General features: G+C 71.4%; 53 protein-coding genes and 2 pseudogenes (1 of these 55 running past the window's edge). 23 read left to right on the top strand and 32 right to left on the bottom strand.

Features of this window, described 5'->3' with window-relative positions; genetic code table 11:
• Nucleotides 1-40: 40 nt before the first annotated feature.
• Together IOD14_RS13145 and IOD14_RS13140 are read right to left on the bottom strand one after the other, a co-directional pair.
• Nucleotides 41-688: a hypothetical protein gene (locus IOD14_RS13145; protein ID WP_212670309.1), complete on the bottom strand. Its 648-nt coding sequence runs from the start codon at nt 686-688 to the stop codon at nt 41-43.
• A gap of 367 nt (nt 689-1055) precedes the next feature.
• A complete protein-coding gene (locus tag IOD14_RS13140) occupies nt 1056-1853 on the bottom strand; it encodes an RNA polymerase sigma factor SigF (RefSeq protein WP_123994389.1) in 798 nt (265 codons plus the stop codon).
• A 242-nt stretch (nt 1854-2095) separates the two neighbouring features.
• On the opposite strand from IOD14_RS13140, the pseudogene IOD14_RS13135 reads away from it, so the two are divergent.
• Nucleotides 2096-3900, top strand: a pseudogene (locus tag IOD14_RS13135) (thiamine pyrophosphate-requiring protein).
• Here the strand turns inward: IOD14_RS13135 and IOD14_RS13130 are convergent.
• Nucleotides 3854-4027, bottom strand: a complete 174-nt coding sequence (locus IOD14_RS13130) for a hypothetical protein (RefSeq protein WP_174269400.1) — start codon at nt 4025-4027, stop codon at nt 3854-3856. The pseudogene IOD14_RS13135 and the gene IOD14_RS13130 overlap by 47 nt on opposite strands.
• A 129-nt stretch (nt 4028-4156) precedes the next feature.
• Here IOD14_RS13130 and IOD14_RS13125 point away from each other — a divergent pair, with 129 nt between their 5' ends.
• From IOD14_RS13125 to IOD14_RS13110, 4 genes are read left to right on the top strand one after another with little or no spacing between them, the layout of a single operon-like run.
• Nucleotides 4157-4543: a DUF2795 domain-containing protein gene (locus IOD14_RS13125; protein WP_212670308.1), complete on the top strand. Its 387-nt coding sequence runs from the start codon at nt 4157-4159 to the stop codon at nt 4541-4543.
• The gene (locus IOD14_RS13120) at nt 4540-4974 is read left to right on the top strand and encodes a CBS domain-containing protein (protein ID WP_212670307.1); all 435 of its coding nucleotides are present in this window, start codon (nt 4540-4542) and stop codon (nt 4972-4974) included. The genes IOD14_RS13125 and IOD14_RS13120 overlap by 4 nt, the downstream gene beginning before the upstream one ends.
• Nucleotides 4975-5009: 35 nt before the next feature.
• Complete coding sequence (locus IOD14_RS13115) at nt 5010-5552, top strand: type 1 glutamine amidotransferase domain-containing protein (protein ID WP_123994391.1); 543 nt, start codon at nt 5010-5012, stop codon at nt 5550-5552.
• On the top strand, nt 5552-7654 hold the full coding sequence (locus IOD14_RS13110) for a catalase (RefSeq protein ID WP_212670306.1): 2103 nt from the start codon (nt 5552-5554) through the stop codon (nt 7652-7654). Before IOD14_RS13115 ends, IOD14_RS13110 begins: the two co-directional genes overlap by 1 nt.
• Nucleotides 7655-7743: 89 nt before the next feature.
• Here IOD14_RS13110 and IOD14_RS13105 read toward each other — a convergent pair.
• A pseudogene (locus IOD14_RS13105) lies at nt 7744-8024 on the bottom strand (DUF6158 family protein).
• A 65-nt stretch (nt 8025-8089) separates the two neighbouring features.
• Between IOD14_RS13105 and IOD14_RS13100 the strand changes: the two are divergent.
• Complete coding sequence (locus tag IOD14_RS13100) at nt 8090-9193, top strand: Vms1/Ankzf1 family peptidyl-tRNA hydrolase (protein ID WP_212670305.1); 1104 nt, start codon at nt 8090-8092, stop codon at nt 9191-9193.
• Between the two features lie 30 nt (nt 9194-9223).
• Here IOD14_RS13100 and IOD14_RS13095 read toward each other — a convergent pair whose 3' ends face one another.
• The gene (locus tag IOD14_RS13095; RefSeq protein ID WP_123994394.1) at nt 9224-10846 is read right to left on the bottom strand and encodes an ATP-binding cassette domain-containing protein; all 1623 of its coding nucleotides are present in this window, start codon (nt 10844-10846) and stop codon (nt 9224-9226) included.
• Between the two features lie 164 nt (nt 10847-11010).
• Here IOD14_RS13095 and IOD14_RS13090 point away from each other — a divergent pair, with 164 nt between their 5' ends.
• The 3 genes from IOD14_RS13090 (at nt 11011) to IOD14_RS13080 (ending at nt 13627) form a co-directional block, all read left to right on the top strand.
• Complete coding sequence (locus IOD14_RS13090) at nt 11011-12492, top strand: bifunctional phosphatase PAP2/diacylglycerol kinase family protein (protein WP_123994395.1); 1482 nt, start codon at nt 11011-11013, stop codon at nt 12490-12492.
• Nucleotides 12493-12594: 102 nt separating this feature from the next.
• Nucleotides 12595-13416, top strand: coding sequence for a methyltransferase domain-containing protein (locus tag IOD14_RS13085; RefSeq protein WP_212670304.1), 822 nt, complete (start codon nt 12595-12597; stop codon nt 13414-13416).
• Nucleotides 13417-13456: 40 nt separating this feature from the next.
• A complete protein-coding gene (locus IOD14_RS13080) occupies nt 13457-13627 on the top strand; it encodes a hydrophobic protein (RefSeq protein WP_123994397.1) in 171 nt (56 codons plus the stop codon).
• Nucleotides 13628-13639: 12 nt separating this feature from the next.
• Here the strand turns inward: IOD14_RS13080 and IOD14_RS13075 are convergent, their stop codons facing one another.
• The 13 genes from IOD14_RS13075 to IOD14_RS13015 are packed head-to-tail and all read right to left on the bottom strand — an operon-like array spanning nt 13640 to nt 23496.
• Nucleotides 13640-13924 (bottom strand): gas vesicle protein K, encoded by a 285-nt coding sequence (locus IOD14_RS13075; protein WP_057608230.1) that lies wholly within the window; start codon nt 13922-13924, stop codon nt 13640-13642.
• Nucleotides 13921-14109, bottom strand: coding sequence for a gas vesicle protein (locus IOD14_RS13070; RefSeq protein WP_123994398.1), 189 nt, complete (start codon nt 14107-14109; stop codon nt 13921-13923). The genes IOD14_RS13075 and IOD14_RS13070 overlap by 4 nt, the downstream gene beginning before the upstream one ends.
• A complete protein-coding gene (locus IOD14_RS13065) occupies nt 14106-14876 on the bottom strand; it encodes a GvpL/GvpF family gas vesicle protein (protein ID WP_212670303.1) in 771 nt (256 codons plus the stop codon). Before IOD14_RS13065 ends, IOD14_RS13070 begins: the two co-directional genes overlap by 4 nt.
• A complete protein-coding gene (locus IOD14_RS13060) occupies nt 14873-15211 on the bottom strand; it encodes a gas vesicle protein (RefSeq protein WP_123994400.1) in 339 nt (112 codons plus the stop codon). Before IOD14_RS13060 ends, IOD14_RS13065 begins: the two co-directional genes overlap by 4 nt.
• Nucleotides 15208-16356 (bottom strand): SRPBCC family protein, encoded by a 1149-nt coding sequence (locus tag IOD14_RS13055; protein ID WP_212670302.1) that lies wholly within the window; start codon nt 16354-16356, stop codon nt 15208-15210. Before IOD14_RS13055 ends, IOD14_RS13060 begins: the two co-directional genes overlap by 4 nt.
• Nucleotides 16356-17126: a DNA primase gene (locus IOD14_RS13050; RefSeq protein WP_212673262.1), complete on the bottom strand. Its 771-nt coding sequence runs from the start codon at nt 17124-17126 to the stop codon at nt 16356-16358. The genes IOD14_RS13055 and IOD14_RS13050 overlap by 1 nt, the downstream gene beginning before the upstream one ends.
• Complete coding sequence (locus IOD14_RS13045; protein WP_123994402.1) at nt 17126-17386, bottom strand: gas vesicle protein GvpG; 261 nt, start codon at nt 17384-17386, stop codon at nt 17126-17128. Before IOD14_RS13045 ends, IOD14_RS13050 begins: the two co-directional genes overlap by 1 nt.
• Nucleotides 17387-17391: 5 nt before the next feature.
• Nucleotides 17392-18162 carry a GvpL/GvpF family gas vesicle protein gene (locus tag IOD14_RS13040; protein ID WP_123994403.1) on the bottom strand — a complete coding sequence of 257 codons (771 nt, stop codon included), beginning with the start codon at nt 18160-18162 and terminating at the stop codon, nt 17392-17394.
• Complete coding sequence (locus IOD14_RS13035; RefSeq protein WP_123994404.1) at nt 18159-18584, bottom strand: gas vesicle structural protein GvpA; 426 nt, start codon at nt 18582-18584, stop codon at nt 18159-18161. Before IOD14_RS13035 ends, IOD14_RS13040 begins: the two co-directional genes overlap by 4 nt.
• 55 nt (nt 18585-18639) lie before the next feature.
• Nucleotides 18640-19008 carry a gas vesicle protein gene (locus IOD14_RS13030; protein ID WP_123994405.1) on the bottom strand — a complete coding sequence of 123 codons (369 nt, stop codon included), beginning with the start codon at nt 19006-19008 and terminating at the stop codon, nt 18640-18642.
• 44 nt (nt 19009-19052) lie between these two features.
• Nucleotides 19053-19985, bottom strand: coding sequence for a non-homologous end-joining DNA ligase (ligD, locus tag IOD14_RS13025; RefSeq protein ID WP_123994406.1), 933 nt, complete (start codon nt 19983-19985; stop codon nt 19053-19055).
• Nucleotides 19982-21829, bottom strand: coding sequence for a transketolase (locus IOD14_RS13020; RefSeq protein WP_212670301.1), 1848 nt, complete (start codon nt 21827-21829; stop codon nt 19982-19984). The genes ligD and IOD14_RS13020 overlap by 4 nt, the downstream gene beginning before the upstream one ends.
• Nucleotides 21826-23496, bottom strand: coding sequence for an NAD(P)/FAD-dependent oxidoreductase (locus IOD14_RS13015; RefSeq protein ID WP_249125907.1), 1671 nt, complete (start codon nt 23494-23496; stop codon nt 21826-21828). Before IOD14_RS13015 ends, IOD14_RS13020 begins: the two co-directional genes overlap by 4 nt.
• A 137-nt stretch (nt 23497-23633) precedes the next feature.
• Here IOD14_RS13015 and IOD14_RS13010 point away from each other — a divergent pair, with 137 nt between their 5' ends.
• Nucleotides 23634-24593: an LLM class F420-dependent oxidoreductase gene (locus tag IOD14_RS13010; protein ID WP_123994408.1), complete on the top strand. Its 960-nt coding sequence runs from the start codon at nt 23634-23636 to the stop codon at nt 24591-24593.
• Between the two features lie 146 nt (nt 24594-24739).
• On the opposite strand, the gene IOD14_RS13005 is transcribed toward IOD14_RS13010, so the two are convergent.
• Nucleotides 24740-25234 carry a phage holin family protein gene (locus IOD14_RS13005; RefSeq protein WP_212670300.1) on the bottom strand — a complete coding sequence of 165 codons (495 nt, stop codon included), beginning with the start codon at nt 25232-25234 and terminating at the stop codon, nt 24740-24742.
• Nucleotides 25235-25357: 123 nt separating this feature from the next.
• On the opposite strand from IOD14_RS13005, the gene IOD14_RS13000 reads away from it, so the two are divergent.
• Nucleotides 25358-25708 (top strand): VOC family protein, encoded by a 351-nt coding sequence (locus tag IOD14_RS13000; protein WP_123994410.1) that lies wholly within the window; start codon nt 25358-25360, stop codon nt 25706-25708.
• A gap of 30 nt (nt 25709-25738) precedes the next feature.
• Here IOD14_RS13000 and IOD14_RS12995 read toward each other — a convergent pair whose 3' ends face one another.
• Both IOD14_RS12995 and IOD14_RS12990 read right to left on the bottom strand, forming a co-directional pair.
• The gene (locus IOD14_RS12995; protein ID WP_212670299.1) at nt 25739-27652 is read right to left on the bottom strand and encodes a DUF5107 domain-containing protein; all 1914 of its coding nucleotides are present in this window, start codon (nt 27650-27652) and stop codon (nt 25739-25741) included.
• A gap of 40 nt (nt 27653-27692) precedes the next feature.
• The gene (locus IOD14_RS12990; protein ID WP_212670298.1) at nt 27693-28592 is read right to left on the bottom strand and encodes an arginase family protein; all 900 of its coding nucleotides are present in this window, start codon (nt 28590-28592) and stop codon (nt 27693-27695) included.
• Nucleotides 28593-28651: 59 nt separating this feature from the next.
• Here IOD14_RS12990 and IOD14_RS12985 point away from each other — a divergent pair, with 59 nt between their 5' ends.
• The gene (locus tag IOD14_RS12985) at nt 28652-28999 is read left to right on the top strand and encodes a DUF6204 family protein (protein ID WP_212670297.1); all 348 of its coding nucleotides are present in this window, start codon (nt 28652-28654) and stop codon (nt 28997-28999) included.
• Here IOD14_RS12985 and IOD14_RS12980 read toward each other — a convergent pair.
• The 6 genes from IOD14_RS12980 to IOD14_RS12955 form a co-directional block, all read right to left on the bottom strand.
• A complete protein-coding gene (locus IOD14_RS12980; protein ID WP_123994414.1) occupies nt 28971-29534 on the bottom strand; it encodes a GNAT family protein in 564 nt (187 codons plus the stop codon). The genes IOD14_RS12985 and IOD14_RS12980 overlap by 29 nt on opposite strands.
• 20 nt (nt 29535-29554) lie before the next feature.
• Nucleotides 29555-29794 carry a LapA family protein gene (locus tag IOD14_RS12975; protein ID WP_123994415.1) on the bottom strand — a complete coding sequence of 80 codons (240 nt, stop codon included), beginning with the start codon at nt 29792-29794 and terminating at the stop codon, nt 29555-29557.
• A gap of 106 nt (nt 29795-29900) precedes the next feature.
• Nucleotides 29901-30824, bottom strand: coding sequence for an LD-carboxypeptidase (locus tag IOD14_RS12970; RefSeq protein WP_212670296.1), 924 nt, complete (start codon nt 30822-30824; stop codon nt 29901-29903).
• Nucleotides 30821-32770: an LpqB family beta-propeller domain-containing protein gene (locus tag IOD14_RS12965; RefSeq protein WP_174269403.1), complete on the bottom strand. Its 1950-nt coding sequence runs from the start codon at nt 32768-32770 to the stop codon at nt 30821-30823. Before IOD14_RS12965 ends, IOD14_RS12970 begins: the two co-directional genes overlap by 4 nt.
• Before the next feature lie 16 nt (nt 32771-32786).
• Nucleotides 32787-34091 carry a M20/M25/M40 family metallo-hydrolase gene (locus IOD14_RS12960; protein ID WP_212670295.1) on the bottom strand — a complete coding sequence of 435 codons (1305 nt, stop codon included), beginning with the start codon at nt 34089-34091 and terminating at the stop codon, nt 32787-32789.
• The gene (locus tag IOD14_RS12955; protein ID WP_123994419.1) at nt 34084-34917 is read right to left on the bottom strand and encodes a M55 family metallopeptidase; all 834 of its coding nucleotides are present in this window, start codon (nt 34915-34917) and stop codon (nt 34084-34086) included. Before IOD14_RS12955 ends, IOD14_RS12960 begins: the two co-directional genes overlap by 8 nt.
• 146 nt (nt 34918-35063) lie before the next feature.
• Between IOD14_RS12955 and IOD14_RS12950 the strand changes: the two genes are divergently transcribed.
• Complete coding sequence (locus IOD14_RS12950) at nt 35064-36203, top strand: acyltransferase family protein (protein WP_123994420.1); 1140 nt, start codon at nt 35064-35066, stop codon at nt 36201-36203.
• 5 nt (nt 36204-36208) lie between these two features.
• Here the strand turns inward: IOD14_RS12950 and IOD14_RS12945 are convergent, their stop codons facing one another.
• The 4 genes from IOD14_RS12945 to IOD14_RS12930 all read right to left on the bottom strand — a co-directional run bounded on the left by IOD14_RS12945 (nt 36209) and on the right by IOD14_RS12930 (nt 42635).
• Nucleotides 36209-36934: a class I SAM-dependent methyltransferase gene (locus IOD14_RS12945; RefSeq protein ID WP_123994421.1), complete on the bottom strand. Its 726-nt coding sequence runs from the start codon at nt 36932-36934 to the stop codon at nt 36209-36211.
• Nucleotides 36935-37085: 151 nt separating this feature from the next.
• Nucleotides 37086-39551 (bottom strand): SpoIIE family protein phosphatase, encoded by a 2466-nt coding sequence (locus IOD14_RS12940; protein ID WP_123994422.1) that lies wholly within the window; start codon nt 39549-39551, stop codon nt 37086-37088.
• Between the two features lie 131 nt (nt 39552-39682).
• Nucleotides 39683-42043, bottom strand: a complete 2361-nt coding sequence (locus IOD14_RS12935) for an MFS transporter (protein WP_174269404.1) — start codon at nt 42041-42043, stop codon at nt 39683-39685.
• A 148-nt stretch (nt 42044-42191) separates the two neighbouring features.
• Complete coding sequence (locus tag IOD14_RS12930; RefSeq protein WP_212670294.1) at nt 42192-42635, bottom strand: SRPBCC family protein; 444 nt, start codon at nt 42633-42635, stop codon at nt 42192-42194.
• 135 nt (nt 42636-42770) lie between these two features.
• On the opposite strand from IOD14_RS12930, the gene IOD14_RS12925 reads away from it, so the two are divergent.
• The 4 genes from IOD14_RS12925 (at nt 42771) to IOD14_RS12910 (ending at nt 46574) form a co-directional block, all read left to right on the top strand.
• The gene (locus IOD14_RS12925) at nt 42771-43808 is read left to right on the top strand and encodes an Rv2578c family radical SAM protein (RefSeq protein WP_123994424.1); all 1038 of its coding nucleotides are present in this window, start codon (nt 42771-42773) and stop codon (nt 43806-43808) included.
• A 135-nt stretch (nt 43809-43943) separates the two neighbouring features.
• Nucleotides 43944-45530, top strand: coding sequence for an alpha/beta hydrolase (locus IOD14_RS12920; protein ID WP_123994425.1), 1587 nt, complete (start codon nt 43944-43946; stop codon nt 45528-45530).
• A 57-nt stretch (nt 45531-45587) separates the two neighbouring features.
• Nucleotides 45588-46004: a RidA family protein gene (locus IOD14_RS12915; RefSeq protein WP_123994426.1), complete on the top strand. Its 417-nt coding sequence runs from the start codon at nt 45588-45590 to the stop codon at nt 46002-46004.
• A gap of 39 nt (nt 46005-46043) precedes the next feature.
• Nucleotides 46044-46574, top strand: a complete 531-nt coding sequence (locus tag IOD14_RS12910; RefSeq protein WP_212670293.1) for a GNAT family N-acetyltransferase — start codon at nt 46044-46046, stop codon at nt 46572-46574.
• Between the two features lie 4 nt (nt 46575-46578).
• Here the strand turns inward: IOD14_RS12910 and IOD14_RS12905 are convergent, their stop codons facing one another.
• Entirely contained in the window at nt 46579-47154 is a 576-nt protein-coding gene (locus tag IOD14_RS12905) for an adenylosuccinate lyase (RefSeq protein WP_123994428.1), read from the bottom strand.
• A gap of 376 nt (nt 47155-47530) precedes the next feature.
• On the opposite strand from IOD14_RS12905, the gene IOD14_RS12900 reads away from it, so the two are divergent.
• The 6 genes from IOD14_RS12900 to IOD14_RS12875 form a co-directional block, all read left to right on the top strand.
• The gene (locus tag IOD14_RS12900; protein WP_123994429.1) at nt 47531-49336 is read left to right on the top strand and encodes a 3-hydroxyacyl-CoA dehydrogenase family protein; all 1806 of its coding nucleotides are present in this window, start codon (nt 47531-47533) and stop codon (nt 49334-49336) included.
• Between the two features lie 142 nt (nt 49337-49478).
• Nucleotides 49479-50312, top strand: coding sequence for a TetR family transcriptional regulator (locus IOD14_RS12895; RefSeq protein ID WP_212670292.1), 834 nt, complete (start codon nt 49479-49481; stop codon nt 50310-50312).
• 395 nt (nt 50313-50707) lie between these two features.
• Nucleotides 50708-52045, top strand: a complete 1338-nt coding sequence (gene ccrA, locus IOD14_RS12890; protein ID WP_123994920.1) for a crotonyl-CoA carboxylase/reductase — start codon at nt 50708-50710, stop codon at nt 52043-52045.
• 17 nt (nt 52046-52062) lie between these two features.
• A complete protein-coding gene (locus IOD14_RS12885; RefSeq protein WP_212670291.1) occupies nt 52063-54111 on the top strand; it encodes a protein meaA in 2049 nt (682 codons plus the stop codon).
• Nucleotides 54108-55067 carry a CoA ester lyase gene (locus IOD14_RS12880; RefSeq protein ID WP_031475710.1) on the top strand — a complete coding sequence of 320 codons (960 nt, stop codon included), beginning with the start codon at nt 54108-54110 and terminating at the stop codon, nt 55065-55067. The genes IOD14_RS12885 and IOD14_RS12880 overlap by 4 nt, the downstream gene beginning before the upstream one ends.
• Before the next feature lie 2 nt (nt 55068-55069).
• Nucleotides 55070-55400, top strand: the 5' portion of a protein-coding gene (locus IOD14_RS12875) for a MaoC family dehydratase (RefSeq protein ID WP_007385824.1). 176 nt of this gene lie beyond the right edge of the window; only the first 331 of its 507 coding nucleotides appear in the window; the start codon lies at nt 55070-55072; the stop codon falls past the right edge of the window.

Genomic DNA, 55400 nt, shown 5'->3' with positions numbered 1-55400 from the left:
CTTGCGGGTTGCGCCCGTCACACGGATCTGACGTTTCGTCTCAGGCGTCCGCCGCCGGGGACCTGCGGCGCAGCCGGTACACGGCGCCCGCGGCGGCGCCTGCGATCAGCAGGCCGCCGGTGACCAGGGCGGGCGCGGAGTCGCTGAAGGTGCCGCCCTGACCGGCGCGGACGGGACTCTGAATGACCGCGGCGGCACAGGTCTCGGTGCGCGGTTCGGCGACCGGCTCGGTGCACGGGCGGTGGCTCGCGGTCGTGCCGCGGGTGACGGTGAAGGTGGCGCTCCAGGCCTTGCCGGGTGCGCGGTCGGCGGTCGGGCAGGTGCCGTCGACGGTCCACGCGGAGTCCGGGCCGACGCCACCGGCGCCGCTCTGGAGTTCCTGGTCGGCGGCGATGCGGGCGGTGCCGCTGTAGGCGGGGCCGGAGACCTCGTCGTCGTTGCCGGGCACCAGCTGGAGCCGTACGGTCTGCGACTCGAAGGCCTCCGAGGTGGCGTCGACGGTGGCGGGCGGGGTGCCGGTGGACGGGTCGCAGGAGACGGACACGGTGACGCTGCCGCCCGGCTGGACGCTGCCGGGGCTGACCTCGGCGGCGGGATCCGCGTAGGCGCTCGGCGCGGCGAGGCCGAGGGTGATCCCGAGCGCGGGGAGGACGACGGACAGGGCCCGGAGACGGGCGGTGCGGCGCATGGGGCGGACTCCTTCGGCCGACGGCTGCGGGGCCCGTCGTCGGGGTCGGGGTCACGACGACTGGACCGTGGGCACGACGGTCGCACCCACAGCCATCACAGCCCGGCCCTCCCCGTCCCGCGCGCGGCCGAAGGCCATTGGCGGGACGGGGAGGGCCGAGTGGGTGACGGGGCGGCTCCGGAGCGCCGAGGGGGTGACGAAGCCGCACCGGAGCGCCGAGGGGGTGACGGAGCCGCTCCGGAGCGCCGAGGGGGTGACGGAGCCGCACCGGAGCGCCGAGGGGGTGACGGAGCCGCACCGGAGCGCCGAGGGGGTGACGGAGCCGCACCGGAGCGCCGAGGGGCGTCGCCGCTGCGGAGCCGCCCTCTCACACGGCGGCGTCGCGCAGGATCTGCTCGCGCAGCCGGCCGCAGCAGCGGCTGATCAGCCGGGACACGTGCATCTGGGAGATGCCCAGCTGCTCGGCGATCCGGCTCTGGGTCATGTCGCCGAAGAAGCGCATGTAGAGGATGGCGCGCTCCCGCTCGGGAAGGGCCGCCAGCCGGGGCTTGACGGACTCGCGGTCGACGACGGTGTCCAGGGCGGGGTCGGACGAGCCGAGGGCGTCGGCGAGCGAGTAGCCGTCCCCGCTGCCGGGAAGCTCGGCGTCGAGGGAGAGGGCGGTGAAGCTCTCCAGGGCCTCGATGCCCACCAGCACGTCCTGCTCGCTCATGTCGGCGTGCTCGGCGATCTCGGCGACGGTTGGTCTGCGCCCCGGGATGGTCTGGGCGAGGTCCTGGGAGGCGAAGCGGACCCGGTTGCGCAGGTCCTGGACCCGGCGCGGCACGTGCAGGGTCCACATGTGGTCGCGGAAGTGCCGCTTGATCTCGCCGGTGATGGTGGGGACGGCGTAGCTCTCGAAGGCGTTGCCGAGTGCGGGGTCGTAGCGGTCGACGGCCTTGACCAGGCCGAGTGCGGCGACCTGGCGCAGGTCGTCGAGGTTCTCACCGCGGTTGCGGAAGCGTCCGGCGAGCCGGTCGGCCATGGGCAGCCAGGCCTCGACGACCTGTTCGCGCAGGGTGTCGCGCTCGGGGCCGGGGGGCAGTACGGCGAGCCTGCGGAAGGCCTCGGCCGTGTCGGGGGCGTCGTCGTGCGGGTGGTGCTTCGCGCTCACTGGTGTGGGCATGTGCGTCGCAACTCCCTAGATGGTGCTCTGGGTCGGACGATCGGCGTGGGGAGCGCGTCCATGTGCGGACAGGCGCGGCCGTGGCGGCCGATCGCCGCTCCCACGGACGTGCCTCCGGTCCGAAGCACTGTGAGTGCGCCTGCCCCGGGCTCCGGGCGCCAAACACCGGGGCAGGTTTTCCGGTGGCCCGCGGAATGACTCGTAAGGCTGTTGCCTCTGCCGTCCATGCGGGAGGCCGATCCATGAGCACCAAGGTGTCCGATCACATCCTCAAGCGGCTGCGCGAGTGGGGTGTGGACCATGTCTTCGGCTATCCGGGCGACGGCATCAACGGCCTGCTGGCGGCCTGGGGCCGGGCCGGCGACCGGCCGCGGTTGGTGCAGTCCCGGCACGAGGAGATGTCCGCGTTCCAGGCGGTCGGTTACGCCAAGTTCAGCGGCCGGATCGGAGTGTGCGCGGCGACCTCGGGGCCCGGCGCGATCCACCTGCTCAACGGGCTGTACGACGCCAAGCTGGACCATGTGCCGGTGCTGGCGATCGTCGGCCAGACGCACCGCTCCGCGATGGGCGGGTCGTATCAGCAGGAGGTGGACCTGCACACCCTGTTCAAGGACGTCGCCTCGGAGTTCGTGGAGACGGTGACGGTCCCCGAGCAGTTGCCGAACGTCCTGGACCGGGCGATCCGCACCGCGTACGCCCGCCGCTGCCCGACGGCGATCATCATTCCGGGTGACGTCCAGGAGCTCGACTACTCGCCGCCGACGCACGAGTTCAAGATGGTGCCCTCCAGCCTGGACCGCAGCGACTGGACGGTGGTGCCGTCCCAGGAGTCGCTGGAGCGGGCCGCGGAGATCCTCAACTCCGGTGACAAGCCCGCGATCCTGATCGGCCAGGGCGCGGCCGGGGCGCGGGCCGAGGTGGAGCGGATCGCTGAACTGCTCGGCGCGGGCGTCGCCAAGGCGCTGCTCGGCAAGGACGCGCTGAGCGACGAACTCCCGTACGTCACCGGCTCGATCGGCCTGCTGGGCACACGTCCCTCGTACGAGCTCATGCGGGACTGCGACACCCTGCTGACCATCGGGTCGTCGTTCCCGTACTCGCAGTTCCTGCCGAAGTTCGGCAAGGCGCGGGGGGTGCAGATCGACATCGACCCGCAGATGGTCGGGATGCGCTACCCGTACGAGGTGAACCTCGTCGGCGACGCCAGGGCGACGCTGCAGCGGCTGATCCCGATGCTGGACGTGGAGCGCGGCGGGCGCGAGTGGTACGACACGGTGTGCGACAACGTCACGCACTGGCGCGAGATGCTGGAGCGGCGGGCGCTGCAGTCGGCCGACCCGATCAACCCGGAGTACGTGGCCCGCGCCCTGGACCCTCCCCCAGAGGGGGTGCCCCCAGCTGCCGGACAACGCGATCGTCACCTCGGACTCCGGTTCCACCGCCAACTGGTACGCCCGGCACCTGACCATGCGGCCCGGCATGCGTTCGTCGCTGTCCGGCGATGGGACCGGGGGTGCCGTACGCGATCGGCGCGAAGTTCGCGCATCCGGACCGGCCGACGATCGCGCTGGTCGGGGACGGGGCGATGCAGATGAACGGCATGGCCGAGCTGATCACCGCGGCCAAGTACCGCGACCTGTGGGAGGATCCGCGGCTGATCGTCGCCGTCTGGAACAACCACGACCTCAACCAGGTCACCTGGGAGATGCGGGCCATGGAGGGCGCCCCGTCGTTCCTGCCCTCGCAACAGCTTCCGGACGTGCAGTACGCCGCGTTCGCCCGCTCCCTCGGTCTGACCGGGATCCGGGTGGAGAAGCCGGAGGACGTGGAGGCGGCCTGGCGGGCCGGGTTGCAGGCGGACGGGCCCGCCGTCCTGGAGTTCCTCACCGACCCCGCCGTACCGCCGATCCCGCCGCACGTCACCTGGGACCAGATGGAGGCCACGGCCGCCTCGATCCTCAAGGGCGACGCCGACGCGGGGTCCATGGTGAAGCAGGGCTTCAAGGCGAAGGTGCAGGAGTTCCTGCCGGGGCGGGAGAAGAAGTAACCGTCGGCAGGGCGGCCGGTTCGATCCGGTCGCCCTTCGGCTCCGGCAGCATCAGTTCCTCGTAGCGGCCGAGCGCGAGCACCACGGCGAGCATGAGGATCGGTATGAGCGCGGCGAGGACGACCATCGCCATGTCCTTCCCAGGGGAGGTGCGCGGGGGGTTCGATCCGGGTCTCCCCGGATCGGTCCGGCAAACCCTGTGTCGGCCCGCGGTGCACGGGTACGCGGGGCGGACCCCGAAGATCTGGAGGGAGACATGCAGCGAGGCAGCGACCGGCTGAGCCGCCACCGCGACGACGAGATGAAGCACGAACTCCAGGGTCTGCTCCGCTCCGGGCACCCCACCCGGAGCGAGGAGTGGAACGACCCGGAGCCGACCGCGGACGACGATCCGCAGGTCTGGGGCGGGCCCGTGGCACCGGGCAGCGAGGGGGCATCGCTGGAGACCGTCCGACTGGAGCTGGCCCGGCTCCTGGGCCGCAGCTCCTTCCCCGCCACTCCTGTGGAGCTGGCGCGGGTACTGCGCCGCAAGAACGCCCCCGACGCCCTCGTCGAGGCGGTGGAGGAACGGCCGCGCAAGGAGACCTACACCAACGTTCAGGAGCTCGCACGGGCGCTGACCCGGACGGGGGACACGCCGTGAGGGCGGAGCTCGTCAGGGACGTGATGACGCCCGGAGTGGTGGCGGTCCGCCCGGACGCCTCGCTGGTCGAGGCGGCGCAGCTGATGCGCGCGCAGGACATCGGCGATGTCGTGGTGGCCGACGGTCAGCGCGTGGTGGGGCTGCTCACCGACCGGGACATCACGATCCGGGCCGTCGCCGACGGGGTCGATCCGCTGACGGTGAGTGCCCGCTCGGTGTGCACACCGGATCCGCTGACGGTCGCCCCCGGCGACCCGGTGACCCAGGCGGTCGCGCTGATGCGGGCCCATGCCGTACGGCGGCTGCCGGTCGTCGAGGACGGCCTTCCCGTCGGCATGGTGAGCCTCGGCGACATCGCCGAGGGCCGGGTTCCGGGTTCGGCGCTCGCCGACATCACCCGCGCGGACCCGGACCACACGGACCCCGTGTGAGGAAAACACTTTCCAGGAAAGGACGTCGAATCATCATGCGCATCGCGTTTCTGACCGCACCAGAGGGCGTCGAGCAGATCGAGCTCACCGATCCGTGGCAGGCGGCGGTGAACGCGGGACACGAGCCCGTGCTCGTGTCGACGAAGCCCGGCACGATCCAGGCGTTCGACCACCTCGACAAGGCGGACACCTTCCCCGTGCAGGAGGTCGTGGGCGAGACGTCCGCGGACTCCTTCGGCGCGCTGGTGCTGCCCGGCGGGGTGGCCAACCCGGACTTCCTGCGGATGGACGAGAAGGCCGTGGCGTTCGTGCGGGACTTCTTCACCCAGGGGCGCCCGGTGGCCGCGATCTGCCACGCGCCGTGGACCCTCATCGAGGCGGACGTCGTACGGGGCCGGGTGCTCACCTCCTGGCCGAGTCTCCAGACCGACATCCGCAACGCGGGCGGCACCTGGGTCGACGAGCAGGTGAAGGTCTGCGACCACGGCAGCAACAAGCTGGTCACCAGCCGCAAACCGGACGACCTCAAGGCGTTCTGCGAGACGTTCCTGGACGTGTTCGCGAAGGAGGCCGTCTGATGGACCAGGCCGACCGCAAGCAGCGTCAGCGCGAGTCGTTCCACGCCGACGACCCGACCGCCGGTCCGCTCACCACCGACCAGGGCGTCGCGGTGGACCACACCGACGACTCGCTCGCCGCCGGTGAGCGCGGCCCCACGCTCATGGAGGACTTCCACTTCCGGGAGAAGCTCACCCGCTTCGACCACGAACGCATCCCGGAGCGGGTGGTGCACGCGCGGGGCGCGGGTGCCTACGGATACTTCGAACCGTACGAGTCCTGCGCCGAGTTCACCCGTGCCGCCTTCCTCCAGGACCCGGCGGTCCGCACCCCGGTGTTCGTGCGGTTCTCGACCGTGCAGGGCCCCAAGGGCTCCGCGGACACCGTGCGGGACGTACGCGGCTTCGCCACCAAGTTCTACACGTCGGAAGGGAACTACGACCTGGTCGGGAACAACTTCCCGGTCTTCTTCATCCAGGACGGCATCAAGTTCCCGGACTTCGTGCACGCGGTGAAGCCGGAGCCGCACAACGACATCCCGACGGGCGCCTCCGCGCACGACACCCTGTGGGACTTCGTGTCGCTCCAGCCGGAGACGCTGCACGCGATCATGTGGCTGATGTCGGACCGGGCGATCCCGCGCAGCTACCGCATGATGCAGGGCTTCGGCGTGCACACCTTCCGGTTCGTGAACGCGGACGGCAAGGGCACCTTCGTGAAGTTCCACTGGACGCCGAAGCTGGGCGCGCACTCGCTGGTGTGGGACGAGGCGCAGGAGTGCCAGGGCCGCAACCCGGACTTCAACCGGGCTGACCTGTGGGACGCCATCGAGGCCGGCGAGTACCCGGAGTGGGAGCTGGGTGTGCAACTCGTCCCGGAGGAGGACGAGTTCGCGTTCGACTTCGATCTGCTCGACGCCACGAAGCTGATCCCGGAGGAGCAGGTGCCGGTGCGGCCGATCGGCCGGATGGTGCTCGACCGCAACCCGGAGAACTTCTTCGCCGAGACCGAGCAGGTCGCCTTCCACACCGCCAATGTGGTGCCCGGGATCGACTTCACCAACGACCCGCTGCTGCAGGCGCGCAACTTCTCCTATCTGGACACCCAGTTGATCCGGCTGGGCGGGCCGAACTTCTCGCAGCTGCCGGTCAACCGGCCGGTGGCGCCGGTGCGCAACAACCAGCGCGACGGCTACCACCAGAGCGCGATCCACCGGGGCACGAACTACTCCCCGAACTCACTCGGCGGCGGCTGCCCGGCCCACGCCGGAGTCGACGGACAGGCGTTCACGCACTACGCGGAACGCGTGGACGGTCACAAGATCCGGCGGCGCAGCCCGAGCTTCCAGGACCACTGGAGCCAGCCCGCGCTGTTCTGGAACAGCATGACCGACTGGGAGAAGCAGCACATCGTCGAGGCGTTCCGGTTCGAGCTGGGCAAGGTGGACGCCCGGGCGGTGCGGGCCCGTACTGTCGAGCAACTCGCCAAGGTGGACGGCGAGTTGGCGACCGAGGTGGCCCGTGGCATCGGGCTGCCGCAGCCGTCCGGGCTCGCCTCGCAGGCGTCCAAGGCCGCCTCCCCCGCGCTCAGCCTGGAGTCGCTGCGCGGCGACGGCTCCATCCGCACCCGGCGGATCGCGGTCCTCGTCACCGACGGGATCGACGCCGAGCAGGTGACCTCGGTGCGGGAGCGGCTGGCCGCCGAGGGCGCGATCGTGGAGGCGCTGGCACCCATGGACGGGGAGGTGCGCGGCGCCGACGGGGAGCTGTACACGGTCGACCGCGCGCTGCCGACCGTCGCCTCCGTCCTGTACGACGCGGTCCTGCTGCCCGGCGGCCCCGTGGGCACCCCGCCCGCGGCCGCCGACCCGGACGCCACGCGTTTCGTGCGGGACGCCTACCGGCACGGCAAGCCGATCGGCGCGCTCGGTTCGGGCGTCGGGATCCTGTCGTCGCTGGAGCCGGAGGAGCTGCGCCTGTCCACGGAGTTCCATCGCGTCGAGAGCGACCGGGGCGTGGTGACGGAGACGTCCCCGGGCCCGGCGGGCGAGGAGTTCCTCGACGCGTTCGTGGCCGCGATCGCCGCGCACCGGCACTGGGGCCGGCTGCCGACGCGCCACTGAGCCCTGCGAGCACCGCACCGGTGGCCTGCTGATCGTGTGATCGGCAGGTCACCGTCCGCTGTCGGCCGGGGTCCGCGGAGCCGGGCCGGTCAGTCCAGCGCCGGGGAGGCCTCCTCCCCCGGCTTCCGCTCCCGCGCCCCCTCCCGGGTGCGGCCCGCGGCCACGGTCCGGCCCGGGTTGCGGCGCAGGTACTCGCCCTCCAGGCGGGCCATGCGTTCGTTGTGCGCCCTGAGCGCGCCGTTCGAGCCGTAGAGGAGCGTGTCGTGCCGCGTGCGGTGGATCGTCTCCAGCTCCTTCATCAGCTGCTGGTCGTCCAACCGGCTGGGGTCGACTCCGGTCATGGTGTACCCCGCTCGTCGTGTTCGTCCATGCGCTTCGGGTACCCGCCCCGCAAGCATTACCGCACTGCCCCCGAGCGGCATCCGGGAGGGAACCATGGATCTCGCTTTCCTGCATCCACTCTACGAACATCCGGGCCCCTGGGCCTCCGTGTACGTCGACGCCCCACGCCCCACCGAGGACACGTCCCACGAACGGCATCTGGCCGCGGTCGCGGTCGCCCGCGAGCTGTCCACGCAGGGGGCCGACGAGGAGACCTGCGTGGTGGTGCGGGAGGCGCTGGAGGAACTGCGCCCCTCGTCCGAGCCGCACGGCCGGGCCGTCTTCGCGCGCGCCGGGGAGGTCGTCCTGGACCCGCCGCTGACCAGGTCCCCCGACGGCAGCCTGGTCCGCTGGGCCCCGCTGCCGCACACCGCGCCCCTGGTCGAGCTGGCCGGGGACGACCCGCTGTGCGTGGTGGCGTACGTCGACCGCAAGGGCGCCGATTTCGAGCTGCGCGGGGCGCTCGGCCGGCGGGGCGCCGGCTCGGTCACCGGCAGGCAATGGCCGGTGCACCGGACGACCAGCTCCGACTGGTCGGAGCGGCACTTCCAGCTGCGGGTGGAGAACACCTGGGAGCACAACGCGGCCGAGATCGCGGACGCGCTGGCGGTCTGCCAGGAGGAGACCGGTGCCGACCTGCTGATCCTGGTCGGTGACGAGCGGGAGAAGCGGTCGGTGCGCGAGCGGCTGCCCAAGCGGCTGCACGACCGGGTCGTCGAGGCCGGGCACGGCGCCGGGAGCCGGCTGCTCGACGAGGAGGTGGAGGAGGCCCGCACCGCGCACGTACGGCAGCGCGCGGAGCGTGAGCTGGAACGGTTCCTCGCCGCCCGCGCGCCGGGCGAGGACGGGCGGCCGGGGGCCGTGGAGGGGGTTCCCGCGCTGGTCGAGGCGGCGCGTGAGCACCGTATCGAGGCACTCCTGATCCGCCCGGACGGGCCCGACGCGCACCAGGAGGTGTGGGTCGGCGAGGATCCGGACCAGCTGGCGGTCCGCCGTACGGAGCTGAAGATCCTCGGCGAACAGAACTCCTGGTCGGCCCGGGCGGACGACGCGCTGATCAGGTCGGCGGTGGCGACGGGCGCTCCGGCGCTGTCCGTGACGCCGGCGGCCGAGGAGGCCCCGGTGGGCGGCCTGGGCGCCCTGCTGCGCTGGGCCTGAGACGTCGCGGACGGGCTCGGTGACCGCGGGTCACCGGGCCCGTTCCACGCGTCGCTCGTCCCACACCGGCTCCGGCGTCTCGCGCACCCGTCCGTCCGAGCCGAAGACCAGGAAGCGGTCGAAGGAGCGCGCGAACCAGCGGTCGTGGGTGACCGCGAGGACCGTCCCGTCGAAGGCCTCAAGGCCCTCCTGGAGGGCCTCCGCGGACTCCAGGTCGAGGTTGTCCGTGGGCTCGTCCAGGAGGAGCGCGGTGACGCCCTGGAGCTCCAGCAGGAGGATCTGGAAGCGGGCCTGCTGACCGCCGGAGAGCCGGTCGAAGCTCTGCTCGGCCTGGCCGGTCAGTTCGTAGCGGCGCAGCCGGGACATCGCGGCGCCCCGGTCCTGGGCGTGCTCCTTCCAGAGGATGTCGAGAAGGGTGCGGCCGAAGAGCTCGGGGTGGGCGTGGGTCTGCGCGAAGTGCCCGGGCACGACCCGCGCCCCGAGCTTCCACTCGCCCGTGTGCGCCACCGTGGAGTCCCCCGCCAGCAGCCGCAGGAAGTGCGACTTGCCGGAGCCGTTGGAGCCGAGGACGGCGACGCGTTCGCCGTAGAAGACCTCCAGGTCGAAGGGGTTCATCAGGCCGGTGAGCTCAAGTCCCTTGCAGGTGACGGCCCGTACGCCCGTGCGGCCGCCCTTGATGCGCATCCTGATGTCCTGCTCGCGCGGCGGCTCGGGCGGCGGACCGGCCTCCTCGAACTTGCGCAGGCGGGTCTGGGCCGCCTGGTAGCGGGAGGCCAGCTCATGGCTGATGCTGGCCGCCTGGCGGAGGTTCAGGACCAACTTCTTGAGCTGCGCATGCTTCTCGTCCCAGCGCCTGCGCAACTCCTCGAAGCGGGCGAAGCGTTCGCGCCGTGCCTCGTGGTAGGTGGCGAAACCGCCGCCGTGCACCCAGGCGTCCGCCCCGGCCGGCGAGGGCTCCACCGACACGATCTTCTCGGCGGCCCGCGACAGCAGTTCCCGGTCGTGGGAGACGAACAGGACGGTCTTGCGGGTCTCCTTGAGGCGCTCCTCCAGCCAGCGCTTGCCGGGCACGTCGAGGTAGTTGTCCGGTTCGTCGAGCAGCAGCACCTCGTCCGTGCCGCGCAGCAGCGCCTCCAGCACCAGCCGCTTCTGCTCGCCGCCGGACAGCGTCCGCACCTGGCGGAACTGCGCCTTGTCGTACGGCACCCCGAGCGCGGCCGTGGTGCACATGTCCCACAGGGTCTCGGACTCGTATCCGCGCACCTCGGCCCAGTCGGACAGGGCCTGCGCGTACTTCAGCTGGGCGGCCTCGTCGTCCACGGTCATGATCAGGTGCTCGGCCCTGTCGACGGCCTGCGCGGCCTCCCGGATCCGGGGCGGCGCGACCGACACGAGCAGGTCCCGTACGGTCGTCTCGTCCCGTACGGACCCCACGAACTGACGCATCACGCCCAGGCCGCCACCGACGGTGACCGTCCCGCCGTGCGGTTTCAGCTCGCCGGAGATCAGCCGCAGCAGGGTGGTCTTGCCTGCGCCGTTGGGCCCGACGAGGGCCACCACGGCACCTTCCCCCACCCGGAACGACACATCGCCGAGCAGCGCCCTCCCGTCGGGGAGGTAGTACTCGAGGTGTGCGGCTTCCAGATGTCCCATGGGGTCGCATTCTGCGTGCGACCCCATGGCCAGGGCAAACGCTTATGGCCTGGCACCGGGCGAGGAGAGGCGCCCCTCAGGCCTGCGGGGAACCGCGCGACCCGCCACGGCGAACCCCCGTCAGGGCCCGACCGAGCAGCCCTGCGGCGGGTACCCGCACTGTCATGAGCCCCGATGTCGATCTCACCCTTCCCGAGCGCGGCCGCCGCCGCCTCATGAACCTCGACTCCCGCCTCTTCGAGTTCGCGGCCGGCCGGAACTGGCCCGCGGCCGAGCCGGTCCTGCCCCGACTGAGCCGCGGCGCCAACCACGGCGTCCTCTGGTTCGCCACCGCCGCCGCGATGGCCGCGAGCCGCACCCCCCGCTCCCGCCGCGCCGCCGCTCGCGGTCTCGCCTCCCTGGCCCTCGCCTCCCTGACCGTCAACACCCTCGGCAAGCGCTCGGTCCGCCGCACCCGCCCCGCCCTGGACCCGGTCCCCCTGGCCCGGCGACTGAAGCACCGGCCGGTCACGACCTCGTTCCCCTCCGGCCATGCCGCGTCGGCCGTCGCCTTCGCCGCCGGCGTGGCACTGGAGTCCCCGGCGTGGGGCGCCGCCGTGGCCCCCGTCGCCTGGTCGGTTGCGCTCTCCCGGGTCTACACGGGGGTGCACTTCCCGAGCGACGTCCTGGCCGGCGCGGCCCTCGGCGCCGGTGCCGCCTTCGCCGTACGGGGCCTGGTGCCGACGCGCGCCCAGGTCGTGCCGCCGGCCCGGCCCCGCGCTGACGTTCCCGCGCTGCCGGACGGCGAGGGCCTGGTGATGGTGGCGAACACCGCCTCGGGCACCGCCGAGCGGGTGCGCGCCCTGCACGACGGGCTGCCGCTGGCCGAGATCGTCGAGTGCGAACCGGACTATGTGCGGGCCGAACTGGAGAAGGCGGCGGCCCGTGCCACGGTGCTCGGCGTGTGCGGCGGCGACGGCACGGTCAACGCGGCCGCCGAGATCGCCCTGCGCCATGGCGTGCCCCTCGCGGTGCTGCCCGGCGGAACCCTGAACCACTTCGCCTACGACCTCGGCGTGGAGGGGGCGCGCGATCTGACCCGGGCCGTCCGGCAGGGCGAGGCCGTGCGCGTGGACGCGGGCCGCTTCACCAGTGACGGCCGGGAGGGTGTCTTCGTCAACGCGTGCAGCCTGGGCGTGTATCCGGAGCTGGTGCGCGAGCGGGAACGCTGGTCGAGGCGGATCGGCGGCTGGCCGGCCGGGGTCCTCGGGGCGCTGCGCGTGCTGCGGGCCGACCGGCATCCGCTGGAGGCCGAGTTCGGGGGCCGGGCCCGGCCGCTGTGGCTGCTGTTCGTCGGCAACGGCACCTACCACCGGATGGGGCTCGCTCCCGGTCGTCGCACCGACCTCGCCGACGGCCGTTTCGACGTGCGGCTCGTGCACGGGGGGCGCCGGCCCGCGCTGCGCCTGCTCGCCGCCGCGGTCGCGGGCCCGCTGACCCGCTCCCCGGCCCACGCTGCGGTCCAGGTGGGGCGTCTGCACCTGTCGGGTGTCGCGCCGGGCACGCTCCTCGCCTACGACGGAGAGGTGACCGAGGTGGAGGGCGAGGTGACGGTGGAGAAGCTGCCCGAGGCACTGACGGTGTACCGGCCGCTGCCCGGGAACTGATCACCCATCAGTCCACATGGCAATACACGGGTCTCATCATTCGACATGCGGGCGTACGGTTCCGAAGTACCGACGCCGTTGTCGAGAAGGGGAGTCCCAGCCATGTCGAAACCGCGGGAGACCGCCGTCTACACGCACGGCCACCACGAGTCCGTGCTGCGCTCGCACACCTGGCGCACCGCGGCGAACTCGGCGGCCTACCTGCTCGGTTCGCTGAAGCCCCACATGAGGATCCTGGACATCGGCTGCGGGCCGGGCACCATCACCGCCGACCTCGCGGCCCTGGTCCCGGACGGGCACGTCACGGGCGTCGACCACGCGCCGGGCATCCTGGAGCATGCACGTGCCACGGCGGCCGGACGGAATCTGACCAACGTCGACTTCGCGGTCGCCGACGTGCACGCGCTGGACTTCCCGGACGACACCTTCTGCGTGGTCCACGCCCACCAGGTGCTGCAGCACGTAGGAGACCCGGTGCAGGCCCTGCGCGAGATGAGGCGGGTCACCCGGCCGGGCGGGTACATCGCGGTCCGCGACTCGGACTACGCGGCCATGACCTGGTACCCGGTGTCGGCGGGGCTGGACGACTGGCTGGACCTGTACCGCCGGGTGGCCCGGGCCAACGGCGGCGAGCCGGACGCCGGCCGGCGGCTGAAGTCCTGGGCGCTGCGGGCGGGCCTGACGGACATCACCGCGAGCTCCGGCACCTGGACCTACTCCACCGCCGAGGAGCGGGAGTGGTGGAGCGGGCTGTGGGCCGACCGCACACTGGCCTCGGCGTACGCACAGCGGGCCACCGAGGGCGGCCACGCCGACGGGGAAGAACTACGGGCCGTCTCCGAGGCGTGGCGGGAGTGGGGCAGGCAGGACGACGGCTGGTTCTGTGTCCTGCACGGAGAAATTCTGTGCAGAAAGGAAGCCTGAAACACGCATTCCGGGAAACTCGCAAAGCAGGAGGTTCATCATGATTGCCATCCTGCTCGTACTGCTCCTGGTGCTGATTCTCTTCGGCGCCGGTTTCGCAGTGAAAATTCTCTGGTGGATCGCAGTGGCCGTGCTGGTGCTTTGGCTGCTGGGGTTCCTGCTGCGTGGGACGAAGTCGGGCGGCGGCAGGGGTCGCTGGTACAGGTGGTGACGCTCCCGGACGTCATTCCCGGGGAAGCAGCGGTCCGAGCGGCCCGAGGTCCAGATTCAGGTCCTCGGGCCGCAGCCCGTAGCGCTCGCGCAGTTCGGTCATGCGGTCGTCGAGGAGCATCAGGGTGAGCCCGATCCGCTCCTCCTGCTCCTCGTTCAGGTCGCCCTCGTCGAAGCGGCGCAGCGCCTGGCGCTCCATGAGCTGCCGCAGCAGCTCCACGACGGTCAGGACGAGCTTGACCAAGTCCCGCTCGACCGTGTCGGGCTCCAGGTCCAGTCGGTTGCGTCGGGCCGTCACGGCGAGTCCTCCCACGGTGAGGGAACCTGCGCGTTGACCGAGCTGATCAGCGCGTTCAGATCGATGCGCACGAGGTCGACATCGGCGATGCGCAGGGTGATGTCCCCCGTGATGACGACCCCGCCGGCCAGCAGCCGGTCGAGGAGGTCGACGAGGGCCACCTCGCGGCGTTCGATGACGGTCATGGCTGCTGTTCCTCCCCCGCGAAGGAATAGGCCGCCCAGGGACCGGTGAGTTCCACCCGCATTCCCGGGACCTCCCCCTTGGTCCGGTCCACCATTTCCACGAATTCCTCGGATTCACTGCGCGGCACGAGATAGGCCGCATTCAGAATGTTCTGCCCTGAGGCCCCGGAAAGGGTGGGATTCTGCGGGGCGTGCAGTCGCGCGTCCTCGGCACGCTCGGAAAGCGTTGCGTGCAGCTGAGTCGCGAACGCCTCCGCCTGCTGCCACATCTCCTCGTGCGAACGCACCCGCCGACGCCGCTGCCGCAGATAGTCCCGGCCCGAGACCGGCTTCTCCGGCGTCCCGGCGGGCTCCGGATCGGCCGGGGTCGGCGTCTCGGCGTACACCTTGACACCCCACTCCACCCGGTCCTGCAGCCGGTCGAGGGTGCGCCGGAAGCCTTCCTCGCGTGCCTCGATCATCACCCGGACACCGCTGTCGTCACGGAAGACGGTGCCGAGCCGGAGCGGCAGCGGGGTGGTGACCACGGTGAGCGCGTCGATCACGCTCTGGTGTGCGCGCACGGTCCCGGTCAGCCACTCCAGGTCCTCCAGATTCCGGCGGAGCGGCTCTTCGGCGAAGTCCCGCTCCGGCACATGGCTGACGACGGCCACGAGGCCGTGGTGGTGCAGCAGCCTGGGCGGGTCACCGGCCACCCCGGCCAGTTGGGCCTGGAGCGGGGTGCCGAAGGGGCGGCAGACGGCGTACACGTACCGCAGTCCGGTCATGAACTCTCCTCCTCGGCACGGCGACTGGGCTCCAGCTGCTCCAGACGCGCGAGCCGTTCGCGCAACTCGCTGTTCTCCCGGGCGAGTTCGTCACGGCGGGCGCGGGAGGACAACGCCGGGTCGTCCTCCCACCAGTCGATCCCCATCTCCTTGGCCTTGTCGACCGAGGCGACGATGAGCCGCAGCTTGATGGTCAGCAGCTCGATGTCGAGCAGGTTGATGCGGATGTCGCCCGCGATGACGATGCCTTTGTCCAGCACACGCTCCAGGATGTCGGCCAGGTTGGCTCCGCTCCCCTGGCCGTAGGGGTCCGGGAGCCGGCTGGGCATGCTCATCGTCGGCTCCCGCCCTTGGCGTACTCCTCTTCCTCTTCTTCCTCTTCCTCAGGCAGCTCCTCGTCGGACAGCTCTTCCTCGTCCTCGGGTGCCTCGCCCTCGGGCTCCTCCTCGGGCTCCTCCTCGTCGTACTCCTCGTACTCGTCCTCGGGCTCGCCCTCTTCCTCGGGCTCGTCCTCGGTCTCGTCCTCGGCGTACGGGCCCTCCTGGTCTTCGTCTTCCCCCTCGGTGTCCTCGGCGCCTTCGGCGTCCTCGGACTCCTCTTCCTCCTCCGCCACCGCGTCCTCGTGGCTCTTGACGACCTCGCCGTCCTCGATCTCGCCGCGCCAGCCGTCCTCCGCCTCGCCCTTGAGGGTGATGAAGCGGGCGAAGTTCTTGAGGTCCAGCCGGGCCCGGCGGCCCTGGGCGCGCCAGATGTTGCCGGTCTTCTCGAACAGGCCCTGGGGGTAGTACTCGATCACCAGCAGGACGCGGGTGAGCTTGTCGGCAAGCCTGTGGAAGGAGACGACGCCCTTGGTCGTGCCCTTGGCTCCCTCCGACGTCCACTGGATCCGGTCGTCGGGGATCTGCTCGGTGGTGGTGGCCTTCCAGTTGCGGTTGGACCAGAAGATCTTCATCTGCCAGTCGCTGTGGGTGTCGTCGGCGCGGTTCGCGCTCTTGACGCCCTTCGCGAAGGTGGAGAAGTCCTGGTACTGCGTCCACTGGTCGTAGGCGGTGCGCAGGTCGACGCCGACGTCGATGAACTCGATGATCACCATGGGCTTCTGACCGGACCCGCGCTTGCGCTTGCCCTTGCCGCCGCCGCCGAGGTTCTTGAAGGCGCCGACCACCTTGTCCTTGGCATTCGAGAAGCCGAGCTCCATCGCGCTGCGCATGGGCCCCTTGCCCTCGGCGAGCTTGCGGCCGCCGTCGAGGGCGAGCTTGGCGAAGCCGGGACTGTTGCCCTCGGCGATGTCGTTGAGCTTGCCGGTGGTCTGGCCCAGCTTCTGGCCGACGCCGACCAGCATGCGCTGGACCTGCGCGGAGAGGTATTCCTGCACCTCGGCCTTGAGCCGGTCCGCGGCCTCGCTGTGGGCCAGGTCGGTGAGCGGGTTGTTCTTGGCCTTGTCGGTGGCGTCGCGGGCGGACCCGAGTGTCTCGGTCATCACTCACCGCCTCCCTTCGGCAGCCGGGCCCTGGTGCCCCGGCCGGCCCCCCTGGCCGCGGTCGCCTTCTTGGCGCCGGTCTTCTTCGCCGTGGTCTTCTTGGCCGCGGTCTTGTTGCCGGCCGTGCGGCCCTGGCTCTGTGCCGCCTTCTTCGCGGGCGGCTTGCGGCCCGGCGCCTTCTTCGCGGCCGTCTTCCTGGCGGGGGCCCTCTTCGCGGTCTTCTTCGCCGCGGCCGGAGCCTCGTCCCGCTCGTCCTCGTCCTCGTCGGCGTCGGCGTCCTCGGCCTCGTCCTCGGCCTCGTCGTCCTCTTCGGACTCCTGGTCCTCTTCGTCCTCGTTCGAGGGCTCCTCGTCGGCCTCGGCCTCCGCGGTCCCAGTCTCCTCCTCCTCGGGCTCCTCGTCCTCTTCGGACTCCTGGTCCTCGTCCTGGGAGAGGCCGGGCACCTCCGATGCCACGCCCGAGAGCTGGTCACGGACCTGGGCGGTACGGCCGTGCAGCCGGTCGGCGATCGCGTCGATCTGCCGCTCCACCATGGCACCGGAGGCCGCCTTGCCGACGCCTCGCAGGTCCTCGCGGAGCGTGTCGCCTATCTCCTTGAACTGCGGGTTCTTCAGCAGCTGCTGGGAGACCATGTCGGCCACCGCCCGCGGGCTCAGGTGCATCCGCTTGCCGGCCACGAGCGTGCCGATGGCGAACGCCATCTTCAGTTTCTTCGTACGTCCGAGGACGTATCCGGCCCCTACCGCGAGGCCCAGTCCCACTCGGTTCATCATGTCGTCCCGTCACCAGTCCCCGCGCCACCGCGCAGGCCGATCTCCAGTCGGTCGAGGAGCTCGTCCTCCAGTCGGTCGAATTCCTCCTCGTCGATCTCGCCCGCCTCGAGCTGCTGCTCGAGCTGGGAGAGTTCGGCCCGGACCGTCGCCGGGTCGTAGTAGAGGCGCTCCGCCTCGTGCATCACCTGTTTGATCACCCAGGCGCTGCCGCGTACCGGGGCGAACGGCAGCAGCAGCACCTCTCCGATGAGGCCCACTGCCCTCACTCCTCCGCGTGGTCGATGCCGACCGTGGTGCCCGCGGGCTCGCCCGGGCCCGGTTCGACGAAGCTGTAAGGCGGCAGCGGGCCGTTCAGCCGGACCTCGAGGTGCGGGTGATCCTTGCGGAGCTGGTCCACCGCCTCCAGGAAGGACGCGGCCGCGTCCCGCTCCACGAGGAAGGACACGTTGGCGAGCCATCCCGACGACTCGGGGCCCACGCTGATCGCGTCGGCGACCGGTTCCAGGACGCGCTGCACCTCTGCGGCGTCCTCGCCCTCGCGGACCTTGACCGCGGCCACGACCATCTCACCGAGCCTGAGACGGTCGTCGTAACTGCCGCCGCCCGCCTGCCGGTTGGCCTCGGCCATGGCCCGGACCTGGGGGTTGTCGGACATCACGCGGTGCAGTACGGCCTCTTCGTCGTGGGTGGCCTTGACGTTGTACTCGACCTTGCCGTCGAGGGTCCGCAGGCGCTCCTTGTAGTGCTCCTGGCGTTCCGCGAGCACCCCGGTGACGGTGGCGTCGTCGGGGGCCACGCTGCCGAACCGCATGGGCAGGATGCAGCCGTCCGCGCCCACCTCGCTCAGCACGTTCTGGTGGGCGAGGAGGTCACGGCGCTTGGGCCGCAGCCCTTCGGGGGCGTCACTGACGACGGCCGCCAGATCGCCCTCCTTGAGCACCCGCACCGGAAGGGCGGGGTTGCCCACCCCTGCCAGGTCCTCGGGCAGCGTGGCGTGGGAAGCGGCGGTGATGCCGTACACGTACGTGCTCACTCCTCTTCCTCCTTCCGGCGCGAGGACGTCGTCTTGCGGGCTCGCGGCCTGGACTCCGTCTGGCCTTCCTCACGGGCCTGCTTGAAGGCACCGGAGATGGTCTCGGCGGCACCGGAGAGCGCTCCCTTGGATTTCCCGCGGGCGCCGGACTCGGTGATCTCGCCGACCAGGTCGGGAAGGCCGGGGTCCTTGCGCGGCCCGGCCTCCAGGTCAAGCCGGTTGCACGCCTCGGCGAACCGCAGATAGGTGTCGACGCTGGCCACGACGACCCGGACGTCGATCTTCAGGATTTCGATGCCGACCAGGGAGACCCGTATGAACGCGTCGATGACGAGACCCCTGTCGAGGACCAGTTCCAGAACGTCGTAGAGGCCGCTGGAGCCGCCTCCGCCGCCGCCCTGTTGTGCCGGGACAACTGTCATGTCGACCGCGCCTCCTCTTTTGTGTGGGAACGAGTTCTGAGGGGGGGTGGGCCGCCTAGCGACCGCCCTGCCGGTGTGCGTCAGCCCGCCCGCGCTCGTAACGGCGAACGCGGCGATAGCCGGTGAGCTGTCCTTCCGGGTCGAGTTCGACCTGGTAGCTCGCCATCAGGCTCATCGTGTCGGGCACGCGGGTCAGCTCGAGGACCTCGATCTCGAGCGCCCAGCCGTCCTCCGTCTGTTCGAAGGACGACACGTTCTCGGCGGTCATGCCGGTCAGCTCGGCCAGCTGGGCGCGCGCGTTGCGCAGCACCTCCATGGGCTTCGGCCGCCGGTTCTCCGCCACGTTCTCTTCCGTGTCCTCTTCTGTCCCTCTGCGGGAGTTTCGTGAATTCTGTGCTTCCGATGAGTTTTTTGTGTTCGACATGGCACCTCTCACCTCGGGTGGCCGCTCGTTCCTCCGCCAAACCTTCAAGAGCGCATCAAGGCGTTCAACCTGCGACGGGCGGGACCGAGAGCACGCCCCTTGGTCATGACCCCGGCCCAGGGATCGGTACGGGCCTGTTCGACCGCGTCGGCGATGGTCCAGCGGCGGGCGTCCAGGCCTGGGTCGTCCAGCTGGGCCCACGCCATCGGGGTGGCCACGGGGGCTCCCGGTTTCGCACGTACGGTGAAGGGCGCGACGGCCGTCTGCGCATAGGCGTTGCGCTGTACGTCCAGGTAGAGGCGGTCGCCGCGGTCCTTCTTGCGGGCGGCGGTGGTGAGCCGGTCGGGGTGGCCCTCGACCAGGGTGTCGGCGACGTCCTTGGCGAACTCCCGGACCTCGTCGAAGTCCTGCCGGCCGTTGAGCGGCACGACCACGTGCAGTCCGCGTGAGCCGGTGGTCATCAGCGCCGAGGGGAGTTTCAGCGCGTCGAGCAGTTCCCCGAGCAGCTGGGCCGCCTCGTGCACCGCGCCGAAGTCGTCCTCCCCGGCGGGATCGAGGTCGAAGACCATCCGGTCGGGCCGCTCGATGCTCCCGGCCCGGGACAGCCAGCGGTGCAGGGTGAGGGAGGCCTGGTCGGCGAGGTACAGGAGGGTGGCGGTGTCGTCACAGACGGTGTGGAGGACGGTGCCGCCCTCCTTGGGCACCTCGACGCGGCCGATCCACTCCGGGTAGGAGTCGGGGGTGTTCTTCTGCATGAACCGCGGGCCTGCGACACCGTCCGGATGCCGTTCCAGCATCAGTGGACGGCCCCGCAGATGCGGCAGCATGAAGGGCGCGACGGACCGGTAGTAGTCGACGAGGTCGCCCTTGGTGTACTCCTTGGCGCCGTCGCCGCCGGGGAAGAGCACCTTGTCCGGCCGGTGCACCTCGACGGTGCGCCGGCCCGCCCGTACGGTCCGTACGTCGTCCCCGGTCACGGCACGATCGCCTGCTCCACGAGCAGCCGGCCGGCGGCCGCGATCGACTCGGCGTCGATGCCGGCGGCGTGCAGCTGCTCCTCGGGCGAGGCCGAGCCGGGCATCGTGCGGACGGCGAGGCGCACCAGGCGCGGGACGGGCCGACCGTCGGTGAAGGCGTCCAGGACTGCGTCACCGAGGCCGCCCTCCTCGCGGTGGTCCTCCACGGTCAGGAGGCAGCCGGTGTCCTCGGCGGCCTGGCGCAGGGTGTCCCGGTCGACGGGCTTGACCGAGTACAGGTCGACGACCCTGACGTGGATGCCCTCCTGGTCCAGCGCCTCGGCGGCCTTGAGCGCCTCGTGCACGGTGACGCCCGCGGCGACGAGGGTCAGCCGGTCGCTCTGGGAGAAGCGCAGCACCTTGCTGCCGCCGATCGGGAACTCCTCGTCGGGGCCGTAGATCACCGGGCTCTCGCCGCGGCCCGTGCGCAGGTAGCGGACGCCGTCCAGGTCCGCCATCCGGGCGACCAGGTGGGCGGTCTGGTTGGCGTCGCACGGGTACAGCACGGTCGAGTCGTGCACCGCCCGCATCATCGCCAGGTCCTCCAGGCCCATCTGGCTCGGCCCGTCCTGCCCGATGGCGACGCCCGCGTGCGAGCCGACGAGGTTGATGCCGGCCCCGCTGATGGCGGCCATGCGCACGAAGTCGTAGGCGCGGGTGAGGAAGGCCGCGAAGGTTCCGGCATACGGCACCCAGCCGCGCGCGGCGAGTCCCACGGCGGCCGCGACCATCTGCTGCTCGGCGATGTAGCACTCGAAGTAGCGGTCGGCGTGCTCCTTGGCGAAGAACTCGGTACGGGTCGAGTCGCCGACCTCGCCGTCGAGGGCGACGACGTCACCGCGTCCGGTGCCGAGGGCGGCGAGGGCCTGCCCGTAGGCGTCGCGGGTGGCCACTTCCTCACCGGTGTCCCAGCGGGGCAGTTCGAGGTGCCCCGCGCGGACGGCGTGCAGGATGCGGGTGGCCGGCGGCTCGTGCACCTGGACGCGCAGGTCGCGTACGCCACCGAGCTCCTCGATGGCGTCGTCGGCGTTCTTCAGCGGCTTTCCGTGCAGTCCCTCGCGGTCCTCGATGTCGGCGACGCCCTTGCCCTTGAGGGTGCGGGCGAGGATCGCGGTGGGCTGGCCCTTGGTGGACTCGGCCTCGCCGTACGCGCGGTCGACGGCGTCCACGTCGTGCCCGTCGATCTCGACGGTGTGCCAGCCGAAGGCCTGGAAGCGGCGGGCGTAGGCGTCGAGGTCGTGGCCGTGCCGGGTGGGGCCGCGCTGGCCGAGCCGGTTGACGTCCACGATCACGGTCAGGTTGTCGAGGTGTTCGTGGCCCGCGTGCTCGGCGGCCTCCCAGATCGAGCCCTCGGCGAGCTCGCTGTCTCCGCACAGCACCCACACGCGGTAGTCGGTGCGGTCCAGCCGCTTGCCGGCGAGCGCGATGCCGACGCCCACCGGGAGTCCCTGGCCGAGGGAGCCGGTGGCGGTCTCGACCCAGGGGAGCTTGCGCGGGGTCGGGTGTCCTTCGAGACGGCTGCCGGCCTTGCGGAAGGTCAGCAGCTCCTCGTCGTCGACGACACCGGCCGCCTTGTAGGCGGAGTAGAGCAGCGGTGAGGCATGGCCCTTGGACAGCACGAAACGGTCGTTGCCGGGGTGTGCGGGGCGCTCGAAGTCGTAGCGGAAGTGGTTCGCGAGGAGTACGGCCATCAGGTCGGCGGCGGACATCGAGGAGGTCGGGTGTCCGGACCCCGCGGCCGCCGCGGCGCGCACACTGTCCACGCGCAACTGCTGTCCCAGTTCGACGAGTTCACCGGTGTTCATGAGTCTCCTTCTGCGGATTCCGCGTCCTCGGCGGCCGCACCGCCGGGCTGCTTCGTGACGGGCTCGGGGCCCGATTGGCTTGTGGCGGGGTCGCTCGACTGCTGCGGCGACTCCCACTCGGGTGACTCCCACTGCGCCGGCCCCCGCTCGGGCGACTCCCGTTCGGCCGCCTCGCGCGCCTTCGCCTCCTCGATCACCGCCTCGCCCGCGCTCGCCACGACGGACGGCTCCGCCGCATCGGCCTCGGGCCCACCGGACTCACCCGGCTCGCCCCGCCCGGTCGCCCCGCGTCCCGGCCGGGTCTCCGGTTCGGTCGCGGCTCCGGGGCCGGAGCGGGCGTCGGCCTCCCGGCGCGGCTGCGGTCGGCCCGGGACCCGGGCCAGCTCGGGTGAGGCCGTGTCCAGCGGCACCGACCAGGACCGTACGAGGCCCAACTGGACGGCCTGGCGCGGGAGTACGGCGTCCAGCAGCCAGTCGGCGGCCACCCGGACGCGATTGCCCGGCATCGCGGCGAGGTGGTAGCCGCGGGTGACGGCACCGGCCGCGAGACCGGAGAGGGGGATGCCCAGCGGATTGGCGGCGGCCTTCGCTCCGCCCAGGTCCACGACGAAGCCCAGGTCCCGGTGCTCGTAGGGGCGGCGCACACCGGCTCCCAGCGAGGCCGCGACATTGAGGGCGGCCGTGCGCCCCTGCCGCCAGGCGTGCTGTGCCGTCATCGGTGTGTACTGCCCCGGGTTGTCCAGATCGGGCACCGCGGCCGCGTCGCCGCACGCGAACACCTCGGGGCGTCCCGGCACCTGCAGGTTCGGGTCGACGAGCAGCCGGCCGCGCTCCATGGGCAGTCCGAGCGACTCGGCGAGCGGGTCGGGCCGTACGCCCACGCACCACACCAGGGACCGCGTCCGGACGAACTCGCCGTCGGTGAGCAGCACTCCCTCCGGCGTGGCCTCCTTCACGGAGGTCCCCATCCGCACCTCCACGCCCCGTTCCCTGAGCGTGCGGTCGGCGGTGCGGGACAGATGCGGGTCGAGCTCGGGCAGGACCCGTTCCGCCACGTCGAGGAGGATCCAGCGCGGCCGCATGCCCTCGCGCAACGGATGCCTGCGCACCTGCGCGCCGGTGAACAGCTGCCCGTGGGCGGCGACCTCGGTGCCCGTGTAGCCCGCGCCGACCACGACGAAGGTGCACCGGGCGGCGCAGGTCTCCGGATCGTCGGAGGCCGCGGCGAGTTCGATCTGCCGGGTGACGTGGTCGCGGAGGTAAAGCGCCTCGGGAAGTCCCCGGAAGCCGTGCGCGTGCTCGGCGACTCCGGGGATGGGCAGCAGCTTGTTGACGCTGCCGGCGGCCAGCACCAGCCGGTCGTAGCCGAGCGTGCCGCCGGTGCCCTCGGGGTCGGTGTAGTGGACGGTACGTGCGTCCAGGTCGATGCCGTCGGCCTCGCCGAGCACCAGCCGCACCCGCGGCAGTGTGTCGGAAAGGGAGACGGTCACTCGCCGGGGTTCCAGGATCCCTGCGGCGACCTGGGGCAGCAGGGGCAGGTAGAGGAAGTAGTCGGTCGGGTTGAGCAGGGTGATGTCGGCCTTGCCGCGGGCTTTTCGGGACAGTTCCTTGGCCGTCCGGTACCCGGCGAAGCCGGCACCGACGATCACGATGCGGGGTCGACTCACTTTCGCCTCCGGGGCTGTTGCGTCCTCGGGAGCCTTCCGCGTCCCCCTGGCCGGGGCGCCCAAACGCCGGTTTCCGCACGGACCGCCGGGTACTCGGGCAAAGCCCACTGCTCATGGAGCCGCCGGAGGTACCCCCCATGCCCGAATACGGCTATTTCCTGTCCTGCGAGGAGTTCGGTCCCGCGGAGCTGGTCGAACAGGCGCGGATGGCCGAACAGGCGGGCTTCAGCTCGCTGTGGATCTCCGATCACTACCACCCGTGGAACGACGCGCAGGGCCAGAGCCCCTTCGTGTGGTCGGTGATCGGCGCGCTCTCTGAGGCGGTGTCCCTGCCGATCGAGACGGCCGTGACCTGCCCGACCGTGCGGATCCATCCCGCGGTGGTGGCGCAGGCGGCAGCGACCTCGGCCGTGATGACGGGCGGCCGCTTCCGCCTCGGCGTCGGCTCCGGCGAGGCCCTGAACGAGCACGTTCTCGGCCATGTGTGGCCGCCCGCGCACATCCGGCTCGAGATGCTGGAGGAGTCGATCCAGGTGATGCGCCGCCTCTTCACGGGCGAGGAGGTCAACCACCACGGCACGCACTACACGGTCGAGAACGCCCGCCTCTACACGGTTCCCGACGAGCCCGTCCCCATCGACATCTCCGGTTTCGGCCCGGCGGCCACGGCGCTCGCGTCGCGGGTCGGGGACGGCTTCATCACGATGACGCCGGACGAGTCGATGGTGGAGCAGTTCCGCAAGGGCGGCGGGGCCGGAAAGCCGGTCATCGGCGGCACGAAGGTCTGCTGGGGCATCGACCGCGACGAGTGCGTCCGTACGGTCCGCAAGCTGTGGTTCAACCAGTTCCTGCCCGGCGAGATGGCCCAGATCCTGCCCTCGCCGCGCCACTTCGAGCAGCTGGGGCCGCTGGTCACCGAGGAGATGGTGAGCGAGAAGGCGGTGTGCGGGGACGATGTCGACGAGCACGTCTCGGCACTGAGCGCGTTCGCCGACGCGGGCTTCGACCGCGTCTACGTCAACCAGATCGGCCCCGACCAGCGCGGCTTCTTCGACTTCTACCGTACGAAGGTGCTGCCCCAGCTCCAGCAGGGGTGAGCGGTGAAAGACGGAAACGGAAGAGGTGGAGGAGTACCCGTGGCGTGAACGACCGTGAGCGGCGGGGCCGATGGCTCCCGCCGCTCATCTGCTCGCCGGTGTTCGGCCGGTCAGCCCCCACGCCGCAGCCCGGGAACCGCCACGTGTCATGCCCGGTGGTGCGGCTGCTCGGGGTCGGTGTCGTTCCGGCGCGGCGCCGCGCCGGGTTCCGGGGTGCTCGCTGCTCCGGGGGCGACCGGCGGCATGGGCGGGTACGGCGTCCCGAGCCCGCTCGGCTGCTGGGCGGTCGTCGGTGCCGGGCTCCCGGGGGCCGCGTCCGCCCCGTGCCCCGCCGTCGTCGGCCGGGACGCGGAGGGCCTCGCGGCACTGCGCAGCGCGTAGGCCACGGCTCCCAGGATCGCGGCGGTGATCAGGGCGGCGGCCCAGTCGGGCAGCCCGAGGGCCAGGGCGAGACCCACGGCCAGGGCCAGGGCCGCTCCCGCGTACAGCGCGACGGCGCCGGACGCGGCGTAGAGCGTGGCCATACGGCGCTGCTTGCGTGCCTGCTCGCGCAGCTCCTCCCGCACGGTCTCGCGCGCCACCTGCGCCAGCTCGTCGACCAGATGCCTGTCCAGATGCTCCAGGTGATCCAAGCGCTCCATGGCCGCCGGGTACCCGCACGGGAGTGCCCGTAACGCCGGGCCGTGTGCGGTGCGGACGGCCGGCCCGGGAGGATCGCGTGAAACGATCTCCGTGGCCCGTCCGCCGCAATTAGGCTCGTGCGCATGGACATTCTGGGAACCACGCTGCGTGTCTGTGTCGACGATCTGGAGGCCGCGGTCGTCTTCTACGAACGGCTGGCGGGCGCCACGGCTCTCCGTTTCGAGCGCGGCGGCGTCCAGGTGGCCGCGGTGGGCTGCTTCCTGCTGATGAGCGGCCCCGAGGCCGAGCTGGAGGTGCTGCGCAAGGTCGCGGCGACCATCGCGGTGAAGGACGTCGACGAGGCGAACCAGCTCCTCACCGAGCTGGGCGCCCGTGTCATCGCGGGCCCGGTGCCCACGCCGGTGGGCCGCAATCTGATCGCGATGCACCCGGACGGCGTGGTGTACGAGTACGTGGACCGCAACGTCACCTAGGGACCGGCGCAGGGACCGACCGCCCCCGTTTCACGGCCGCATCCGGAAGTCGTAGTGCGGCGGCAGCGGTTCGTCGCAGACACGGCTCCACAGTTCACCGATCGCCTCGGCGCCCTCGCGCAGGTCGGCGACCTCGAAGCCCTCGTCGAAGACGGCCCGCGCCGCCTCCGGCCGTCCCTCGGCGAGCAGCAGCTGCGCCTCGATCAGCCGGAACCGGCCGCGGGCCCGGATCGCCGGATACAGCCGCCGCCACACGGAGCGCGCCACGGCCGTACGCCCGGCCGCGAGCAGTGCCTCCAAGGTCTCGCGGGCGAGCGCGGCGGTGGCCGCGGTCCACGACTCACCGTCGTCGCGCCGCTCGTGGCACAGGTCGTCGAAGGCCTCGGCGTACCGGTCGGCGGCCCGCTCGCGGTTGCCGGCCTCCTGGTCGGCGACGGCGAGAGCGCGCAGCAACGGCCAGCGGGAGGGCGCCAGTTCGAGGCCCCGCTCCCAACTGCGCACCGCCTGGGCCCGGTCACCGAAATGCCACTGGGCGACTCCCAGGTGGTACTCGGTGAGCGGGGTGGCGGGTGCGGTCTCCAGCATGTCCCGCCAGTGCGGGGCGACCAGCGTCTCGCCGGGCGGCCGTACCCGGCGCGGTTCGGGGAAGGATCCGGTCCGCAGCAGCTCCAGCCAGGGCGCCTGGGCCTCGCCGAGGGTGGACTCGTCGAAGGGTGTCCCCGGCAGCTTCAGGTCGGCGCGCAGCACTTCCAGGGCGCCCCAGCCCGACCCGGCGGCCAGGATCTCACCGGGTTCGGTGTCGGCGTACGGCCTCCAGGCGGCGTGCGCCTCGTCGACGGCGGCACGCGGCAGTACGGCCTCCAGGCGTGCCTCCGCCTCGGCCGGCACCGGTGGCGCGCTGAGCGGCCCGTACGCCTCCAGCCAGGTCAGCTCGCTCTCGGCGTCCAGCCGGACGTGCTCCAGCTGGGTGCGGGCGAGCCCGGCCTGGATCTCGCAGTAGCCGCCGGTGCCGGGCCCGGTGAGCCACTCCTGCCAGCGCCGGCCGCCGCTGCCGGTCCCCCACACGAACAGCTTGCGGCCCCGCAGGACGTCGGTGGACGTCTGCGCGAGCCCGTGGCCGTCGGGGTCGAGGGCGGCGATCCAGCGGCGCCGTGTGTCGGGCAGGTCGTAGAAGTAGTCGGCGGCATGAGGGCTGTCCAGGGGGTCCGGCGGCACGGGTAACCGCCGCAGGTGCCGCTCGTAGCCGAACTGCCATGCCTCCTCGGCCGGGGCGAGCACCCTGCGCCCCTCGGGCACGGCGATGTTCGACCACCAGTAGCCCGGCACCGGCCGCTCGTGCGGATTGCGGATCCGTACCCCGACGTAGAGGAAGTCCGATCCGTCCGGCAGCCACAGGTCCACCTGGAAGGGCAGGTCGCGCAGCCGCTCCCACTCCCACAGCCGGAGCATCTCGCCGCCGTCGGGCGCGGGGACACGGGCGGCGTGCAGGGGTGCGCAGGACAGGGTGGTGTGGCCGGTGGCGCCGATGTTCCACTCGATGCCGCCGGCGAACCAGGCGCCGTTCAGGGCGAAGTCGGCGGGCTGGAACACCGGGTTGCGGTACAGGAGTTCGCGTCCGCTGGGCCGGTGGAGGAGGGAGGCGATCCGGCCGCCGAGACCGGGGAGGACCGTCGCCCTGAGCCGGTCGTTCTCGATCACGATCGTCGCGAACTCGCGCGGTGCGCGCTCTCTGCCGTAACCGTCCCGGACCCGGACCGGCAGCAGGCTCCCGAGCCGGCCGTACCCGGCCTGCCGGGCCATGTCCCGGGGCAGGTCGTCCCGCTCCCGTACGTCGATGCGATGGACCTCGCGCAGCAGCCGCAGCGGGGGCAGCGGGTTGTCGGGCCCCACCGGTGCGGCGGGCAGGGTGAGCACGTCTCGCCGGATCGTCGTCACGATCACCATGGAAACGGCTCAGCGGTGAGTCGGCCAGGGGAGCTGCCGGTCAGGATTGCGCAAAGGCGTCCACGACGATGTCGGTGAGCAGCGCGCCCGCCGTGCCCTCGGGGTCCAGATCGGGGTCGTAGATGGTGATGTTGAGGCCGACACAGGAGGGGGAGGCGAGCAACGGCCTCAGCAGGGCGACGAGTTCGGCGGGCAGGAGTCCCTCCGGGTCGGGGCTGTCGACGGCCGGCATCACGGACGGGTCGAGGCAGTCGGCGTCCAGGTGCACCCAGAACCCGTCGATCTCGGGGATCTCGAAGGCCTGGGCGGTGGCCCGGGCCAGGGCGTCCGCGCCCCACTCGCGCAGGTCGCCGACGGTCACGACGGGGATCTTCAGGGCGGCGAGTTCGGCGCGGTCCTCCTCGAACGCGTCGCGGATCCCGAAGAACCGTACGTCCTCGTCCCGCAGGTAGGGCCTGAGCCCCTCCAGGTCGGTCAGGTCGTTCTGCCCGCGCCCGGTGGCCAGCGCGACCTCCTCGCCGCCCGCCGCGCCGATCCGGTCGGAGTTGCCGGTGTGCCGGAAGTCGGGCGAGGCGTCGATCGCGGCCAGGCCGTAGCGCCCGATGCGGCGCAGGGCGAGGGAGGCGCCGAGCTGGATGGAGCAGTCGCCGCCGAGGACGACGGGGAGGTCACCGGCGCGCACATGGCGCTCGACGCGGTCGGCCAGCTTGACGGTGTACGAGGCGATCGCGGCGGCGTTGAAGACCCCGTCGCCCTCCTGCCAGTCCCCGCGGTCGTAGCGCGGCGGTACCACCACCCCGCCCTCCAGGGCGTGCAGCCGCTGCACGATCCGCTGCTCGCGCAGGGCGCCGGCGAGCTTGTGGCAGCCGGGCACGGTGCCGGGGGCGGGCGGCCGCAGGCCGAGGTTGGAGGGGGCGTCCAGCACGACGATATTCCGCATGCGGATCATCCTCGCCGACGTACAGTCGACCGTCCACGGAGATGCGCGAGGGAGCGACAGTGAGTGAGCAGCACACCTACCGGGTGATCGTCCGCGGCACGTGGGAGGGGCTCACCGACGAGGCCCGCTCCCGGCTGCTCGCCGCGGCGCCGGAGCACGGCATGGCGAGCATGCGGTTCTGCGAGGAGGGTTCGCTGTCGTACGAGCCGGCTCCCCTGAAGCACTTCTCGATGCGGTACGTGGTGGTGTCGGACGGAGCGGACGGCGAGGAGATGGCGGGCGCGATCGCGGAGGACCGCGCGGAGACGGCGCTGCGCGGGCTCGGCTACGGCTTCCGGGACCTGCGGTCGACGGTCACCGACCTCGACACCATGAAGATCAACCGGAAGCCCGCATCTCGGCGGTGATCGCCCAGCGCTCGTGGTCCCGCCACTCCCCGTCGATGTAGATCATCTTCGGGGAGAACCCCTCCAGCCGGAAGCCGCAGCTGCGGGCGAGGGCGAGGGAGGCGGTGTTGCGGGGCTGTGCGTTGATCTCCAGGCGGTGCAGCCGCATGGGGCCGAAGGCGTGGTCGACCACGAGGTTCAGCCCCTCCCGCATCAGCCCGCGCCCGGCGGCGTGCGCGAAGGCGCCGTAGCCGAGGGCCCCGCACCGGAAGCCGCCCTCGACGATGTTGTTGATGTTGATGAACCCGGCGATGGCCCCTTCGCCCCGCTCCCCGTCCTTCTCGCAGACCAGGAAGCCCGCCTTCGTCCGGTCCTCGATCAGCCGGCCGGCGTAGGCGAGGTACGCGCTCTCGCTGTCCGGCGGGAAGAGCCAGGGCTGGTGCAGTTCCTTGCTCTCCCTCGCGCGGGCGGTGAACTCGGCGCCGTCCTCGTAGGTGAAGGGGCGTATGCCCACGCGGGGGCCTTCGGTGAGATAGCGGGACGCGATGTGCGGCATCCCGTAACCCTACGGCGACTCTAGCTGCGGCGTTTCATGAAATACGCACCGCACAGGGCGCCGATCAGGCCGGTGGCGAGCAGCGCCGTCCACAGCGGCATGGTGACCTCGGGGACCAGCAGCCGGATCCTGGTGGCCCGGGTGTTCTCGAAGACGAAGATCAGGGCGAGGACGGCGAGCAGCAGGACGACGACCCTCGCGGGTGTCACCGCCCCGCCCCTGCCTCTGGCGGTACCGCTCTCGGCGGTCTTCGGGCTCATGCGACCAGGGTGAGCCCGAAGCGCCCGGCAGGCACGGTGAGGACGGCTCTTCGGGTGAATCCCCGCCGCACCGCCGCCGGCGTCCCCGCTCGCACCGGTCGGCGGTTCAGCGCAGGGCGGGTTCGTCGAGCGTCAACGTGCCCGCGTCGGCGTCCAGTTCGGCGGACACACCGAACGGCATGGTCAACGCCCCCTCGCAGTGCCCGAACCCGAACTCCTCGACGACGGGCACGCCGAGACCACCGAGCCGGTCGGCGAGGACCGTGCGCAGCACGTCGTAGGGGCCGCAGGCGGCCCAGGAGCCCAGGACGACTCCCTTGACGCCGTCCAGCCAGCCGGTGCGCAGGAGTTGGGTCAGCAGGCGGTCGACACGGTAGGCCTGCTCCCCCACGTCCTCGATCAGCAGCAGCCCGTCCCGGGCCCCCGGGCGGGCGTGCCGGGTGCCGAGGTCGGAGGCGAGCAGGCTGAGGCAGCCGCCCAGGGTGACCCCGCGGGCCCTGCCGGGGGCCATGGGGGCGCCCCGGGAGGTGAGCACACGGACGGTCTCCGGGGCGAACAGCGTGGCCTTGAGGTGCTCCTGCGCGACGGTGCTCTTGACGAAGTCGGCACCGGCGGCGGCCGGGCCGTACAGCGTGACCAGACCGAGGCGGGTGGCGAACGCCTGGTGGAGCGTGGTGACGTCGCTGAAGCCCACGAACACCTTCGGTCCGGCGGCCCGCATGGCCTCCCAGTCGAGGAGGTCGATCATCCGCTGGGCCCCGTAGCCGCCCCGGGCGCACAGCACCGCGTCCACGGCGGGGTCGCACCATGCCTGCTGGAGATCGGCGGCGCGATCGGCGTCGGATCCCGCCAGGTAGCCCAACTCGCCGTGCGTGTCGAGGACGTGCGGGGCCACCACCGGGTCGAGGTCCCAGCCGCGCAGGAGGTCGAGGCCGGCCTGGAGCCGTTCCTCCACGACCGGCCCGCTCGGCGCGACCACGGCCACGCGGGCGCCGGGCGCGAGCCTGGACGGTCGTACGAGTGCTGTCACTTGGTGAGCTCCAAGGTCGGGACGCCGGGCGGGTTCAGCCCGAACACCTGGGCGTACAGGGAGAGTTCGGATTCCAGTGCGCGGATCATCGTGTCGGCCCTGCGGAACCCGTGCCCCTCCCCCTCGAAGGCGATGTAGGCGTGCGGCACCCGCCGCCCGGCGATCCTGGCCAGGAAGCGCTCGCACTGCGCGGGCGGGCAGATCACGTCGTCCAGGCCCTGGAGCAGCAGGAAGGGCGCGGTGACCCGGTCGGCGTGCTCGACGGGCGAGCGTTCCGCGTACCGTCCGGGAACCTCCGCGAGGGGTCCGACCAGGCTCTCCAGGTACTGGGACTCGAAGTCGTGGGTCTCCCCGGTGCCCCAGCCGGCCAGGTCGAGGATCGGGTAGACGATCGTGCCGCAGGCGTAGACGTCCGTCGTGGTGAGCGAGGCGGCCGCCGTCCAGCCGCCCGCGCTGCCGCCGCGGATGGCGAGCCGGTCGCGGTCGGCGGTGCCCTCGTCGGCGAGGGCGAGCGCGACGGCCGCGCAGTCCTCGACGTCGACCACGCCCCACTGCTCGCGCAGCCTGTTGCGGTACTCCCGCCCGTAGCCGGTCGAGCCGCCGTAGTTGACCTCGGCGACGCCGATGCCGCGCGAGGTGAAGTAGGCGATGGCCAGGTCGAGGACGAGGGGCGCGTGGCCGGTGGGTCCGCCGTGGGCCCAGACGACGTACGGCGGGAGCTCGTCGGTGGGCGCCCGGTGGCCGGGGTGGTGGGGCGGGTAGACGTGGGCGTGCACGTCCCGGCCGTCCGGCCCGGTGAAGGTGCGGATCAGGGGTTCGGGGTAGTACGCGGGGTCGACCGGGTCGTCGTGCCCGGCGCCGATCACCCGGGCCCGGCCGACACGCGTGTCCAGCTCGACGACCTCGTAGGCGGTGCGCGGGCTGGCGCCGACCGCGACGACCCGCTCGCCGTGCACCGCGAGGGTGGGCGCGAACTCGGTCCAGGGGCCGTCCGCGTCGACGAGTTCACCGGTCTCGGGGTCCAGGATGCCGAGGGCCGTCGAGCCGGTGCCGTGCACGACGGCGATCAGGCCGCTGTCCAGCGGGGCGAACCAGCGGTGGCCGAGTTTCCACAGGGCACCGCCGAACTCCTCCTCGCGCGGGCACAGTTGCTCGCCGTCGCGGTAGAGGTTCCACCAGCCGGTGCGGTCGCTCGCGTACAGGAGACGGCCGTCGGGCGCCCAGTCGGCCTGGGCGATGGACTCCTGCGGTCCGCCCGCCACGGTGCGCGGCTCCCGGAGCGTGCCCTCATGGACCTCGGCGACGATCAGTTCCGTGCCGTCCCAAGGCATCCGCGGGTGGTCCCAGGCGAGCCAGGCGGCCCGTGAGCCGTCGGGCGAGATGCGGGGCCCGGTGACGAACCGGTGCCGGTCGTCGGTGAGTTCGCGCACCGCGTCCCGGTCCTGCGCGGCCGAGCCGTCCAGGGGCACGGCGGCGAGAACCCGGCGCACATCGGTGGGCCCGTCGCCGGTGAACTCCTCCAGGACGCACCACACTTCGCCGAGCTCGGGTCGCATCTGCGGCTCCGCCCAGCGCAGTCCGCCGCCCACCGGGGAGTCGGGGGTGAGCGGACGCGGCTCGCTCCCGGGCTCGTACCGGTACAGCCGCTGGTCGGCGAAGTGCACGAACACGACGAGCGGTTGACCGGCCACCACGGTGCCGGCCCAGGGGTGGCCGCCGTACTCGATGACCCGGCTGCGCACGTTCCACGGCGCGGGCAGCAGCGACTCCTCGGTACCGTCGGCGCGCCTGCGCACCAGGGTGCGGCGGCCGCCCTCGGCGGGCCGGGGCTCGGTCCACCACACCTCGTCCCCGACGAGGCCCAGCCATTCGGGGTGCCCGTCGTGCGCGGCCGCGAGTGCCGCGTCGATGGGCGAGGGCCAGGAACCGTATGGCGACGTCTGCACGTTCTCCCCCACTCGTTCAGGCCGTTCGCAGGAAGCGGTCGAGTACCCGCACGCCGAAGTGCAGTGCCTCGACGGGGACGCGCTCGTCGACCCCGTGGAAGAGGGCCTGGTAGTCGAAGCCCTCGGGGAGCTTCAGGGGCGCGAACCCGTACCCGGTGATGCCGAGGCGGGAGAACTGCTTGGCGTCGGTGCCGCCGGACATGCAGTAGGGCACCACGTGTCCCTCGGGCGCGAACTCCTCCACGGCCGCCCGCATCCCGGCGTACGTGGGCGAGTCGAGCGGCGCCTGGAGGGCGACCTCCCGATGGCTGAACTCCCAGTCCACGTCGGGGCCGGTGAGCAGGTCGAGGGTCGCACGGAACTCGTCCTCGCCACCGGGAAGGTAGCGGCCGTCGACGTAGGCCACCGCCTCGCCGGGGATCACGTTGAGCTTGTAACCGGCTTCCAGCATGGTCGGGTTGGCGCTGTTGCGTACGGTCGCCTCGACCAGCTTGGCCGCCGGGCCCAGCTTCTCCAGCAGCGAGTCCACGTCGGCGAGGTCGGTCTCGATGCCGTAGAGCTCGGCGAGTTCGGCGAGGGCGGCGCTCACGGTGGGGGTGAGCCGGAGCGGCCATTCGTGCTCGCCGATGCGGGTCACGGCGGCGGCGAGCCGGGTGACCGCGTTCTCCTTGTTGACCTTGGAGCCGTGCCCGGCCCGGCCGCGCGCGGTGAGCTTGAGCCAGCCGGTGCCGCGCTCCCCCGCCGCGATCGGGTAGATCTGCCGTCCCGCGCCGTCGTGGAAGGTGAACGCCCCCGACTCGCTGATCCCTTCCGTGCAGCCCTCGAAGAGCTCGGGGTGCTCGTCGGCGAGGAACCCGGAGCCGTCCTCGGCGCTGGCCTCCTCGTCGGCGGTGAACGCGATCACGAGGTCCCGCCGCGGCCGTACGCCCTGACGCGCCCAGCCCCGCACGACGGAAAGGATCATCGCGTCCATGTTCTTCATGTCGACGGCTCCGCGCCCCCACACGACCTCGTCGCGGATCTCCCCGGAGAAGGGGTGCACGCTCCAGTCGGCGGCCTCGGCGGGCACCACGTCCAGATGACCGTGGACGAGCAGCGCGTCCGCCGACGGGTCGCTGCCCTCGATGCGGGCGACGACGTTCGTACGGCCCTTGGTGCGCTCCAGCATCAGGGGTTCCAGGCCCGCCCCTGCCAGCTGCTCGGCCGCGTACTCGGCGGCGGGGCGTTCCTGGCAGTCGCCGCCGCCCCGGTTGGTGGTGTCGATGCGGATGAGGTCGGAGGTGAACCGGACGACCTCGTCGAGTGCCTGCTGGTCAGCCATACTGCTCCTCCACGGCGGCCGAGACGATGGTGGTGACCGCCTTGAAGGTACGGATTCCCGCGTACATGGTCTCGCTCGTGTACGCCACCTTCCGCGCCCCGATCCGTTCCACACCCGGCACCACGGTGGCGGCCATCGCGAGGTGCTCCGCGTCGAACTCGACGGCGGTCGTGAACGGCCCCGCCTGTACGGGTTCCTGACGGACCGCCAGCTGTGCCGCCTCCTTGGCCGCGGACCTGATGTCGGCGGCGGTGCGGGCCGGGGTGCGGCACACGGCGGCGTAGCGCGAGACGTGGTCCTTGACGGCGACCTTCAGCGCCCCGGGCGCGTAGCCGAGGGCGTCCTCGCAGGCCACGTCGTCGCCGGTGACGAGGACGACGGGGACGCCGTACTCCGCGACCACGTGCGCGTTGAGGTACCCCTCGCTCGCGGGGACGTCGTTCAGCCACACCCCGGTGATGGAGTTGGCGAGGTAGGTGTGGGCGAGGACGCCCTCCTGGCCCGCTCCCGCGTGGTAGCCGAGGAACGCGATGCCGTCGACGTCGCCGTGCTGCACGCCCTCGACCATGGACAGCGACTTGTGCCGCCCGGTGAGCATCTGCGCGCGCTCGTCGAGCTCCTCCAGCAGCAGGTTGCGCATGGTCCAGTGGGCCTCGTTGACGAGCACCTCGTCGGCGCCCCCGTCGAAGAAGCCCAGCACGGCGGCGTTCACATCCGAGGTGAACATCGACCGGCACCGCTCCCACTGGGGCGTGCCCGGCAGCACGTCGGCCGGCCAGGTCACACCGGTGGCGCCCTCCATGTCGGCGCTGATCAGGATCTTCATGGTCCGCCACGTTACGCGTCGCGGAGGTTTGCGTCGCCCGCGAGGGGTGAGGCGAGTCGTATGCCGCTCACCCCCGCCGCACAGGCAACTCCTGGAAGACGCGTATCCTCCCTCGCGGGTTCCACAGGAGACGGACAGGGAGAAGCGTGAGCGACACCGCACAGCCCGTACAGCCGGCACGACCGACGACGGCGGCGCCCACGGCGGCCACCGCGCCGGGGAACCCGCCCGGCGGCCGCCCGAAGCAACGCGACGCGTTCTTCGACAACGCCAAGTACCTGGCGATCGTGCTGGTCGCGATGGGACACGCCTGGGAGCCGCTGCGCTCCGACAGCCGGGCGGTCACCGCGCTGTACACGATCGTCTACGCCTTCCACATGCCGGCGTTCATCATCATCTCGGGCTACTTCTCGCGCACCTTCGACGCGAGCCCGGCGAAGATCAAGCGTCTGGTCACCGGGGTCGTCGTCCCGTATGTCGTGTTCGAGACGGCGTACACCTATTTCACTCGATGGTCCGACGGTGTCCCGGACCGTGAGATCAGCCTGCTGGACCCGCTGTACCTGACCTGGTTCCTGGCCGCGCTGTTCATCTGGCGGCTGACCACACCGATCTGGCGCAGCGTGCGGTGGCCGCTTCCGATCGCACTCGCGGTCGCCGCGCTCGCCACCCTCAGCCCGTCCATCGGCCACGACCTCGACCTGCAGCGCACCCTGCAGTTCCTGCCGTACTTCGTGCTCGGCCTGTGCCTGCGGCCCGAGCACTTCTCGCTGGTGCGGCAGTGGCGGGTACGGCTGCTCGCGCTCCCCGTGTTCGCGGCCGCGCTGGTGTTCTCGTACTGGGCGGTGCCGCGCATGGACTACGCGTGGTTCTTCCACCGCGACGCAGCCGAGCACTTCGGCGTGCCCGCCTGGTACGGCCCGCTGATGACGCTGGCCCTGTTCGGCTGCTCCTTCGTTCTGGTCGCCTGCTTCCTGTCCTGGGTGCCGGGACGCCGCATGTGGTTCACGGCCCTGGGCGCGGGCACGCTCTACGGCTATCTGCTGCACGGTTTCGTCGTCCAGGCGGGCAACCACTTCGACTGGGCCGGCCACCGCTGGCCGCACACACCGCTCGGCGAGATCGCCGTCACGCTCGTGGCCGGTGCCGTGGTGACGGCACTGTGCACCGCGCCGGTGCGGCGGGTCTTCCGGTGCGTGATGGAGCCGAGGATGGACTGGGCGTTCCGGAAGACCTCGCCCGCGACCGGCGCGGTGCCCGCTCAGGGGCGCCGCCCGGGCGCCTGAGCCCGTCAGGCGGCGCGTCCCACCACCCACCACTTCGACGGCAGTTCGATCCGGGTGCCGTCGGCCCGGTACTCGGTGGTGACGAGCGGCAGTTCACCGCCGGCCACGATCGTCAGCCCGGCCGCCCCGAGGTACACGGGCACCGCCTCGTCGGCGACCTCACCGGGTGCGATGCCGTGCCGGAAGACGGGGGCCAGCTTGGCGGGCGGTCCGTCGGGGCTCTGCGCCAGGCCCACGAGGACGGACTTGGCGGCCTCGGAGAGCTCGACGAGGAAGGCCCGCCCTCGCTCCCCGACCAGCGTGGCGATCCCGTCGACCAACTGCTGCCGGTCCTCGGGTGCGGCCTGGTGCAGCACACCGCGCATGTAGACGTTGGCGTCGCCCAGTTCGGCGTGCAGGTTCTCCGGCTCGCTCTTGTCGGAGGCGTCGAGCAGCCGGTACGTCACCTGCTCGTCGGGGTCGGCGTCGCGTGCCCGGTCGAGCGCGGCGGCGGACAGGTCGGCGCCGATGACCTGGGTGAAGTGGGCGGCGAGAAAGCGGCTCTGGGTGCCGTTCCCGCAGCCCAGGTCCACGAGCGGCAGTCCGGGATCGATGAGGAGCGGCTCGAAGTGGGCGAGGTGGACTCCGGCGGTCAGCACCGGCTCCGCGTCCCAGAACACGGCCCCCTGCCGCCCCGGGGCCTCCCGCCAGAAGCCCTCCCAGGACTCCCGGTACCGATCAGTCACGCTCATGCCCAACTCCCCAGGATGCGAACAGAACCCGCCAAAGTTGACAGGCCAGTACGGTGTATCGCGCCGGGGTCGCGCGGACAAGCGCATGGCGCGTTCCTTCACGGTCAGTTCGAGAACGCGCGCCCCGGTCGGGCATGCGCGCGGGGCCTGCTCAGCGACGCGGCAGGGTCAGTTCGAACCAGACGGTCTTCCCTGCCTTCGTGCGACTCGCGCCCCACTCCCGAGCGAGCGTGCTCACCACTCTGAGGCCCCGCCCGTGCTCGTCGGTGGGCCCGGCGCTCAACAGGTTCGGCAGGTCGTGGTCGTCGTCGTCCACCTCGCACAGCAAGGTGTCCTCGCGCACGAGCCGCAACTCGACGGGCCGGCTGTGCGAGTGCCGTACGGCGTTGGTGACGAGCTCGCTCACCATGAGCTCGGCGCTGTCGGCCAGCTTGGCCAGTCCCCAGTCGTGCAGCTGTTCCCGCACCACCGCCCGGGCCCGCCCGACCTCGGCCGGGTCGAGGGAGATCCGCCACTCGGCCACGTCGTCGGGCTCGATGCCGTTGAGCCGGGCCATGAGCAGCGCCACGTCGTCCTTGCGTCCCCCGCGGGTGTTGAGCGCGCGGATGATCGCGTCGCAGGCGTCGTCCATGGACGCGGCCGGGTGCGCGGCGGACTCGGTGAGCGTGGCGAGCCCCACCCCGATGTCCTCGCCGCGCACCTCCACCAGGCCGTCGGTGCACATCAGCAGCCGGTCTCCGGGCTCCACGCGCACGCGTACCGCCTCGAAGGGCACCCCGCCCACACCGATCGGCGCACCGGTGGGCAGCTCGAGCAGCTCGCTGCGCCCGTCCCGGGCCCGCACGATCACCGGCGGGATGTGTCCCGCGTTGGCGAGGTGGAGCTCGCTCGCGATCGGGTCGTAGACGGCGTACAGGCAGGTCGCGAGGTAGGTGTCGCCGAGCCGCTGGGCGAGGTCGTCGAGGTTGCGCAGCAGCTGGGCCGGAGGCAGGTCGAGGGCGGCCATGGTCTGTACGGCGGTGCGCAACTGGCCCATCATGGCGGCCGAGTTGAGCCCGTGTCCCATGACGTCACCGACGACCAGGGCGGTGCGCGCGCCGGGCAGCTTCACGGAGTCGAACCAGTCGCCGCCGACGCGTCCCAGCAGCGTGCCGGGCAGATAGCGGGTGGCGATGTCGCAGCCCGCCATGCGCGGCGGGATGTGCGGCAGCATGCTGTCCTGGAGGGTCTCGGCGACGGACTCCTGGAAGGTGTACATGCGCGCGTTGTCGAGCACGAGGCCCGCGCGGGCGGCGAGTTCGGCGCCGGTGACGCGGTCCATGTCGTTGAACTCGACGCGCTCGGGGTGGCGCAGCAGGATCATGAACCCGAGGACCACATTGCGGGCCTTGAGCGGTACGACGAGCATGGAGCGGCCGGTGATCAGCGGCCTGATGTCCCGCTTCTCGAACTGCGAGGCGATGGCGTGGCCCATCTGCTCGCTGATGCGCGGCACGAGAACGGGTTCGCCGGTGGTCATGCACTGGAAGAACGGGGTGTGCGCGGGGAACGGCATGGCCTCGCCGACCGGCACCACGTCGTCCCAGCGGCCGGGTTCGTCGGTGTGCTCCAGGGCCACCCGGTGCCACATGGTGGTGGTGTCGGGCACGCCGTCGGGGAACCCCTCACCGGCGACGACCTGTTCGCGCAGATAGGTGCCGGCGACGTCGGTGAAGCGGGGCACGACGGCCCTGCTGACCTCGACGATGGTCCGGGACAGGTCGAGGGAGGTGCCGATCTTCCCACTGACTTCGTTGAGGAACTCCAGACGCTCGCGTACGGCGACGTACTCCAGGTCCTCGCCCTCGTCGAGCTGGTCCTGCGGGACGGGCAGGCCCTGCGCGGCGGCACTGGCCGCCCGCTCGCGGCGGGCCCTGCGCTCGGCGCGCCGGGGCACGCCCCAGTCGGGGGTGACGGGCACCCGGTCGTTCTGGCTGAACTCCAGCACCGGATAGCCCAGTTCCAGGACCTGGGCGACGATGCGGGCGCTCTCGCCCACGCTCATGCTGGGCATGATCTCGGGCAGCCTGCGGGCGAGTTCGTCGGCGCCCGGGAAGTCGGTGTGCAGGGCGAAGGCGGGCGCGATCCGCTCGACGGCAGGGGCGCCGCCGTCCATGTCCGGGTCCTGGTGGAGCCCGCCCGCGTCGACGGCCAGCACCAGCAGACGCTCGCTGCCGGGGCCCACCAGCGGGTAGGCCCACCACAGGACGTCGAGGCGGTCCGCGCCGGGCACGGTGAGACGGGCGCGGCCTGCGGCCGGGTAGGACAGCCCGCCGTCGAGGGAGGACTCCAGATCGGGTCCGAGTCCGTCGTAGGGCGCGTACACACCGTGGAGCGGGGTGTCCTCCTGGTCCGGGAGCGCTCCCGAGACCGGCAGCAGGTCGGCCGCCGAGTAGCCGATCGCCTCCTCCTTGGTGGCGCCGAACAGCCGGCTCGCACCCCGGCTCCAGTGGGAGACCAGGCCGTCGCGGTCCACGACGACCACGGCCAGCGGGACACGTCCGGCCGCGGCGTGTCCGTCCGCCGCGCTCCCCGCCCCGCGGCTGGGAGGTGCGCCCCGCTCGGTGCCACGGTCCATGGCCCAGGCCCTCTCTCCGCAAGATCTGTGCCGCCTGTTCCACCGTACGGCGCCGGGCGGTCACGGTGTGCGGCAATGGGGGAATTGGCCCGGACCGCTCCGCCCCGGCGCGCGCCCCCGCTGACGCCCTGTCAGTCCTCGTGCCCGAGACGGAGATCGCGCTCCGCGCGGTCGCCCCCGGTCACCTGGAGGACGGTGGCGACCGGCGGGTAGCCGGCGGCGATGACGGTGTACTCGCCACGGGACAGCTCGGCGAAGCGGAAGGTGCCGTCGGGGCCGGTCGTGAGGGTGTCCACGACGTTGCCGGCCATGTCGAGGAGCGTCACGCGCGCGTCCTCGACGCATCGTCCGCCCCCGGCCCGCACGGTGCCGCGGAGCACCGCCCCGCCTGCGAGTTCGATGTCCTGGCGGGTCTCCCGGGAGGCATGGACGGTGACGGGGAGCGCGGCGGGGCGGAACGCGGGCGCGCCGGCGGCGAGGGTGTACTCCCCGGCGATCAGTTCGGTGACGGCGTAGGCGCCCTCGGGTCCGCTGCGGGTGGTGGCGACCACCTCCCCGTGCGCGTCGGTGAGGGTGACGGTGGCGTCCTGTACGGGGGTGCCGTCGGGGGTCCGTACGCGGCCCGTGAGGTGTCCGGCGCCGCCGAGGACGATGTCCAGTTCGACGGGGCGCCCGCCGATCGTCACGGACACGGCCTGCGGCTGGTGGCCGCTCGCGGTGGCGATGAGGACGTACGCCCCCGGCCCGGGCGTGGACAGCGCGTACCGCCCGTCCTCGCCGGCGGCCCCGCGCCCGGTCTGGGCCCCGGACATGTCGATGAGGGTGAGCGCGGCCCGGGGCAGGACGGTCCCGTCGGGGTGTCGCACCGTGCCGCACAAGGGGGCCCCGGCGGTGTGCGGCGAGCGGGCCGGGGGGACCGGGGCGGTCTCGGTCTCCGGGTCGGCGGTGTGGTGGGACACCAGCGGTTTCTCCTTGAGGAAGAAGGCGAGGAGCAGGCCGAGGAGGAGCACCGGCACGAGGTAGAGGAAGATCCGCGGCATGGCGTCGGCGTAGGCCCGGATGTAGCCGTCGCGGAGCGCCGGGGGCAGGGCGTGGACGAGCTGCGGGGTGATGGACTCGGGGTCAGGCAGCCCGGCACCGGCGGGCAGTTCGTCGGAGAGCGCGTCGGCGAGCCGGTCGGCGAAGAGGGTGCCGAAGATCGCCGCTCCGACGCTGCCGCCGATCTGCCGGAAGTAGTTGTTGGCGCTGGTGGCGGTGCCGAGGTCGGCCGGACGGACGGAGTTCTGCACGGCGAGGATCAGCACCGGCATCACCATGCCGATCCCGGCGCCGAGCACGGCCATCCAGATGCTGTAGTGCAGCCGGGGTGTGTCGGCCTCCAGCCGGGACAGCAGCCACATGCCAACGACGGAGAGTGCGCTGCCGAGGATCGGCCAGATCCGGTAGCGGCCGGTGTGGCTGATGAGTTGTCCCGAGACGACGGAGGCGCCGACGATGCCGGCCATCATGGGCAGCATCAGCAGGCCCGACTCGGTGGCGCTGGCGCCGTCGACCATCTGGAGGAAGGTCGGCAGATAGCTCGCCGCCCCGAAGAGCGCGACCCCGATCACCAGACCCACCAGGCCGGTGACGTTGAAGACGGAGTCCCTGAACAGCCTGAGCGGCATGAGGGGTTCGGCGGCGAAGTGCTCGGCGATCACGAAGAGGACCGTCGAGGCCACCGCTCCGGCCGCGAGTGCGAGGATCGGCCGGGAGTCCCAGGCGTGCTCGGTGCCGCCCCAACTGGTCAGCAGCACCAGGCAGGTGGAGGCCGCGGCGAGCAGGAGTGCGCCGAGCACGTCGAGTCGGGGCCGCACGCGCGGCTTCGGCAGCTTCAGCACGGCGGTGACGACGGCCAGGGTCAGCAGTCCGAAGGGGACGTTGACGTAGAAGCACCACCGCCAGGAGAGGTGGTCCGTGAACCAGCCGCCGAGCAGCGGGCCAGCGACGGAGGCGAGTCCGAAGGCGGCGCCGATCAGGCCCATGAAGCGGCCGCGCCGCCGGGGCGGCACGATGTCGGCGATGATCGCCTGCACACCGATCATGAGGCCGCCCGCGCCGACGCCCTGGACGGCGCGGAAGGCGATCAGCTGGTCCATGGTCGCGGAACGTCCGGCGAGCGCGGAGCCGGCGACGAAGACGACGATCGCGAACTGGAAGACGCCCTTGCGGCCGAACAGGTCGCCGAGCTTGCCGTAGACCGGTAGTCCGATCGTGGCGGTGAGCAGGTAGGCGGTGATCGCCCAGGACATCCGGTCCAGGCCGTGCAGCTCACCGACGATCCTGGGGAGCGCGGTGGCGACGATCATCTGCTCCAGCGCGGCGAGGAGCAGCGCGAGCATGAGCCCGAAGAAGACCAACCGCACGCGGCGCGGGCTGAGTTCGACGGGCGGGGCACCGGCCTCCGGTGGCGTTTCGACCCGTTCCTCGTGCGTCGCGGTCGTCACGCCCACGTCCGGCTCCCCTCGTCGCGCCTGCCCCGTATTTCCCGCATAAGGCGACAACTACGAGCAAGCGCGACGAGTTACGGCACACCGGTGGGCCGGACGGAGATCCACTCGATCCGGTGATCGGGATCAACGTCCGCCGGGCAGCGAGGACTTACTTCTCGACCTCGGCGGCGAGCCGGTCGAGGAGGGAGTCGTAGATCCTGCCGAGGCCCTTGGGGGCGAAGGTCTTCTCGAAGAAGCCGCCGATGCCGCCCGCACCCTGCCAGGTGGTGGTCACGACGACACGGGACTTGCCCTCACCGGCCGGGGTGACCCGCCAGGTGGTGACCATGGAGGAGTTGCGGTCCTTCTCGACGAGTTCGCCGTCGGTGGGCTCGGTGACCTCCAGGAGGCAGTCGCGGATCCGCTTGCTGGTGGCCTGGAGCTTCCAGTGGACGAGGGTGCCCTCGCCGTCACCGCCCTCGCGCACCTCGTACTCGCTGAACTGCTCCGGCAGCACCTTGCCGCGCGTGCCGCTGTAGTCGGCGACGGCGTCGAACACCTTCTCCGCGTCCGCCGCGACGATCCGCTCCGTAGTGGCCTCGACCTGCGCCATCGACTTCCTCCAGGACTTCAAGTTCTCGGGCTTGGAGCAAGCCAACCACCCCCGCCCGTGGCCGCCCAAATCGGGGGTTGCACAGAAATTCGAACAAGTGTTTCACTCGGGGGGCAGTGCTACCGAGGAGGCCTCATGCGCTGGGAGAACCTCACCGAGTCCGCGGAACACGGACGGGCCGACGCCGCCCTCTTCGGCGCCGACGCGGTGGTCAGCCGTACCTTCGACACGCCCGAGTTCGCCGGGATCACGTTCCACGAGATCCGGGCCCGCTCGATCATCAACCGGGTGCCGGGCGCCTCCCGCATGCCCTTCGAGTGGACCGTCAACCCCTACCGGGGCTGCACGCACGCATGTGTGTACTGCTTCGCCCGCAAGACCCACAGCTACCTCGACCTGGACACCGGTCTCGGCTTCGACTCGCAGATCGTGGTCAAGGTGAACGCGCCGGAGCTGCTGCGCCGCCAGCTGGGCTCGCGCCGCTGGACGGGCGACCACATAGCGATGGGCACCAACGTCGACTGCTACCAGCGCGCGGAGGGCCGCTACCGCCTGATGCCGGGCATCCTCGCCGCCCTGCGCGATCACGCGAACCCCTTCTCGATCCTGACGAAGGGCACGCTGATCCTGCGCGACCTCGACCTGCTCCGGCAGGCCGCCGCAGTGACGGACATCGGCATCTCGGTCTCGGTCGGCTTCACCGACCCGGAGCTGTGGCGCACCGTGGAGCCGGGTACGCCCGCCCCGGAGCGCCGCCTGGACGTCGTACGGACGCTGGGCGAGCACGGCATCGGGTGCGGGGTGCTGATGGCGCCGGTGATCCCGTTCCTCGGCGACAGTCCCGCGCAGTTGCGGGCCACCGTGCGCGCGATCGCCGCCGCGGGGGCCACCTCGGTCACCCCGCTGGTGCTGCATCTGCGGCCCGGCGCCCGCGAGTGGTTCATGGCCTGGCTGGGCCGCGAGCATCCGTATCTGGTACGCCGTTACGAGCGGCTGTACGCGGACGGCTCCTACGCCCCGAAGTGGTATCAGCGCCGGATCACCCGTCAGGTCCATGAGCTGGCCCAGGAGTACGGCATCGGTCCAGCGGGCGCGGGGATGCCCCGGCGGATCCGGGAGCCGGAGCCCGAGGTCGAGCCGCTGTCCGAACCGACCCAACTCACGTTGATCTGAGAGCGTTCGAGCGCATCAGTCGGACCAATTGGGTTAAGTATTGTCAGAACACGTTCTTCCGGACGTACTTTCCGGGACGATGCCGCGTGGACCGTGACCCTCGCGGTCGGCAACCCTCCGTCCTGGGAGGACCCCATGAGAAAACGCGCAACCGTGTTGTGCGGTGCCGCGGTCGTCGTGGCCGGGACCTTCACCGCCGTCCCCGCCGACGCCGCCGCGCCGCGGACCGTCCCCACCTCGCAGACCGCTCACGCGGCGAAGCTCACCTGGAAGAAGTGCGGCACCGCCGACCACCCGACGCTTCAGTGCGCGTCCCTCAAGGTGCCGCTCGACCACACGCACCCGCACGGACGGCAGATCACCCTCGCGCTGTCCCGGGTCCCGCACACCGCGAAGAAGTACCAGGGCCCGCTGCTGGTCAACCCGGGCGGCCCCGGCGGCAGCGGTCTGACCTTCGCCGGGTTCATCGCCTCCGGCCTGCCCAAGGCCGTCGCGGCGCAGTACGACGTCATCGGCTTCGACCCGCGCGGGGTGGGCGCGAGCAAGCCCGCCCTCGACTGCAAGCCGGGCTACTTCAACCCGGTGCGCCCGGACTCGGTGCCGAGCACGGCCGCGATCGAGCGGGCCAACCTCAAGCGCGTCAAGTCCTTCGCCGCGGCCTGCGGCCGGAAGTACGCGAGCGTGCTGCCTTACATCGACACCATCAGCGCCGTGCGGGACATGGACGCCATCCGCCGGGCTCTCGGCGCCCAGCGGATCAACTACTTCGGTTACTCGTACGGCACCTATCTGGGCGCCGTCTACGCCAAGCTCTTCCCGCACCAGGTGCGCCGCCTGGTCCTGGACTCGATCGTGGACCCGACCGGCGTCTGGTACGACGACAACCTCGCCCAGGACTACGCGTTCAACGACCGGCACCGGGCGCTGATGGCCTGGATCGCCAAGTACGACGCGACGTACAAGCTCGGCACCGACCCGGAGAAGATCGAGGCCAAGTGGTACGCGATGCGGGCGGCCCTCGCCAAGAAGCCGGCCGGCGGCAAGGTCGGCGCCTCCGAGCTGGAGGACACCTTCGTTCCCGGGGGCTACTACAACGGCTACTGGCCGTACCTGGCCGAGGCGTTCGCCGCGTACGTGAACAAGAAGGACGCCGACCCGCTGGTGGAGGCGTACGAGAACTTCGGTGCCGTGGACGCGTCCGGGGACAACGGCTACAGCATCTACACCTCGGTGCAGTGCCGTGACGCCTCCTGGCCGCGCGACTGGCGCCAGTGGCAGAAGGACAACTGGGCCGTGTACGAGAAGGCCCCGTTCATGACGTGGAGCAACGCCTGGTACAACGCGCCCTGCGCGTTCTGGCCCACGCAGTCCCTGAAGCCGGTCAACGTCGCCAACGGCAAGCTGCCGCCGGCACTGCTCTTCCAGGCGACGAACGACGCGGCCACCCCGTACGAAGGCGGCGCGACGGTCCACCGGCTGCTGGCGGGCTCCAGTCTGGTCGTCGAGCAGGGCGGCGGGAACCACGGCATCACGCTGAGCGGCAACAAGTGCCTCGACAAGTACCTGGCCGCCTATCTCACCGACGGGAAGGTGCCGCGCGGCGGCTGGGAGGCGGACGCGGTGTGCAAGGCGCTGCCCGACCCGAAGCCGCTGACGTCCAAGGCTGCGTCCACGTCCTCGCGGGGCGCGGCGCTGCACGGGCTGCTCGGCTTCCGCGGCTGAGCGCCTGACGCTCCGTCGGGGACGGGCGTTGTCAGTGCCGTGGTCCACCATGGACGCATGAGTGAGCTGACCAGGATTCCCGCCCCCGACGGGGTCGCCCCCGCGGCCCAGTACTCCCACGTGGTGCTGGGCCGTGGCCGTTTCGTGGCGGTCTCGGGCCAGGTCGCCGTCGACGAGGAGGGCAAGCTCGTCGGGGACGGCGACCCCGGCGCCCAGGCCCGCCAGGTCTTCGAGAACCTCCGGCGCTGCCTGGCCGCCGCGGGGGCGGGCTTCGACGACGTCGTCAAACTCACCTTCTTCGTCACGGACATGGCCCACCTGCCGGCGATCCGGGAGGCCCGCGCCGAGCACATACCCGACGACCGGCTGCCGGCGGCGTCGGCCGTGCAGGTGGCGGGGCTGGTGCGGCCGGAGTTCCTGATGGAGATCGAGGCGTTCGCCGTGGTGCCCGAGCAAGCCGTGGTGCCCGAATAATCGGAGGCCGCCGGTGCGCGTCGCACCTAGGGTGCCGCCATGGACGACGACCGCCTCCTCATCCGCCCGATGACCCTCGCCGACTGCGACCGTGTGGCCGAGATCCGTGTCCGCGGCTGGCAGAGCGCCTACCGGGGGCTGGTGCCGCAGTCGTACCTCGACGCGATGAGTGCGGCGCGGGACGCCGATCGCCACCGCACCCGCTTCGAACAGGGGGACGGCAGTGTGGTGGACGTCGTGGCCGAGTGGGACGGCGAGGTCATGGGCTGGGCCTGCCACGGCCCCTACCGGGACGGCGAAGTCCGCACCGGCGACGCCGAGTTGTACGCCATCTACGTGGACCCCCGCAGGTACGGCACCGGCATCGGGCAGGCCCTGCTGCGCGAGGCCATGTGGAACCGCACCGCGGCCGGCCACGGCAGCATGTACCTGTGGGTCCTCAAGGGCAACGCCGGTGCCCGCCGCTTCTACGAGCGAGCGGGCTTCGAGGCGGACGGCGCCGAGGAGCCCTTCGAGACCGACGGCGTCCCGGTGCCGGAGGTGCGGTACGTACGGACGCTCAACCCCTGACGGATCACCGCTGCCTGGGGATCCTCGCGAGCGCCCGCACCGCCGCCTCCGCCAGCGCCGGGTGCGCGAGGGCCTCGTTCAGCACGGGTCTGGCGCGGACGTCGGCCAGGGTGCCGAGACCCTCCACGCAGGCGAGGGCCACGCGACGGTAGGGGTCGTGCGGACGCAGCCGGCGTTCCAGCGTGGTGATGAGGGCGGGGACGGACTCGGGGGCGCCCAGGTCGGCCAGCAGCCGGACCGGGTGCAGGGCGTAGGCGACCCGCAGTTCGTTGGTGGCGAGGGCGGCCGCCGCGCGGGCCGTGCGCGGGTCGTCCAGCCGGGCGAGGGCGTACGCGGCGGCGGCGCAGCGCGGCGGATCGCGGTGGTTGAGCAGCAGGACGAGCGACTCGAAGGCCCGGCGGTCCCCGGCCAGGCCCAGCCGGAACGCGGCCAGCTCCCGGGCCCACAGCGGCTGTCCGGGCTCGGTGAGCACTCCGGCCAGCTCGTCCAGGTCCTCGGTCGCCACCAGCCGGTCGACGGCGGCGGGCGCTCCCGACTCCTGCCGTAAGCGCTCCGTGAGCGATCGCAACTCTTCGTCCATGAACCCGAGGTTAGGCGGCCCGCCGACGGCGCGGGACGTACATCACAAATCCGGGGGCTGGCGCGCTCGTTACCCACCGGTTAAGCTCAGACGAGCGAGTTACCCACTCGTGGAACTCCTTGCGGTGGCCTGGTGACGCAGCCGCCGCGAGAGCAGTCGGTTCGGTACCTCGGGTACCACCAGCACGACCCGGCCTGGGACAGGGCCGGTCGGATCCACCGTTCTCCGGGCCTGTGCAGGGCCCGCGACGACGGTCCGGGCGTGTGCGCTCGCAGCCCGGCAACACCCGCATCCAGCAGTTCCTCACGCACCCGGTGCGCCCCTCGGCGTACCGGGTCGCGCTCCCAGTCGTCACCCTCATTCCTGGAGTTCCGCGATGGCCACTCCCCTGTCCGACCCTTCCCTGTCCCCGCTCAAGACGGTCGCCGTCGTCGGTCTCGGCACCATGGGCACCGGCATCGCCGAGGTCCTCGCCAAGGCCGGCCGCGAGGTCGTCGGCATCGACGTCAGCGAGGCGCAGGCCGCCAAGGCCGTCGCCGCCCTGGAGGCCGCCACCGCCCGTGCCGTGGAGCGCGGCCGGCTCAGCGAGCAGGAGCGCGCGGACGTCCTCGCCCGGCTCCGCACCTCCACCGACCTGCGGGACGCTGCCGACGCCGACCTCGTCATCGAGGTGGCTCCGGAGTCGTACGAGGTCAAGCACCAGATCTTCCGCGAACTCGACGGGATCGTGCGCCCCGACACCATCCTGGCGACCGGCACCAACGCCCTGTCGGTGACCCGGCTGGCCGCCGACTCGGCCCGTCCGGAGCGCGTGCTGGGCCTGCACTTCTTCAACCCGGCGCCCGCGATGAAGCTGGTCGAGGTCGTCTCCTCGGTGCTCACCGCGCCGGCCGCCGTCAGCGCGGTCACCAACCTCGCCCTCGACCTCGGCAAGGAGCCCGTCGCGGTCGGCGACCGGCCCGGGTTCGTCGCCGACGGACTGCTGTTCGGCTACCTCAACCAGGCGGCCGCGATGTACGAGGCGAAGTACGCCTCCCGCGAGGACATCGACGCGGCCATGCGGCTCGGCTGCGGCCTGCCGATGGGCCCCCTCGCCCTGCTGGACCTGATCGGCATCGACACCGCCCGCACGGTCCTGGAGGCCATGTACGCCGAGTCCCACGACCGGCTGCACGCCCCCGCCCCGATCCTCAAGCAGCTCAGCGAGGCGGGCCTGACCGGCCGTAAGTCGGGACGCGGCTTCTACACGTACGAGGCCGCGGGCAGCACGGCGGTCGTGCGGGACGCGTTGACACCCCTGGAGAGCTCCGCGCGGGTCCAGGGCCGCGAGGTCCGCTCCGTCGGCGTCGCGGGCTCCGGCACCATGGCGTCCGGGATCGCCGAGGTCTTCGCCAAGGCCGGCTACGAGGTCGTGCTCGCCGCCCGCAGCGAGGAGAAGGCGCAGACGGCCAAGGCCCGTATCGGCAAGTCGCTTTCACGCTCTGTCGACAAGGGGCGCATGACCGCCGAGGCGGCCGCGCAGACCCTGGACCGGATCACCGCGGCGGGCTCGTACGAGGCGTTCGCGGACGTCGACCTGGCCGTCGAGGCCGTCGCCGAGGACCTGGAGATCAAGCAGCAGCTCTTCGCGACGCTGGACAAGGTCTGCAAGCCGGGCGCGGTCCTGGCCACCACGACCTCCTCGCTGCCCGTCGTCGCCTGCGCCCGCGCCACCTCGCGCCCGCAGGACGTGATCGGCATGCACTTCTTCAACCCGGCGCCCGCGATGAAGCTGGTCGAGGTCGTCCGTACGGTCCTGACGGGCGAGGACGTCCACGCGACGGTCCGCGAGGTCTGCGTCAGGATCAAGAAGCACGCGGTGGACTGCGGGGACCGCGCGGGCTTCATCGTCAACGCCCTGCTCTTCCCGTACCTGAACAACGCGATCAAGATGGTGCAGGAGCACTACGCGTCCCTGGACGACATCGACGCGGCGATGAAGCTGGGCGGCGGCTACCCGATGGGCCCCTTCGAGCTCCTGGACGTCGTCGGCCTGGACGTCTCGCTCGCGATCGAGAAGGTCCTGCACCGCGAGTTCCGCGACCCGGGCCTGGCTCCGGCTCCGCTCCTGGAGCACCTGGTGGCCGCGGGCTGCCTCGGCCGCAAGACCGGCCGTGGCTTCCGCGAATATGCCCGCCGCTGAGCACGTCGGCGACTGGTTCACCGGCGGCGAGGACTGGGGCGGACTGCTCGATCCGGGCAGTCCCCCCGCGCCCGCGGGACCCGGCGGCTCCCTGCCGGGTCCGGGCGGGACAAAGCCCGGACACGCGCACCAACCTGCGCACATGCAGTACGTTCGGGTCATGCCCCAGCCCGCCAAGTCGTCTCGTACACCAGCCACGCCCGACGCGCCGGAAAGTGCCGCAGGCAGCCGCGCGGCCGCCCAGCGGCTCAAGATGCGCCGAGAACTGGCGGCCGCCGCGATGGAGTTGTTCTCCACCAAGGGGTACGAGGCGACCACCGTCGACGAGATCGCGGCCGCGGCCGGGGTCGCCCGCCGCACCTTCTTCCGCCACTTCCGCTCCAAGGAAGAGGCGATCTTCCCCGATCACGACGACACGCTGATCCGGGCGGAAGCGGTGCTGAACGCGGCACCCGCGCACGAGCACCCGCTCGACACGGTGTGCCGCGGCATCAAGGAAGTCATGAAGATGTACGCGGCCCGGCCGGAGATCTCGGTCGCCCGCTACAAGCTGACACGCGAGGTGCCGACGCTGCGGGAGGCGGAGATCGCGTCGGTGGCCCGCTACGAGCGGCTGTTCACGCGGTATCTGCTCGGGCACTTCGACGAGCACGCGCACGACGACGACGCGAACGACGATCCGCTGCTGGCGGAGGTCGCCGCGTCCGCCGTGGTCACGGCCCACAACCATGTGCTGCGGCGGTGGCTGCGGGCCGGCGGCCAGGGCGATGTGGAGGCGCAGCTGGACCACGCGTTCGCGATCGTGCGCAAGACCTTCGGGACGGGCATCGGAGCGGGGCGGGACACCACCACCTCACCGCGGCCGGCTCCCGCCTCGGTGACGTCCCAGGGCGAGGTGCTGGTGGCAGTCGCCCGCACCGACGCACCGCTCGACGAAGTGATGCGGGCCATCGAGCAGGCGCTCAAGGAGCGCTGAGCGGCTCTTCGACGTTGTGATGACGGCCACCCTTCGGGGTGGCCGTTTTGGCATGTCAGGGACCCTTTTCAGGCATCTCCCAGACGCCGTTCGATCGATCATCGCTCATTTGTTACGTAAAGATTTCATCTGAGGGAAATCTCTGGCACTCAGTGCCTTGCACGGTGGCACGCGGTGTCTTACGTTGAAGGAGTCCGGGCGGCCGGCGTGCAGAGACCTTTCGCACGTCGGCTGTCCCAGCAAGTCATCGACCTGCCCGCCCGGACGCCTGCGTCACAGGCAACCTCCCGCGCCACAAAGCGCTGCCGCACAGCATGACCGCCGAACCGACGGCACCGACGTAACCCTCAGCGTCTCCCCTCAAGACGCCATTCGCCGGAGGCAACACCGTGACCGTGAAGGACATCCTGGACGCGATCCAGTCGCCGGACTCGACGCCGGCCGACTTCGCCGCCATGCCGCTCCCCGAGTCGTACCGCGCGATCACCGTGCACAAGGACGAGACGGAGATGTTCGCGGGCCTGGAGACCCGCGACAAGGACCCGCGCAAGTCGATCCACCTCGACGACGTGCCGCTGCCCGAGCTCGGCCCGGGCGAGGCCCTGGTCGCCGTCATGGCATCGAGTGTCAACTACAACTCGGTGTGGACCTCGATCTTCGAGCCGCTGTCGACCTTCGGGTTCCTGGAGCGCTACGGCCGCACCAACGAGCTGGCCAAGCGCCACGACCTGCCGTACCACATCATCGGCTCCGACCTCGCGGGCGTCGTGCTGCGCACCGGCCCCGGCGTCAATGCCTGGAAGCCCGGTGACGAGGTCGTCGCGCACTGCCTGTCGGTCGAGATGGAGTCCTCGGACGGCCACAACGACACCATGCTCGACCCCGAGCAGCGGATTTGGGGCTTCGAGACCAACTTCGGCGGTCTCGCCGAGATCGCACTGGTCAAGTCCAACCAGCTGATGCCGAAGCCGGACCACCTCAGCTGGGAGGAGGCCGCCGCCCCCGGACTGGTCAACTCCACCGCGTACCGGCAGCTCGTCTCCCGCAACGGCGCCGGCATGAAGCAGGGCGACAACGTCCTGATCTGGGGCGCGAGCGGCGGACTCGGCTCGTACGCCACGCAGTTCGCCCTCGCCGGTGGCGCCAACCCGATCTGTGTCGTCTCCAGCGACCAGAAGGCGGACATCTGCCGCTCGATGGGCGCCGAGGCGATCATCGACCGCAACGCCGAGGGCTACAAGTTCTGGAAGGACGAGCGGACCCAGGACCCCAAGGAGTGGAAGCGCTTCGGCAAGCGCATCCGCGAACTCACCGGCGGCGAGGACATCGACATCGTCTTCGAGCACCCCGGCCGCGAGACCTTCGGCGCCTCCGTCTTCGTCACCCGCAAGGGCGGCATCATCACCACCTGCGCCTCGACCTCGGGCTACATGCACGAGTACGACAACCGCTACCTGTGGATGTCCCTGAAGCGGATCATCGGCTCGCACTTCGCCAACTACCGCGAGGCCTGGGAGGCCAACCGGCTCATCGCGAAGGGCAAGATCCACCCGACCCTCTCCAAGGTGTACTCCCTGGAGGAGACCGGCCAGGCGGCCTACGACGTGCACCGCAACCTCCACCAGGGCAAGGTCGGCGTGCTGTGCCTGGCCCCCGAGGAGGGCCTGGGCGTGCGCGACGAGGAGATGCGCGCCACGCACCTCGACGCCATCAACCGCTTCCGCAACATCTGAGACACCCGGGGTCATAGATGACTGAGCGTCAGCCCGCCGAAGGCGTGCGGGAGAAGGACCGGCCGTGGCTCATGCGCACGTACGCCGGTCACTCCACGGCCGAGGCGTCCAACGAGCTGTACCGGCGCAACCTCGCCAAGGGGCAGACAGGGCTCTCCGTGGCCTTCGACCTGCCGACCCAGACCGGCTACGACTCCGACCACATCCTCGCCCGCGGCGAGGTGGGCCGGGTCGGCGTGCCGATCGCGCACCTCGGTGACATGCGCCGGCTGTTCCAGGACATCCCCCTGGAGCAGATGAACACCTCGATGACGATCAACGCCACCGCCATGTGGCTGCTGGCGCTCTACCAGGTCGTCGCCGAGGAGCAGGGCGCGGACATCACCCAGCTCCAGGGCACGACCCAGAACGACATCGTCAAGGAGTACCTGTCCCGCGGGACGCACGTCTTCCCGCCGGGACCGAGCCTGCGTCTGACGACCGACATGATCGCGTACACGGTCTCCCACATCCCGAAGTGGAACCCGATCAACATCTGCAGCTACCACCTGCAGGAGGCGGGCGCCACGCCGGTCCAGGAGATCGCGTACGCGATGTCGACGGCGATCGCGGTCCTGGACGCCGTCCGGGACTCGGGGCAGGTGCCGCAGGAGCGCATGGGCGACGTCGTCGGCCGTATCTCCTTCTTCGTGAACGCGGGTGTCCGCTTCATCGAGGAGATGTGCAAGATGCGCGCCTTCGGCCGCATCTGGGACCAGGTCACGCGTGAGCGCTACGGCATCGAGAACCCCAAGCACCGCCGTTTCCGGTACGGCGTCCAGGTCAACTCCCTAGGGCTGACCGAGGCGCAGCCGGAGAACAACGTCCAGCGGATCGTCCTCGAGATGCTGGCCGTGACGCTCTCGAAGGACGCACGCGCGCGTGCCGTCCAGCTGCCGGCCTGGAACGAGGCCCTCGGTCTCCCCCGGCCCTGGGACCAGCAGTGGTCGCTGCGGATGCAGCAGGTGCTGGCCTACGAGAGCGACCTGCTGGAGTACGCGGACATCTTCGAGGGCTCGCACGTCGTCGAGGCGAAGGTGAGCAAGCTCGTCGAGGAGTCCCTCGCGGAGATCGAGCGGATCCAGGAGATGGGCGGCGCGATGGCCGCCGTCGAGTCGGGCTATCTGAAGTCGCAGCTCGTCTCGTCGCACGCCGAGCGCAGGGCCCGTATCGAATCCGGCCAAGAGAAGATCATCGGCGTCAACATCTTCGAGACGACCGAGCCCAACCCGCTCACGGCCGACCTGGACACCGCGATCCAGACGGTGGACCCGGCCGTCGAGGCCCGGGTGATCGCGGGACTCCAGCACTGGCGCGACACCCGCTACCAGCCGCCCTTCAACCACCCGCGCCCCTGCAAGGCGCTGGAGAAGCTGAAGGAGGCCGCGAAGGGCACCGCCAACCTCATGGAGGCCACCCTGGAGTGCGCCCGCGCGGGCGTGACGACCGGTGAGTGGGCCGGGGCCCTGCGGGAGGTGTTCGGCGAGTTCCGGGCGCCCACGGGCGTCTCCTCGGCGCCGGTCGCGGTCCCCGCGGAGGAGGGCTCGGCGATGGCCGACGTCCGCCGCAAGGTCGAGGTGACCGCCAAGGACCTCGGCGTCGGCAAGCTCCGCTTCCTGGTCGGCAAGCCGGGCCTGGACGGGCACTCCAACGGGGCCGAGCAGATCGCCGTCCGCGCGCGTGACGCCGGCTTCGAGGTGGTCTACCAGGGCATCCGGCTGACCCCGGAGCAGATCGTGGACGCGGCCCTCGCCGAGGACGTGCACGCGGTCGGCCTGTCCATCCTGTCCGGCTCGCACGCCCAGCTGGTGCCGGACGTCCTGGAACGGCTCCGTGTGGCCGGTGCCACAGATATACCGGTGATCGCCGGTGGCATCATCCCGAATGGTGACGCCGAACAGCTGCGGGCAGCCGGAGTGGCCGCGGTCTTCACCCCGAAGGACTTCGACATCACCGGAATCATCGGCCGGATCGTCGACGAGATCCGCAACGCGAACAAGCTCGACCCCCTGGAGGTCCCCGCATGACCGTCAACCGTCTGCGTCCCCGCCGCTCGTGTCTCGCGGTACCGGGAAGCAACCCCCGCTTCCTGGAGAAGGCGCAGGGCCTCCCGGCGGACCAGGTCTTCCTCGACCTGGAGGACGCGTGCGCCCCGCTCGCCAAGCCCGAGGCGCGGCACACCATCGTCAAGTTCCTCAACGAGGGCGACTGGACGGGCAAGACGAGGGTCGTGCGCGTCAACGACTGGACGACCGAGTGGACGTACCGCGATGTCGTCACGGTCGTCGAGGGGGCCGGCCAGAACCTCGACTGCATCATGCTGCCGAAGGTCCAGACGGCCGAGCAGATCGTCGCGCTCGACCTCCTGCTGACCCAGATCGAGAAGACGATGGGCTTCGAGGTCGGCAAGATCGGCATCGAGGCGCAGATCGAGAACGCCCAGGGCCTCAACAACGTCAACGAGATCGCGACGGCCTCCCAGCGCGTCGAGACGATCATCTTCGGCCCGGCCGACTTCATGGCGTCGATCAACATGAAGTCGCTCGTCGTGGGCGAGCAGCCGCCCGGCTACCCGGCGGACGCCTACCACTACATCCTCATGAAGATCCTGATGGCCGCCCGTGCCAACAACCTCCAGGCGATCGACGGCCCCTACCTGCAGATCCGCAACATCGACGGCTACCGCGAGGTCGCCCAGCGCGCCGCGGCCCTCGGTTTCGACGGCAAGTGGGTGCTGCACCCGGGCCAGGTCGAGGCGTCCAACGAGATCTTCTCGCCCTCCCAGGAGGACTACGACCACGCCGAGCTGATCCTGGACGCGTACGACTACTACACGTCCGAGGCGGGCGGCAAGAAGGGCTCGGCGATGCTCGGCGACGAGATGATCGACGAGGCCAGCCGCAAGATGGCGCTGGTCATCTCCGGCAAGGGCCGCGCGGCCGGTATGCAGCGCACCTCCAAGTTCGAGATCCCGGAGGCCTGAGCATGCAGTTCGGACGCACCTACGAGGAGTTCGAGGTCGGGGCGGTCTACAAGCACTGGCCCGGTAAGACGGTCACGGAGTACGACGACCACCTCTTCTGCCTTCTCACCATGAACCACCACCCGCTCCACATGGACGTCAACTACGCCGAGAAGACGACGGACTTCGGCAAGAACGTGGTGGTCGGCAACTACATCTACTCCCTGCTGCTCGGCATGTCCGTGCCGGACGTCTCCGGCAAGGCGATCGCCAACTTGGAGATCGAGTCGCTGAAGCACGTGGCGCCGACCTTCCACGGCGACACGATCTACGGCCAGACGACCGTGCTCGACA

Origin of the sequence: Streptomyces sp. A2-16 (genome assembly GCF_018128905.1) — a bacterium.
Taxonomy (GTDB): domain Bacteria; phylum Actinomycetota; class Actinomycetes; order Streptomycetales; family Streptomycetaceae; genus Streptomyces.
The sequence above is the reverse complement of the archived record's forward strand: the minus strand, read 5'-3'. Positions and strand labels throughout refer to the sequence as shown.

What these genes read in the sequence shown, in the direction of transcription:
- IOD14_RS13145 (WP_212670309.1), bottom strand. Translation starts at nt 688, where the DNA reads ATGCGCCGCACCGCCCGTCTCCGGGCCCTGTCCGTCGTCCTCCCCGCG.
- IOD14_RS13140 (WP_123994389.1), bottom strand. Translation starts at nt 1,853, where the DNA reads ATGCCCACACCAGTGAGCGCGAAGCACCACCCGCACGACGACGCCCCC.
- IOD14_RS13130 (WP_174269400.1), bottom strand. Translation starts at nt 4,027, where the DNA reads ATGGTCGTCCTCGCCGCGCTCATACCGATCCTCATGCTCGCCGTGGTG.
- IOD14_RS13125 (WP_212670308.1), top strand. Translation starts at nt 4,157, where the DNA reads ATGCAGCGAGGCAGCGACCGGCTGAGCCGCCACCGCGACGACGAGATG.
- IOD14_RS13115 (WP_123994391.1), top strand. Translation starts at nt 5,010, where the DNA reads ATGCGCATCGCGTTTCTGACCGCACCAGAGGGCGTCGAGCAGATCGAG.
- IOD14_RS13110 (WP_212670306.1), top strand. Translation starts at nt 5,552, where the DNA reads ATGGACCAGGCCGACCGCAAGCAGCGTCAGCGCGAGTCGTTCCACGCC.
- IOD14_RS13100 (WP_212670305.1), top strand. Translation starts at nt 8,090, where the DNA reads ATGGATCTCGCTTTCCTGCATCCACTCTACGAACATCCGGGCCCCTGG.
- IOD14_RS13095 (WP_123994394.1), bottom strand. Translation starts at nt 10,846, where the DNA reads ATGGGACATCTGGAAGCCGCACACCTCGAGTACTACCTCCCCGACGGG.
- IOD14_RS13090 (WP_123994395.1), top strand. Translation starts at nt 11,011, where the DNA reads ATGAGCCCCGATGTCGATCTCACCCTTCCCGAGCGCGGCCGCCGCCGC.
- IOD14_RS13085 (WP_212670304.1), top strand. Translation starts at nt 12,595, where the DNA reads ATGTCGAAACCGCGGGAGACCGCCGTCTACACGCACGGCCACCACGAG.
- IOD14_RS13080 (WP_123994397.1), top strand. Translation starts at nt 13,457, where the DNA reads ATGATTGCCATCCTGCTCGTACTGCTCCTGGTGCTGATTCTCTTCGGC.
- IOD14_RS13070 (WP_123994398.1), bottom strand. Translation starts at nt 14,109, where the DNA reads ATGACCGTCATCGAACGCCGCGAGGTGGCCCTCGTCGACCTCCTCGAC.
- IOD14_RS13065 (WP_212670303.1), bottom strand. Translation starts at nt 14,876, where the DNA reads ATGACCGGACTGCGGTACGTGTACGCCGTCTGCCGCCCCTTCGGCACC.
- IOD14_RS13060 (WP_123994400.1), bottom strand. Translation starts at nt 15,211, where the DNA reads ATGAGCATGCCCAGCCGGCTCCCGGACCCCTACGGCCAGGGGAGCGGA.
- IOD14_RS13055 (WP_212670302.1), bottom strand. Translation starts at nt 16,356, where the DNA reads ATGACCGAGACACTCGGGTCCGCCCGCGACGCCACCGACAAGGCCAAG.
- IOD14_RS13050 (WP_212673262.1), bottom strand. Translation starts at nt 17,126, where the DNA reads ATGAACCGAGTGGGACTGGGCCTCGCGGTAGGGGCCGGATACGTCCTC.
- IOD14_RS13035 (WP_123994404.1), bottom strand. Translation starts at nt 18,584, where the DNA reads ATGACAGTTGTCCCGGCACAACAGGGCGGCGGCGGAGGCGGCTCCAGC.
- IOD14_RS13030 (WP_123994405.1), bottom strand. Translation starts at nt 19,008, where the DNA reads ATGTCGAACACAAAAAACTCATCGGAAGCACAGAATTCACGAAACTCC.
- IOD14_RS13020 (WP_212670301.1), bottom strand. Translation starts at nt 21,829, where the DNA reads ATGAACACCGGTGAACTCGTCGAACTGGGACAGCAGTTGCGCGTGGAC.
- IOD14_RS13010 (WP_123994408.1), top strand. Translation starts at nt 23,634, where the DNA reads ATGCCCGAATACGGCTATTTCCTGTCCTGCGAGGAGTTCGGTCCCGCG.
- IOD14_RS13005 (WP_212670300.1), bottom strand. Translation starts at nt 25,234, where the DNA reads ATGGAGCGCTTGGATCACCTGGAGCATCTGGACAGGCATCTGGTCGAC.
- IOD14_RS13000 (WP_123994410.1), top strand. Translation starts at nt 25,358, where the DNA reads ATGGACATTCTGGGAACCACGCTGCGTGTCTGTGTCGACGATCTGGAG.
- IOD14_RS12995 (WP_212670299.1), bottom strand. Translation starts at nt 27,652, where the DNA reads ATGGTGATCGTGACGACGATCCGGCGAGACGTGCTCACCCTGCCCGCC.
- IOD14_RS12990 (WP_212670298.1), bottom strand. Translation starts at nt 28,592, where the DNA reads ATGCGGAATATCGTCGTGCTGGACGCCCCCTCCAACCTCGGCCTGCGG.
- IOD14_RS12980 (WP_123994414.1), bottom strand. Translation starts at nt 29,534, where the DNA reads ATGCCGCACATCGCGTCCCGCTATCTCACCGAAGGCCCCCGCGTGGGC.
- IOD14_RS12975 (WP_123994415.1), bottom strand. Translation starts at nt 29,794, where the DNA reads ATGAGCCCGAAGACCGCCGAGAGCGGTACCGCCAGAGGCAGGGGCGGG.
- IOD14_RS12960 (WP_212670295.1), bottom strand. Translation starts at nt 34,091, where the DNA reads ATGGCTGACCAGCAGGCACTCGACGAGGTCGTCCGGTTCACCTCCGAC.
- IOD14_RS12955 (WP_123994419.1), bottom strand. Translation starts at nt 34,917, where the DNA reads ATGAAGATCCTGATCAGCGCCGACATGGAGGGCGCCACCGGTGTGACC.
- IOD14_RS12945 (WP_123994421.1), bottom strand. Translation starts at nt 36,934, where the DNA reads ATGAGCGTGACTGATCGGTACCGGGAGTCCTGGGAGGGCTTCTGGCGG.
- IOD14_RS12940 (WP_123994422.1), bottom strand. Translation starts at nt 39,551, where the DNA reads ATGGACCGTGGCACCGAGCGGGGCGCACCTCCCAGCCGCGGGGCGGGG.
- IOD14_RS12930 (WP_212670294.1), bottom strand. Translation starts at nt 42,635, where the DNA reads ATGGCGCAGGTCGAGGCCACTACGGAGCGGATCGTCGCGGCGGACGCG.
- IOD14_RS12925 (WP_123994424.1), top strand. Translation starts at nt 42,771, where the DNA reads ATGCGCTGGGAGAACCTCACCGAGTCCGCGGAACACGGACGGGCCGAC.
- IOD14_RS12920 (WP_123994425.1), top strand. Translation starts at nt 43,944, where the DNA reads ATGAGAAAACGCGCAACCGTGTTGTGCGGTGCCGCGGTCGTCGTGGCC.
- IOD14_RS12915 (WP_123994426.1), top strand. Translation starts at nt 45,588, where the DNA reads ATGAGTGAGCTGACCAGGATTCCCGCCCCCGACGGGGTCGCCCCCGCG.
- IOD14_RS12910 (WP_212670293.1), top strand. Translation starts at nt 46,044, where the DNA reads ATGGACGACGACCGCCTCCTCATCCGCCCGATGACCCTCGCCGACTGC.
- IOD14_RS12905 (WP_123994428.1), bottom strand. Translation starts at nt 47,154, where the DNA reads ATGGACGAAGAGTTGCGATCGCTCACGGAGCGCTTACGGCAGGAGTCG.
- IOD14_RS12900 (WP_123994429.1), top strand. Translation starts at nt 47,531, where the DNA reads ATGGCCACTCCCCTGTCCGACCCTTCCCTGTCCCCGCTCAAGACGGTC.
- IOD14_RS12895 (WP_212670292.1), top strand. Translation starts at nt 49,479, where the DNA reads ATGCAGTACGTTCGGGTCATGCCCCAGCCCGCCAAGTCGTCTCGTACA.
- IOD14_RS12885 (WP_212670291.1), top strand. Translation starts at nt 52,063, where the DNA reads ATGACTGAGCGTCAGCCCGCCGAAGGCGTGCGGGAGAAGGACCGGCCG.
- IOD14_RS12880 (WP_031475710.1), top strand. Translation starts at nt 54,108, where the DNA reads ATGACCGTCAACCGTCTGCGTCCCCGCCGCTCGTGTCTCGCGGTACCG.